Source organism: Methanosarcina sp., from assembly GCF_028693135.1.
Classification (GTDB): Archaea; Halobacteriota; Methanosarcinia; order Methanosarcinales; family Methanosarcinaceae; genus Methanosarcina.
Genome location: NZ_JAQUVZ010000030.1, coordinates 1 through 43,263, shown reverse-complemented (window position 1 = coordinate 43,263; position 43,263 = coordinate 1). Strand labels below are relative to the sequence as shown.

46 protein-coding genes, 3 tRNA genes and 3 pseudogenes are annotated in these 43,263 nt (G+C 42.7%); 26 read left to right on the top strand and 26 right to left on the bottom strand.

Annotation, left to right across the window (positions count from 1 at the left end; translation table 11 throughout):
• The 12 genes and pseudogenes from PHF18_RS12735 to PHF18_RS12685 form a co-directional block, all read right to left on the bottom strand.
• A pseudogene (locus PHF18_RS12735) lies at positions 1 to 175 on the bottom strand (V-type ATP synthase subunit A); the annotation flags it as partial.
• A complete protein-coding gene (locus PHF18_RS12730) occupies positions 166 to 471 on the bottom strand; it encodes a V-type ATP synthase subunit F (protein ID WP_300103425.1) in 306 nt (101 codons plus the stop codon). The gene PHF18_RS12730 and the pseudogene PHF18_RS12735, both read right to left, overlap by 10 nt.
• Complete coding sequence (locus tag PHF18_RS12725; RefSeq protein ID WP_300103423.1) at positions 471 to 1,553, bottom strand: V-type ATP synthase subunit C; 1,083 nt, start codon at positions 1,551 to 1,553, stop codon at positions 471 to 473. The genes PHF18_RS12730 and PHF18_RS12725 overlap by 1 nt, the downstream gene beginning before the upstream one ends.
• Before the next feature lie 6 nt (positions 1,554 to 1,559).
• Complete coding sequence (locus PHF18_RS12720; protein WP_300103421.1) at positions 1,560 to 2,111, bottom strand: V-type ATP synthase subunit E; 552 nt, start codon at positions 2,109 to 2,111, stop codon at positions 1,560 to 1,562.
• A 197-nt stretch (positions 2,112 to 2,308) separates the two neighbouring features.
• On the bottom strand, positions 2,309 to 2,557 hold the full coding sequence (locus PHF18_RS12715) for a V-type ATP synthase subunit K (RefSeq protein WP_300103419.1): 249 nt from the start codon (positions 2,555 to 2,557) through the stop codon (positions 2,309 to 2,311).
• Between the two features lie 4 nt (positions 2,558 to 2,561).
• Positions 2,562 to 4,511 carry a V-type ATP synthase subunit I gene (locus PHF18_RS12710; protein ID WP_300103417.1) on the bottom strand — a complete coding sequence of 650 codons (1,950 nt, stop codon included), beginning with the start codon at positions 4,509 to 4,511 and terminating at the stop codon, positions 2,562 to 2,564.
• Positions 4,504 to 4,833 carry an ATP synthase archaeal subunit H gene (gene ahaH / locus PHF18_RS12705; RefSeq protein WP_300103415.1) on the bottom strand — a complete coding sequence of 110 codons (330 nt, stop codon included), beginning with the start codon at positions 4,831 to 4,833 and terminating at the stop codon, positions 4,504 to 4,506. The genes PHF18_RS12710 and ahaH overlap by 8 nt, the downstream gene beginning before the upstream one ends.
• 1,135 nt (positions 4,834 to 5,968) lie before the next feature.
• A complete protein-coding gene (locus PHF18_RS12700) occupies positions 5,969 to 7,150 on the bottom strand; it encodes a radical SAM protein (protein ID WP_300103413.1) in 1,182 nt (393 codons plus the stop codon).
• A 138-nt stretch (positions 7,151 to 7,288) separates the two neighbouring features.
• Positions 7,289 to 8,146, bottom strand: a complete 858-nt coding sequence (locus PHF18_RS12695; protein WP_300103411.1) for a geranylfarnesyl diphosphate synthase — start codon at positions 8,144 to 8,146, stop codon at positions 7,289 to 7,291.
• Between the two features lie 175 nt (positions 8,147 to 8,321).
• On the bottom strand, positions 8,322 to 8,702 hold the full coding sequence (locus PHF18_RS12690) for a cytochrome c maturation protein CcmE (RefSeq protein ID WP_300103409.1): 381 nt from the start codon (positions 8,700 to 8,702) through the stop codon (positions 8,322 to 8,324).
• Positions 8,703 to 8,727: 25 nt separating this feature from the next.
• Positions 8,728 to 8,832 carry a CcmD family protein gene (locus PHF18_RS18100; protein ID WP_367279199.1) on the bottom strand — a complete coding sequence of 35 codons (105 nt, stop codon included), beginning with the start codon at positions 8,830 to 8,832 and terminating at the stop codon, positions 8,728 to 8,730.
• A 1,018-nt stretch (positions 8,833 to 9,850) separates the two neighbouring features.
• Positions 9,851 to 11,107: an RNA-guided endonuclease TnpB family protein gene (locus PHF18_RS12685; protein ID WP_300103429.1), complete on the bottom strand. Its 1,257-nt coding sequence runs from the start codon at positions 11,105 to 11,107 to the stop codon at positions 9,851 to 9,853.
• Between the two features lie 1,138 nt (positions 11,108 to 12,245).
• Here PHF18_RS12685 and PHF18_RS12680 point away from each other — a divergent pair.
• Both PHF18_RS12680 and PHF18_RS12675 read left to right on the top strand, forming a co-directional pair.
• A tRNA-Gly gene (locus PHF18_RS12680) sits at positions 12,246 to 12,317 on the top strand.
• A 70-nt stretch (positions 12,318 to 12,387) separates the two neighbouring features.
• A tRNA-Leu gene (locus PHF18_RS12675) sits at positions 12,388 to 12,472 on the top strand.
• A gap of 246 nt (positions 12,473 to 12,718) precedes the next feature.
• Here the strand turns inward: PHF18_RS12675 and PHF18_RS12670 are convergent.
• From PHF18_RS12670 to PHF18_RS12655, 4 genes are all read right to left on the bottom strand, one after another.
• Positions 12,719 to 13,213, bottom strand: coding sequence for a phosphatase PAP2 family protein (locus PHF18_RS12670; protein WP_300103408.1), 495 nt, complete (start codon positions 13,211 to 13,213; stop codon positions 12,719 to 12,721).
• 353 nt (positions 13,214 to 13,566) lie between these two features.
• Positions 13,567 to 15,096, bottom strand: a complete 1,530-nt coding sequence (locus PHF18_RS12665; protein ID WP_300103407.1) for an MBL fold metallo-hydrolase — start codon at positions 15,094 to 15,096, stop codon at positions 13,567 to 13,569.
• Positions 15,097 to 15,247: 151 nt separating this feature from the next.
• The gene (locus PHF18_RS12660) at positions 15,248 to 15,700 is read right to left on the bottom strand and encodes a DUF123 domain-containing protein (protein WP_300103406.1); all 453 of its coding nucleotides are present in this window, start codon (positions 15,698 to 15,700) and stop codon (positions 15,248 to 15,250) included.
• 27 nt (positions 15,701 to 15,727) lie between these two features.
• Positions 15,728 to 16,675: an ADP-ribosylglycohydrolase family protein gene (locus PHF18_RS12655; RefSeq protein ID WP_300103404.1), complete on the bottom strand. Its 948-nt coding sequence runs from the start codon at positions 16,673 to 16,675 to the stop codon at positions 15,728 to 15,730.
• A gap of 141 nt (positions 16,676 to 16,816) precedes the next feature.
• On the opposite strand from PHF18_RS12655, the gene PHF18_RS12650 reads away from it, so the two are divergent.
• Entirely contained in the window at positions 16,817 to 17,188 is a 372-nt protein-coding gene (locus tag PHF18_RS12650) for a hypothetical protein (RefSeq protein ID WP_300103402.1), read from the top strand.
• A gap of 63 nt (positions 17,189 to 17,251) precedes the next feature.
• Here the strand turns inward: PHF18_RS12650 and PHF18_RS12645 are convergent.
• Both PHF18_RS12645 and PHF18_RS12640 read right to left on the bottom strand, forming a co-directional pair.
• A tRNA-Glu gene (locus tag PHF18_RS12645) sits at positions 17,252 to 17,326 on the bottom strand.
• Positions 17,327 to 17,553: 227 nt separating this feature from the next.
• Entirely contained in the window at positions 17,554 to 18,795 is a 1,242-nt protein-coding gene (locus PHF18_RS12640) for a proteasome-activating nucleotidase (RefSeq protein ID WP_300103400.1), read from the bottom strand.
• Positions 18,796 to 19,713: 918 nt separating this feature from the next.
• Here PHF18_RS12640 and PHF18_RS12635 point away from each other — a divergent pair.
• The 12 genes from PHF18_RS12635 to ftsY all read left to right on the top strand — a co-directional run bounded on the left by PHF18_RS12635 (position 19,714) and on the right by ftsY (position 27,313).
• Positions 19,714 to 19,959, top strand: a complete 246-nt coding sequence (locus PHF18_RS12635) for a DUF131 domain-containing protein (protein ID WP_300103398.1) — start codon at positions 19,714 to 19,716, stop codon at positions 19,957 to 19,959.
• On the top strand, positions 19,956 to 20,318 hold the full coding sequence (locus PHF18_RS12630; RefSeq protein ID WP_300103396.1) for a TIGR00304 family protein: 363 nt from the start codon (positions 19,956 to 19,958) through the stop codon (positions 20,316 to 20,318). Before PHF18_RS12635 ends, PHF18_RS12630 begins: the two co-directional genes overlap by 4 nt.
• 331 nt (positions 20,319 to 20,649) lie before the next feature.
• Positions 20,650 to 21,924, top strand: a complete 1,275-nt coding sequence (locus tag PHF18_RS12625) for an adenylosuccinate synthase (protein ID WP_300103394.1) — start codon at positions 20,650 to 20,652, stop codon at positions 21,922 to 21,924.
• 297 nt (positions 21,925 to 22,221) lie between these two features.
• Positions 22,222 to 22,671, top strand: coding sequence for a 30S ribosomal protein S19e (locus tag PHF18_RS12620; protein ID WP_300103392.1), 450 nt, complete (start codon positions 22,222 to 22,224; stop codon positions 22,669 to 22,671).
• 89 nt (positions 22,672 to 22,760) lie between these two features.
• The gene (locus PHF18_RS12615) at positions 22,761 to 23,129 is read left to right on the top strand and encodes a DNA-binding protein (RefSeq protein WP_300103390.1); all 369 of its coding nucleotides are present in this window, start codon (positions 22,761 to 22,763) and stop codon (positions 23,127 to 23,129) included.
• Positions 23,130 to 23,134: 5 nt separating this feature from the next.
• Entirely contained in the window at positions 23,135 to 23,737 is a 603-nt protein-coding gene (locus PHF18_RS12610) for an alpha hydrolase (protein WP_300103389.1), read from the top strand.
• 278 nt (positions 23,738 to 24,015) lie between these two features.
• A complete protein-coding gene (locus PHF18_RS12605; protein WP_084630763.1) occupies positions 24,016 to 24,171 on the top strand; it encodes a 50S ribosomal protein L39e in 156 nt (51 codons plus the stop codon).
• Positions 24,172 to 24,190: 19 nt separating this feature from the next.
• Positions 24,191 to 24,460 (top strand): 50S ribosomal protein L31e, encoded by a 270-nt coding sequence (locus PHF18_RS12600; RefSeq protein ID WP_300103385.1) that lies wholly within the window; start codon positions 24,191 to 24,193, stop codon positions 24,458 to 24,460.
• A 44-nt stretch (positions 24,461 to 24,504) separates the two neighbouring features.
• Positions 24,505 to 25,164: a translation initiation factor IF-6 gene (locus PHF18_RS12595; RefSeq protein WP_300103383.1), complete on the top strand. Its 660-nt coding sequence runs from the start codon at positions 24,505 to 24,507 to the stop codon at positions 25,162 to 25,164.
• A gap of 54 nt (positions 25,165 to 25,218) precedes the next feature.
• Positions 25,219 to 25,395 carry a 50S ribosomal protein L18Ae gene (rpl18a, locus tag PHF18_RS12590; RefSeq protein ID WP_332309197.1) on the top strand — a complete coding sequence of 59 codons (177 nt, stop codon included), beginning with the start codon at positions 25,219 to 25,221 and terminating at the stop codon, positions 25,393 to 25,395.
• Between the two features lie 5 nt (positions 25,396 to 25,400).
• Positions 25,401 to 25,829, top strand: coding sequence for a prefoldin subunit alpha (gene pfdA, locus PHF18_RS12585; RefSeq protein WP_300103381.1), 429 nt, complete (start codon positions 25,401 to 25,403; stop codon positions 25,827 to 25,829).
• Between the two features lie 230 nt (positions 25,830 to 26,059).
• Positions 26,060 to 27,313 (top strand): signal recognition particle-docking protein FtsY, encoded by a 1,254-nt coding sequence (ftsY, locus tag PHF18_RS12580; RefSeq protein WP_300103427.1) that lies wholly within the window; start codon positions 26,060 to 26,062, stop codon positions 27,311 to 27,313.
• A 3-nt stretch (positions 27,314 to 27,316) separates the two neighbouring features.
• Here ftsY and PHF18_RS12575 read toward each other — a convergent pair whose 3' ends face one another.
• The 4 genes from PHF18_RS12575 to PHF18_RS12560 all read right to left on the bottom strand — a co-directional run bounded on the left by PHF18_RS12575 (position 27,317) and on the right by PHF18_RS12560 (position 30,121).
• Positions 27,317 to 27,577, bottom strand: coding sequence for a hypothetical protein (locus PHF18_RS12575; protein WP_300103379.1), 261 nt, complete (start codon positions 27,575 to 27,577; stop codon positions 27,317 to 27,319).
• A 24-nt stretch (positions 27,578 to 27,601) separates the two neighbouring features.
• Positions 27,602 to 27,781, bottom strand: a complete 180-nt coding sequence (locus PHF18_RS12570; protein ID WP_300103378.1) for a PspC domain-containing protein — start codon at positions 27,779 to 27,781, stop codon at positions 27,602 to 27,604.
• A gap of 232 nt (positions 27,782 to 28,013) precedes the next feature.
• Positions 28,014 to 29,105, bottom strand: a complete 1,092-nt coding sequence (locus PHF18_RS12565) for a hypothetical protein (protein WP_300103376.1) — start codon at positions 29,103 to 29,105, stop codon at positions 28,014 to 28,016.
• Positions 29,106 to 29,140: 35 nt separating this feature from the next.
• The gene (locus tag PHF18_RS12560) at positions 29,141 to 30,121 is read right to left on the bottom strand and encodes a DUF523 and DUF1722 domain-containing protein (protein ID WP_300103374.1); all 981 of its coding nucleotides are present in this window, start codon (positions 30,119 to 30,121) and stop codon (positions 29,141 to 29,143) included.
• A 713-nt stretch (positions 30,122 to 30,834) separates the two neighbouring features.
• Between PHF18_RS12560 and PHF18_RS12555 the strand changes: the two genes are divergently transcribed.
• Together PHF18_RS12555 and PHF18_RS12550 are read left to right on the top strand one after the other, a co-directional pair.
• A complete protein-coding gene (locus PHF18_RS12555; RefSeq protein WP_300103372.1) occupies positions 30,835 to 31,143 on the top strand; it encodes an Hsp20/alpha crystallin family protein in 309 nt (102 codons plus the stop codon).
• A 177-nt stretch (positions 31,144 to 31,320) separates the two neighbouring features.
• Entirely contained in the window at positions 31,321 to 31,545 is a 225-nt protein-coding gene (locus PHF18_RS12550; RefSeq protein WP_300103370.1) for a DUF1059 domain-containing protein, read from the top strand.
• Positions 31,546 to 31,715: 170 nt separating this feature from the next.
• Here PHF18_RS12550 and PHF18_RS12545 read toward each other — a convergent pair whose 3' ends face one another.
• Positions 31,716 to 32,228: a TspO/MBR family protein gene (locus tag PHF18_RS12545; RefSeq protein ID WP_300103368.1), complete on the bottom strand. Its 513-nt coding sequence runs from the start codon at positions 32,226 to 32,228 to the stop codon at positions 31,716 to 31,718.
• Between the two features lie 309 nt (positions 32,229 to 32,537).
• On the opposite strand from PHF18_RS12545, the gene glnA reads away from it, so the two are divergent.
• The 5 genes from glnA (at position 32,538) to PHF18_RS12520 (ending at position 39,051) form a co-directional block, all read left to right on the top strand.
• Entirely contained in the window at positions 32,538 to 33,881 is a 1,344-nt protein-coding gene (glnA, locus tag PHF18_RS12540) for a type I glutamate--ammonia ligase (RefSeq protein ID WP_300103366.1), read from the top strand.
• Positions 33,882 to 34,700: 819 nt separating this feature from the next.
• Entirely contained in the window at positions 34,701 to 35,753 is a 1,053-nt protein-coding gene (locus PHF18_RS12535) for a glutamine amidotransferase family protein (RefSeq protein WP_300103365.1), read from the top strand.
• On the top strand, positions 35,750 to 37,261 hold the full coding sequence (locus tag PHF18_RS12530; RefSeq protein WP_300103362.1) for a glutamate synthase-related protein: 1,512 nt from the start codon (positions 35,750 to 35,752) through the stop codon (positions 37,259 to 37,261). The genes PHF18_RS12535 and PHF18_RS12530 overlap by 4 nt, the downstream gene beginning before the upstream one ends.
• A gap of 2 nt (positions 37,262 to 37,263) precedes the next feature.
• A complete protein-coding gene (locus tag PHF18_RS12525; protein WP_300103360.1) occupies positions 37,264 to 38,007 on the top strand; it encodes a hypothetical protein in 744 nt (247 codons plus the stop codon).
• A 6-nt stretch (positions 38,008 to 38,013) separates the two neighbouring features.
• Positions 38,014 to 39,051 (top strand): Coenzyme F420 hydrogenase/dehydrogenase, beta subunit C-terminal domain, encoded by a 1,038-nt coding sequence (locus PHF18_RS12520; RefSeq protein ID WP_300103358.1) that lies wholly within the window; start codon positions 38,014 to 38,016, stop codon positions 39,049 to 39,051.
• Between the two features lie 689 nt (positions 39,052 to 39,740).
• Here PHF18_RS12520 and PHF18_RS12515 read toward each other — a convergent pair.
• Positions 39,741 to 40,493 (bottom strand): hypothetical protein, encoded by a 753-nt coding sequence (locus tag PHF18_RS12515; RefSeq protein ID WP_300103356.1) that lies wholly within the window; start codon positions 40,491 to 40,493, stop codon positions 39,741 to 39,743.
• A 439-nt stretch (positions 40,494 to 40,932) separates the two neighbouring features.
• Here PHF18_RS12515 and PHF18_RS12510 point away from each other — a divergent pair, with 439 nt between their 5' ends.
• From PHF18_RS12510 to PHF18_RS12500, 3 genes and pseudogenes are all read left to right on the top strand, one after another.
• Positions 40,933 to 41,319 carry a hypothetical protein gene (locus PHF18_RS12510; RefSeq protein ID WP_300103354.1) on the top strand — a complete coding sequence of 129 codons (387 nt, stop codon included), beginning with the start codon at positions 40,933 to 40,935 and terminating at the stop codon, positions 41,317 to 41,319.
• 59 nt (positions 41,320 to 41,378) lie between these two features.
• Positions 41,379 to 41,933: a transcriptional regulator FilR1 domain-containing protein gene (locus tag PHF18_RS12505; protein WP_300103352.1), complete on the top strand. Its 555-nt coding sequence runs from the start codon at positions 41,379 to 41,381 to the stop codon at positions 41,931 to 41,933.
• Between the two features lie 181 nt (positions 41,934 to 42,114).
• Positions 42,115 to 42,165: pseudogene (locus PHF18_RS12500) on the top strand (hypothetical protein); the annotation flags it as partial.
• A gap of 199 nt (positions 42,166 to 42,364) precedes the next feature.
• On the opposite strand, the gene PHF18_RS12495 reads toward PHF18_RS12500, so the two are convergent.
• Positions 42,365 to 42,679: a hypothetical protein gene (locus tag PHF18_RS12495; protein WP_300103350.1), complete on the bottom strand. Its 315-nt coding sequence runs from the start codon at positions 42,677 to 42,679 to the stop codon at positions 42,365 to 42,367.
• A 57-nt stretch (positions 42,680 to 42,736) separates the two neighbouring features.
• On the opposite strand from PHF18_RS12495, the gene PHF18_RS12490 reads away from it, so the two are divergent.
• Complete coding sequence (locus PHF18_RS12490) at positions 42,737 to 43,015, top strand: hypothetical protein (protein ID WP_300103348.1); 279 nt, start codon at positions 42,737 to 42,739, stop codon at positions 43,013 to 43,015.
• A gap of 90 nt (positions 43,016 to 43,105) precedes the next feature.
• Here PHF18_RS12490 and PHF18_RS12485 read toward each other — a convergent pair.
• Positions 43,106 to 43,263: pseudogene (locus tag PHF18_RS12485) on the bottom strand (IS200/IS605 family transposase); the annotation flags it as partial.

The window sequence follows — 43,263 nt, the reverse complement described above, 5'->3', positions numbered from 1 at the left end:
TGACACCTCCCGTTTCTTCGTATACCTGGATGATGGTCTTGTCCTTTACTATCTGGATGACTTCACCCATCAACCCTTCATTACCGACTTTGACCAGGTCATACATTTTTGCCTGCAAGCCGATAGCAGTGACGACAGGCCCAGCCACACGATAAATTTCACTTTTTACTTCCACAAATCAACACCTACCGCTTGTTTTATTTTATCTCTTAAACTCGTTGAGCCTGCCCCGCTGCCTCCCAGAGCTACTACTGTGGGCTGGACAGACTCATTCAAGTTTTTCCTTAATACCTCAGGCAGATTACCAATGTCATCATTATGCATTACAAGAATCCCGATACTCTTATCTTCAAGCACCGATTTTACCGCGGACTCGGTGGTTGGGATATCAACGACTTCATACACTTTTCTGATACCAGCCAGCCTGAACCCCGTGACAAACCCGCTCTTTCCGATCACTGCCAATTCCATTAGATAACCACCAACTGGTCTTTAATTAGTGTATCATCGAGGCCAGCCTCCTTGCCTCTGAAAATAATCCGGAGGTTTTTGACCTCATTACTTTTATGGATAATATAGTCCATAATAGGTACAATTGAGATCGGAGATACATGCGAATAAGTGGTTGCAGATTCAAGAGAGTGCCTTGTGAGCCTGCTTTCAACAATAGTCAAAGAAGCTGTCTCCAGCTCCGCGACACTTGAAATTGCATCCCAGTAATGAGTTTTTCGAAGTGCATCGATAAACTGTTCATAAGGAAGCGGTGCCAGTTTCTCGGACTTCAGCTCCATGCCACCTTCGATTATGAGGGGCATGATCTCATCAGACTCCTCGACTCCTGCTCTTTTCAGCCTGAAAAGGGTACCCAGGTTCTTGACATCGACTTCGAGTTTGATGAATCTGACAAAGAGCTTACGGTCCTTGGATCTTGGCTTTCCGATTACAGCAAACAGGCTTGAGTAATAAGCCTTATCAAGCTCGTTTTCGATATATGCCAGGTTAGTCCCGTCAAACTCCTGCAGTAGGGGATAGTAGTCGGTCTCTTTTAGGGCATCAATGACTTCCTGATATGTGGCCTTGGCTGCAAGTTCTGACAGGAAAGTATAGGTAAATTCCCCGGCAGAAATAAGAGACTCGAGGATATCCTCAACTGGTGCATTATAAAGAATACCGCGAAGAAGCGTTTTTATATTCCAGATGTCATACCTTTTGAGATATGCAACGATCAGGTAGTTCAATTCTCCTGAGGTGATCCTGAGCAACTTATCATAGGTGAGCGCAAGATTCCTGTTTAATGCATGTTCTGCCAGGTCGCCACCGCTGTATTTCATTGCCAGTTCGTCAACGTCGTTTTTGTATTCAGATTCCTGGATAAAGCGGGTGATTTCATCAATCCCCATATTGAGAAGCCGTGGATACGTTTCTTTAGGAAGCAGCTTACTCTTCATCGCACGGACACGGGTTACGGCATAAGCATAATTAGAAGTGCCTTTTTTCTTCTTATCGGATTTTCGGTAGGGATTTGTTCCCCAGAGTCTCTCCAAAAGCCGCATCGAACATCACCCGTATAAAGTATCAGATATCTGCTTCAATGAACGCTCATACACGTTTTTCAGGATTGAATCATATGTGAAATCTAACCTGATTGTCCTGTCTTCGTTTTCAATAACAATACCGCCGATACAGTCTATATTACCCGCATAAGTCAATGAGGTTAATTTCCTGGCAGTCTCTTCTGAAGCCTTAGAAGAATAAAATCTAGCACCGCTAGTCTCATACTTGTTGATAATATGCTTCAATAGCTCTTCTTTTTTGGACGCCGGCATTGACTTGATGCTTTCAACTGTCTGGCTATAAACTTTATCTAGAAGTTCTTTGCGCTTGTTAAGCGTAATTCTTTTTACTTCCAGGTTTGCACTTGAGATAACCTGTTGGTGCAGTTTTTGGAGGTCCTCTTCCACCTTGGCAAGGTTGTCCCCGAGCACCTTCTTCTGCACTTCTTTAGCCTCATTTGTGATCTCGGATGCCTTCGCATCGGCTTCGGTTTTTAGACGGGAAACCTCGGCTCTTGCACCCTCCTGGATGTCTTTTATAACGATCTCTAGTCCCATGCTTACACCTCCAAATAAATATAGAGCAAAAAAGTGCTCTAAAGCTTAGAGCAGAAACTCTAAGCTGCTTAGAGTGCAACGATACCTAAGGGAAACTTAGAGCATATAACACTCCAACTCCGCCTGGTAAGAAACAAACACCCAGAGAAGCTCAGAGTAATGCTCTAAGAAATTTAAGAGCGAAATACGCTCTTAAATTAAGCAGAATTGATAAGCAATGAAGCGACAAGACCGAAGATAACGATGGTTTCAGGAATGACAGTAAGGATCAGACCCTTACCGAATAACCCTTCGTTTTCTGCCATAGCGCCAATTGCTGCGGTGCCGATTTCCTTTTCAGCCCATGCAGATGCAAGCCCAGTTACTGTGATTGCGAGTGCTGCACCAAGTGCTTTCATTCCGTCTGCGTCCAGGAAAGGTCCACTAACTAATTCTTCTCCTACCATGTTTTTATTCCTCCGTGTATTTTCTGATGTATCCAAATGGGTTGTATTTTTTGCCCCCGCCCGAGTAGAATTTTCCGAAGAATTCTACGTACTGCAACCTGAGTGCATGCAGTCCGGGAGCGATAATACTCAGAACGGTATTTAGAGAGTGTCCGAGTATAAACACGATTATTGCAGCTATTGCTAAGAAACCAATCTGAGAATGATCAGCCCAGATCATTTTAAATGCAATATCATTGACTGTTGATGCGATGTATATCGAAGACAACCCTACCGCTATGATACGGGAATAAGAAAGCGCGTTACCCATCAGCGATGGCAACTCAACAACGCCCTGAATTCCTTCTCCTTTGAGAAGCATCAAAACGGCGATTACAAAGACAGCAGCTCCAACGTATGTTAGAATGGAATTACCGCCGAGTACTCCGATAGCTGCTATAAGTACACCGACCTCTATAATGATCCAACTGCCTTTTTCAAGAAGCCCGTGCATAAATCCATGGTGCCTGGCAATATTTGAAAATCCAAGCAAAAACCCGAGATTTAATTGAAGCAGTCCTATGATGACAGTTACACCAATCATCGTCATTATCATGTGAGTTCTATGGATCGGGAACGTAAATTCCTCGCCTGAGAGCCCTCCAAACAGAACAATAGTTTCCCAGCCCGGAATCAGGCCTGGAACTACACCATGTGCAGTATGAAGACTCGCTAATGAGAATCCTAAAAACTCGCCATAAATAATTCCGAATATAAATGTTGATATCTGACAATATATCAGAATATTCATGAGAGGCTTCACTGCATCTGATTTTACTGCTTTTTTGACAGCCAGTGCAAGTACTCCCAGAATCAGTGCATATCCGATGTCTCCGAGAATCAGCCCATACATCAGTGGGAAAGTGAATAAGATCACTGAGGATGGATCGAGTTCAGTATACTTGGGCCTGGAGTACAGGTCCATGATCTCCTGCATCGGCGCTGCAATTTTTGAGTTGTTGTACTCAACAGGGACATGCTCCTCATCCTCTTCATCAATTTCGAGGCTTGTGACGTATGCCTTGCCATTAGTGGCACTGTTGACTGCACTGACAACTTTGTCATAATCCTCGGTGGGAGTCCAGCCTTCGATTATGAATGCATTTGCAGATGTAGCGATCCTTAGAGGCAATTCTGCCTTCTGACTCTCGATGCTCAAGACCTCGTCGCTGGAAAGGATGAAATCGGTATACTTGACTTTCAAGGATTCGATATCAGCCCTTAAGGACTCGGTCTTCTTGGTGACTTCGGCTTCTTTCTGTTCGATAAATCTTAACAGCTCGCTTGGGACACCACCTCTTTCCGGAACTCTGAGGTCTCTGAATCCAAGATCTTGAAGTAATTCGCTGACTTTGTCGGCATCTTTTTTGGCTACAAACAGTACAACCGCTTTTGATTGAGGGTCAGAGTACAGCTCGTAAGCTTTGGTGATGCTTGAAATCTGACTTCCATCCAGGCTTCCTTTTACAGTACCCGCGAAAACCTTAAGGTTCTCGTAGCCACGGTAATCATCAAAGTCGAGATTGATGGACAGATAAGGCAGGATTTCCTTCTTCTGGGAATCCAGGTCTTTCAACTCATTATCAAGTTGGGCAATTGATTCTGTTTTAGTTGCAATTGTCCTGTCCAGCTCATTCAGCTTCGAATCAAGGTCGCGTAGAACAGAGTCAGTATTCTGAACTACCGGTTCTTTTTTTACAATCCCCAAAAAATTGGAGATGGAACGGATCTTCACAAGCTTTTTCGAGACTTCTTCTGCGTTATTAAATGGCTTGCTGATCTTAAAACCAGACTCGTCCTCGACAAAATCTTCAATATGAAAGAGATTTGTATCATGCAATGAATCGATGGTGTCTTTTAGAATGCTTTTATGCCCGACAATAACGGCCTTTGTCATCTCTTTAGGTCTACTCATTAAGGACCGCCCTCTCAAACTCCTGTACAAGGTACTTGACGGATTTGTCGATGTTAGCTTGAGCTTTTTGGGACATGGCTAATGCGTTTTTTTCACCATCGTTGACGATCTTATCTCTTTCCTCCAGGATCTTTTCTTCACCTACTTTAAAAGAGTCTTGTGCAGCTTTATGTGCATTGATATCGGCCTGCCTCAGGATTTCCCTGGCTTCGGCCCGAGCATCGGAGATGCGCTTGTTTTTGGAATCAATGGCATCGTCAACCATTGATTTAGCGCTCTCTTCCGCTTTTTTTAGTTCGGATAAGATTTCATTTTTAGCCATGTGAATCTCCGTCTCTAAAAATTTAATATATAAATTAATAATTAAAAATCCCTACTCCAATGGAGGTAGTTAACAAATCCTTCGCGGAAGAACTATATAACAGCTTCGGTTTTATCGGAGAGGGATAGAGTAATTATAATGAATATTCATTATATATCGAATTCACAGGAAATTTTTAAGAAATTTAGAAATATAAATAGCAAAATATGTGGTTTAAATCCAAAAGATTAAATAGAACAGTAAAAAATAATTAAATATAAACAGTCGAATATAATTGATAGGCAAAAAAATGTTAAATCTTGCCTGCATTAAAAGAATAGCAACGCCATGAAAAGAACTTTTTCGAATTAATATATTAATAGATGATTTAAAAATCATTTTAAAATAAATGTGAATCTTCAGCTTTGATTTAAGACTTTGTAATATAAATTGCACAGGAAGATTCAACCTTAAAACAGACACAACATCGTCTTTTAGAGATACAAAAATCACAGCGATTTTAAAAAGAAAAAAATGAATTTATTAAGAGGAAAGAATGGAACAGTCTTAAAAAAAAATGATGAATAATAAGGAGATATAAACCTGTTTTCTCAGAAGTGTAGAGTTTATTTTAGACAAACTTAACCCCGTTTTTAAATAGGTATTCGAATTAAGAATATGCTGCACAATTCCCAAATGAAAGTTATTCCTGGAAATTCGAGGGTTAAAAGGCTTTGATTTCAGAAGAAAATTCAAAATAAAGCTCCTACAATCCATTAAAAATTTAGAAAGAAAACAAAAAAATAATTATCGTAAAAATCTCGGATTAGAGTTTAAAAACAGGAAAAAATAATACAAGAGAAACAGGGCAGAAGGAAAAGAAAAGACAAAAAAATCATGAACAGAAGGAACCATGAAAAAATGAAAAACCAAAATAAGTAAAATTTGTATCCTCTTAAAATTCTAGGGAGAATTTTCCAACTAGAAAAATAAGAAACAATTTTATCATACAGTTTGGAAGTTAACTATGCCACATGAGTGTGTATTCCAAACTTGGGAAACTTGTTAATATTTTAGCGCATGTGTGAAATATACGTTTTCCCATACAATTTGAAGAGGATACTAAAAGTTCCTTTTAAAAAACATTAAAAGGGAATTATTTAAGCCTGTAAGGAATTCTGGCCCCTTTCGGGATAGTGTGTATATACTCCTTCCGGAAGTCAGGGTTTCGCATCATGCAATAGGCTGCGTCATCCTTCTTGTAGGCATTATGCTTCCCCATGCGTTTCCAGATCGTTTCCAGAGGCTCTTCACCTATATTGCCAAAAGATAGTGGGGTATATGCACAGGGCATGACCTCTCCGTCCGAAGCGACGTGCATCCAGCGCCTGCCAGCAAAGCACCCGAAAAGCTCAGGGCCCATAAAGTAGGGAAAAGCTGTTACCCTCGGCCCTTCGGGTTTGCTGTTCATGGCTTTTTGGAAAGTCTGAAGCCTTGATACATCCTTTTCGCTTATTACCTCATCCTCATGTTCAAGCCAGCGCCCTACTGCAATTATTTCATAGATTGACATCTCCTTCACTTCCAGATCGGCTGCAAGGGAATAGAACTCCTCAAGATCGTCAATATTATGCGGGGAAACAACCACAAACATATCAGTAAGGATTCCAGCAGCACTCGCGTTTTTTACTCCATCAATTGCATCCCGGTATGCACCGCTCCGTCCCCTGAAGCGGTCGTGCTCAGCTTCAAACGGGCTGTCAAAGCTGATCCTTGAGGCGTAAAGTCCTGCAGCTTTAAGTGCCTTTGCCCTTTCTTCAGACAGTTTGAAGCCTGAAGTAAAACATGTGGCGATTGCCTTGGTCTTGTCTACTCTGGCTACCATCTCAACGAGATCATCCCTGAGCATCGTCTCTCCGCCGTCAAAGGAAACCAGGTATGCTCCAAGTTCAAGGCTCTGATCCACAGCGGAACAGATCTCATCAAGGGTCATTTCCCTTTCAGGTTTTATGTCGGCTGCTCCGCAGTGAATACATCGATTTGGACAGCGGGCGGTAATCCCTATTGAAAATTGATCCGGAACACGTTTCTTCATTATGGCTGCAATCTCAGCACTTATAACCCGGCTGAAAACGGGACCCGGGATAGGAGGAACCCAGGTCGAAAAAATAATCTCGTCTTCGTTTATTGAGATGGGTTTTTCTTCCGCAAAGATGTTGTTTATACGTTTCAGAAAGGGTTTTGCAAGCTGGGAAAGAGGGCCTTCTGCATCGAGCACCAGCTTTTCATTTTCTGTACTGGCATTTACCTTAATCACCGGACTATCATATACTCGCATGGATACACCTGATAAAGTTAGTGTCAAAAACTGAAAACTTTTAGGGTTAAAGTAAGAAACTAAATGACATCATTTTTGGTATTCTAGACACAGAAATTCGACAAAGTAAGTTCATTTTTCAGGAAGAGTGGAGCTAAATCAGACATTTTCAAGCATGTCTATAGTTATATAATCAGTTATCTGGAAAAGCTTATCCCTTGCTGGACACTCTCGGAATGTTCTAAGGGTTTCCTTTGCGGCACTAACATGCAGCTTTACAGAATCTATGGACTTTTCTAATGCGTCTTCCTTTGACATGTCCCTCATGTAAATGTGCGGCAGGGTTTCAGACGTAAATTTAGATTCCTTGCCCTCAACAACTTCCAGAAATTCAAGGATGTCATCAACAATCTGGTATGCGGTTCCCAGGGAATTCCCAAAGAAGCTAAAACGCTCCGCAAGAGTCTCGTCTGCTCCTCCGGCATAAGCACCAATGGATGCACTGATTGCGAATAGAGAAGCTGTCTTCTTATAGATACACTTAAAATAGTCGCTTTCTCCGAAGTTATCGTCATCAAGCCTCAGGTCAAGGACTTCTCCTTCCGCCATATCCATTCCTGCCTTTCCGAAATCTCGAATTACCTTTTCCCCATAAGGAGAAATGAACGCAATTGATTTTGCGATAAGATAATCCCCACAGAGCAGTGCTCTGGAAGGTCCGAATTTTTCAGGAGCAGAAGGAAGGTTCCTCCGGATAAGCCCCTGATCCAGCAGGTCATCATGAATTAAGGAAGCCGAGTGCATCATTTCAACAGCAAGGGCTGCATTAAGGCTCCGGGAATATGAGCCTGAACAAATCTCGCTGACCAGAAGCAGGATAATTGGCCGAATTCGTTTTCCCCCTGAATGACAGACATGTTCAACCATTTTTTTTAAGCCGGATTCCTCTATTCGGGAAATCGAGTCCTCTATCCCGGCTTCTACATATCCGTATTCTTCCCATTCTTCAATATTCATAAAGCCCTCAGCAGGAAACCCCTGAGTTTAGCTCAGGAGAGGAATGCGTCAACTTCCACATCCTGCTCTATTGAATTAGTTTTGTATTAATTTAATGAGGGCGAATAAATCACCCTCCACCTACATACGTAGGGTAATACTTATCTGAATTTTAGTTCAGGGTAGTTGACCAATATTACTCCGTATACTTTGACGGACATCCGGTAACTATCTTATTTGCCTCAAACGTAGATTCGGAAACCATTGTTCCGCTGATGGTCACCTGTTTTCCTTCGGCAAGATTAGAAGGAAGGTTTCCTACATAATTCACATGTATCTTAAGATTTTCATCATTTTCATCATTCAGTTCAAATGATGTCATACCAGGAGACTTTTCAAGGCTTCCAACCTCTACAATCCCCATGGCATTTATATTCTGCCCGGCATAGCCCGGAGGGTCAGAGAGAAGCTCAGATACCGCAAGGTATCCGTCTGAAGAGTCAATCCCATATAAACCTATGATAAACACACCAGCAATAAACGCAACTGCAAGCAATGTTTTCTTTTTTTTATTCATCTTAAAACCCCGTATAGCTCGATCATTACATTAACCTTTTGTTGAACTCTGCATACGTCTTAAGTAATGAAAGGAGGTAGACAAATATGAGTGCCCAGCTGATAGCAAACGCCAGAATGAAGGGTTCCATTTGTATCACGATCTCTAAGGTAGGATGCCCGTTAATTCAGTGACTGGAGGAATACCTTCAACTTTCAGGCATTACTTCCATTTTCAGGCATTACTTCCACTTTGTTGGCTTTGTTGGATTTTTCCACTTTCAGGCATTACTTCCACGTTCAGGCAGTACGTTCACTTTATTGGATTTCTCCACTCTGCTTTGGAAACGAATTTCTTTAGCCGATAACACGGTATTGGAAAACCGCCTCCTCTCGCCAATGTTGGACATGCCTGCCGTGTGTAACACACCGCCTCTACTTCTCAGGACTTTTGATGCTACACGATAGGGAAGTGGGCTAAGGAAGCATCCAGATGTATCATAACATATCCAATAGAGTCAATTAAGACTTAGGCTGGTCAATCAAGACTTGCCGAAACAAGCCTCCCGCTTTAGTAAGGGGTTATTGACGCCTTTACACTATTAGCTTCTTCAGCCCGGTTTTGAAGCCAGGGCAGTGTAAGAGAAGAAAGCTGGTTTTGAGAATTTAGGTCTAGCTCTATATAAGAGTATATATTCCTTATCAGAGAAATAAGATTTCTGGGAGTAAAACAGGAAAAATTAAAGTTTAATCCCCACATTAAAAATAATAATAGTGATTTTAATCTCAACATTGTTATATTCTTGTCATAGTATTAGATTATGCCCTGTAGATATGTAAACCAGAATTTTTGCAAAGCTGATACGCAGGAATAAAGTGTTTTTCTTTCAAAAAGTAGCAAACAGAGCTGAATTTAGCCAGAAAGCCCACTTCTAACAAGGATAAAAATATTATGTGGTTAGATATATATTTGGACAGATTTGCTTAAAATGATTCATGTTAAAAATCCATCTTGCAGGCAAATGGGGTTAACAATAAAATAAAACTGCGAATATAAAACTAAAAAAGATAATGATCGGGAATGTGACTGGCACTTTCACACGATTTACTATTATTAATCTGAATTTGAAGACTCTAAACTCTAACAGAAGCAATTCAGTGAACTACCCATCATTGAAATGACGGGCATCCTGCTTCACAGCTCTCTCTTTTGAGAATAACTCCGCAGGCTCTACCCTCTGTTCCAGAGGTGATTAGATTATTAATTGCAAATTGTTTAATGTTGATGGCTGCATTAATATCTCTGTCATGGTTTGTATTACAAGAAGGACAAAGCCATTCTCTATCCTTTAAAGTTAATTCAGAATTATGGTATCCGCAAACATGACAATTTTTAGAAGATGGTTCAAACATTCCAATCTTCAAAATTGTCTTGCCAAACCATTGAGCCTTATACTCCAACTTTGTTACAAAACTGCTCCATGCAGAATCAGCCACAGCTTGAGCTAATTTGTGATTTTTAATCATACCTTTTATATTTAAAGTTTCAATTGCAACTGCTTGGTTTTCGCGTATTAGTGACAATGAAACTTTGTGCTGAAAATTATTTCTCTGATTTGAAACTAATTGATGTTGTTTTGCAAGTTTCTTAACAGCTTTCTTCCGGTTTTGAGAACCTTTAACCTTTCTACGGACTCTTTTTTGTAGCATTTTAAGTTTCGTTATAGATTTTTTAAGAAACTTGGGGTTCTCAATTTTCTCCCCTGTAGATAAGGCTGCAAATGTCTTGATTCCAACATCAACACCTACCATAGTTGATTCGGAATATTGTTGAGTTACCGGATATTTATTCAGATCCTCGGTTAAGATGCTAATGTGGTATCTTCCGGCTGATGTTCTGGAAACGGTAGCAGTTCTTAAGAATTCTGAATTAAGATCCTTTTCAACTATGATTTCGTTATTGATGGTAGTTGTTTTGAGATGAGTTTCAAATAATTCAGGTTCAAAAAGGGGTCTATGTATATTGATTTTAATCCAGCCAATAATAGGTAGAAATATCTCAGACGTAGTTAAGTTAATTTTATAATGTTGAGGAACCTGGAAAGAGAAATGTTGTTTTTTCTTTAATTTTTCAGCTGGATAATCCCCCAATCCTTTAAAAAAACGTTGATAAGCATTATCTAAGTTTTTGTTTACCTGTTGCAAAGATTGAGAATTAACATTCTTCAACCACGGATAAATATCTTTTAAGACAAGAATATGCTTATCAAGTTCTGATCTTGGGATACTACATCCACACTGACTATATAAAACAGATTTAACATGAAGAAGTTTATTATAGAGAAAGCGGACACTGCCAAAATGCTGTTCAAGCACTTGCTTTTGGCCCTGTTCAGGATAAATCCTATATAAACTTCCTTTTCTCATATTTATCAAGTATATATAGGTTTTGAACTTATATTAAGCCAACAGTTATCGAAAAATGGTAAATGTACCGGAAGTTGACGACATTCACCCCGCCACTAAAGTAACGGGCATTCGGCCTTCGTTTTTCGTAGGGAGAGGTTCCCAGACGGGATAACGAGAACACATTATAACATTTAAATTTAAAAGACAGTTCCTGGGTCAAACATAATCAGGAGTTTTTTCTTGCAGGGGGCAAGCGGACAGTCACAACCCTGCATGGCGCAGGGGAGAAATCCAGAAGACAATGTTCAGATATTCTGAATAATATTAACCATCTCAACCAAGCACTCAAGGACCACCCGATTATTAAAAAAGAAAATATTAAGAGTTAATCCTGAACCTGGATTCGGCAGATCGATATTAAAGAGGGAGAATTTTTACTGACGGCATTTTGGAGAAAATATGCCCTTATAAGTTCACATGTAACAGGCGGGAAGCCCTGTTGATTTAGCGCAGGGAGGAATGCCGTCAACTTTCCGGCATTCCGTTCCACGTTTGGATTTTTCCACTCTGCTTTGGAAACGAATTTCCGTAGCAGGTAACACGGTTTTGGAAAACCGTCTCCCCTCGCCAATGTTGGATATGCTTGTCAGGTGTAGCACACCGCCCCTACCTCTCAGGACTTTTAATGCTACACGATAGAGCTACAAACTTAGGAAGCATTCGCAGGTATCATGACATTTCCAACGTAGTCAATTAAGACTTAGGCTGGTCAACCAGGGCTTTTGCAAGCCCCACTGCTTGAGCGTGGGGTAGTTGACTTGTTTGTATGGTATACAATAGTAGAAACTTATCTTTCCATACTAAACATTATTGCAAAAATGTGTAGTTGTTTTAGATTAAATGGGAATTGAACCACATGTTAACCAGCTTTAGATCTAAGACATATTTATTAAATATTCAAAAACGGCATCATAAAATATATTCTACCCCCTAATGTCCACCTACCGGGAGGAGGTTGAAGATTTCATAAAAATAAGAGAAATTATGGGAAAGGAAAGGGGAGATATGCCACAATAAAGCAGGAATGTATGAAAAAAGATGGAATGTCAAGCGAAAACGTTATATTTAACAAATACCTCTAGATGTGTTGCAGTTTGCGTTGATGGTCTAGTGGCTATGACTTGGGCCTTCCAAGCCCAAAACCCGGGTTCGAATCCCGGTCGGCGCATTTAATCCTTTTTGAATAGTTTTAAATTATCTCTTATCTTATTTTGCCACTAAGCAAAGACAACATCAGTGCGAGGGTTGCCCAGCCAGGTCAAAGGCGATGGGCTTAGGACCCATTTTCGTAGGAATTCGTGCGTTCGAATCGCACCCCTCGCATTTAATTTTACAGAATGTTGAGCTCAAACTTTTCTTACCTACCTTTTATGTAGAAGACAAAATATTTCTGGTGACATGTAAGGCCTTTAATTTTTATATAATCTGGTTAATTCAGATTTAATTCTGTTTTTCCGATTTAATTCTGTTTTTCCGATTTAATTCTGTTATTTTCGTTTTAATCCTTTTATGAGCCTGATTTCAAGTTACTAGACCCTGGCGGAACATTTGTAGGGCCCTCCAAAAATATCAAGGCTGCTGAGGAGGATCAAAAACCTCTTCTTCCCTATCCCTCATGGATTCTAAAGCGCCTCCGAAAAGTCCGGACTTTATCAGCATCTTTTCAATATAAAGCCAGAAAAATCCGACTATGCAACCTATAAGTGCGCCTACGATCACATCCGAAGGGTAGTGGACTCCTATAAATATCCGGCTCAAACTCACGGTAATAGCAAAAGCCCAGACTAAAAGTTTGTACTTCCCTGCTCTCGGATGCAAAAAAGTAGCCAGAGCAAAGGACATAAGAGAATGCCCGCTCGGCATCGAGTATCCTGTGGTGCAGGTCACAAAGCGGACGGTGTCAGGCCTTGGGACTTCAAAAACAGGCTTTAACGCCAGGGCTAAAGCCCAGGATGAGACGAGTAAGGCAAGGAAAAGTATTGTTTCCTGCCTGCCCCTGTAATAATAGAGAGCAGCAAGAATCAGAAAAAGAAAATAATCGAATTGAAGGCTTACAAATAGCATAAAGGAGTCTAGAAAGGAAAAAGAATTCAGAAGCATCAGAACATAATAGTCAAATTGAGAAAACATTGACAAGCAGGATCACTTCTTAGCGTTGCCGAATACCAGGGCTAAAACCGATTATCTTTAATCAATTAGTTTATTTTCGGATTATCTTTAATCAATTAGTTTATTTTCAGATTATCTTTAATCAATTAGTTTATTTTCAGATTATCTTTAATCAATTAGTTTATTTTCGGATTATCTTTAATCAATTAGATTATTTTCGGATTATCTTTAATCAATTAGTTTATTTTCGGATTTCAAACTATTTATTAATTTTATAGAACCTGTATTTTACATATTCCGATTTTATCTTACAAGTTTTTTCTTGCAAGGAATCTCTCAGAAATGGAATGTTTGACAAGCTTTCCGCCTTCGAGTACAGATACCGAACCGTGCCCGCAACAGATTAAGCATTTCTTGCCTTTCTTTGAGAGTTTGTTATCAAGTTCCAGTATCAGGGACATGAGGGCATTTCGTTCCTCTCTTGCAAGGTTGCTGTCTACATTTACCGATGTCATGAGATAATCAGCCAGGAAATTGTATTCAGCCCTCTCCGGGCTCAAGCTCCTGAAATTGATTACTGAATCCTGAGGGAAGACGAGCCCTTCTTCAGGGCACAGGTAGAAGATTTCCCCATGCATGTGCCCTCCAAGGCCCTGAAGGGCTTCAAACTCTAGGCCTCCTATCCTGAAGCGAGCAATAAGCGGAAAAGCTCCCCTTTTCTCGACTTCTTCAGCCTGAACCGGGATCTCAGGGAAAAGGATCACATTTGAAGGAGGGGTGAACCTTGAAAAGAGGTTAATCATTTTTGTATAAACCTCTTCCAGAATACAACCCTGATTACTGGACCCATAAGCCCTGCTGGTTTCCCGCGTAATTTTCAGGGTTTCGTGATTGAGGTAAGAGGGAGCGGAAAAATAGCCTGCAGCCCCGCAGTGGTCAGCATCTGCATGAGTAATATAGATTCTTTTAAGCAGGCTCAGGTCTCCAAGCCCGTAGTGCTGGAGCATATTCACGACATCCGGCTGGTATATCCCGTAGCCCGTATCAATCATGACCCTTTCGTCAGGAGTATCGAAAAGATAGATATTTCCTCCACAGGGAAGCTGGAAGCAGAAAAGTTCAATGCCAGCCTTTACACTGACCCTCTGCACGTCGGCATAAAAGCCTTCTCCTGAAGTCCGGCTAAGGGTTTCCCCGACTTTGAGGATGTTCTCAAAGACCTCAACAGGGTCTTTCCGCAGGTTTGAGAGTTCCTGGGCGATATGGTTGATGTCGTGCAAAAATTTCATTAAAAAGGCATCTTCTGCGTTTCCGAGATAGTTCCTCAGTTTCTGGGCAAGCCTCAGGTAAAAAACCGTATCATCGAGCTTTTCTCCTGTTGTGTCATATTCAACAATCTCAAGCCTGTACTTTGATTTGAGCTGGTTCAGGAGAGCATCTATAAGGTCAGCATTTTCAATGTTCAGGCTCACAACTAGCCTTTCAGGGTGCTGCCCCCTATCATCAAAATCAAGGAAAGTAATATTTGCCCCCGAAGAAGTGGTGTGGTCAAGGATATCGAATAAAGCTCCGGGGCAGTTAGGGAGATAGACATTGAATTTAAGAAAAGCTACAGGCTGCAGGGAGTTCTGGAGGTAACCTATTCTTTCCAGCTCCTCAAGGATTTTTTGGTAAGCCTGTGAAGCAGCCGTTACCTCGAAAAAAACGGTGTTCCTGTCGATCCTCCGGTCATACTGGATCCGGTTGATGTTTCCTTCATACCGCGTGATAATCTCGGCTGCCCTGTGCAGTGTTCCGGGCTTATCAGGCATGCAGGCGATAAAAGAGAACGGTTCCATGAAATCTCCCTTGATCAGATAAAAACCGTTTTTCTAGTAACTTAGATAAAATCCTGCCTTACTTTAAACGTTTTCCTGTTTATGTGAAAGGGAAGGATTAAAAGAAAATAATAATTCAGCACTCAATAATAATTCAGCACTCAATAATAATTCAGCAATCAAGCACAACAACCCGGAGTCCAAGAGCTTCAAAAACTCCCATGATCTCCGAAAGAGGGTTCTCTTTCCTATAAAACAGATGGGAACCGCAGGCGCAATCCGTACACCCAAATCCCGGAGCTGAATCTCCCCCAAGCCTGCGGGCAAGTTCACACTCAAGCCGGGCAGAAGTGGCGGCACAAACTGCCCATGCCAATCTGAACGAAGAGTTCAGGTGGAGATAATCGACATGCCATCTGGGATTTTTATCCCTCTTTGAAGAAAGGTCGATATGCCTTTTTACTCTCTTCATGCCCCCGGGTCCGAGTGCCGAGCCTGTGTAGATATGAAAGCCTTCAGAAAACGAAAACGAGCCTTTTTTCCCGACTTCAATTACACAATCCCGGTTTTCGAATACCAGGCAGTAAACTCCTTTTTCGGAAAAATCCATTTTCAAGAAATCCATTTTCAAAGACCTCTGTTTCTTAAGATCTCACTTCATCCCTGAAACCTGAAAATACTTCTCAAGCAAAGGCGCAACCATTTCTTCCAATTTCTCTTTTTCCTTCAGAGCTTCAACCCAGGAAATAGGTACTGCTTCGATCCCAAGCCTTGCCCCGAGGATGCCGCCTGCAACACTTCCCACCGAATCCGAGTCTCCGGTTATATTCACCGCAGTTTGAACTGCTTTCTTGTAGTTATCAGGATATCGAAGAATGCAGAAATAAGCAAGGGAGAAAGTCTCATCCGCATACCAGCCCTGCCCGATTTTCAGGAGGGCATCTTCATCACTCAGATTACTATGAGCAAGCTCATAAGAGCCTTTAAGGGCTTCCGTAAATTCATCAGAAATTCCTTCCGTTACCCGGAGAAGAGGTAAAAACATTTCTTCGGGGTCTACCCCATCAAGAGCCAGTTTTACAGCATATGCACCCGCAACGGATGCGGCATCTGCCGCCGGATGGGTGTGGGTAATTCTGCCGGAAAGTGAGGCTGCTTTTATCAGTTTTTCGGGATCATTTTGGAAAATGAAGCCCAGGATTCCAACCCGCATGAGGCTACCGCACGTTTTTGAGTTTATTCCTGATTTGGTCCAGGGAATCCCGTCCTTGAGATTAAGGGCTGCACCCTTTGTTGTTGCTCCTGCTCCAAGGTCGGGTTCATCCAGCCACAGGACAAGTTCCTCTGCAATCTTATCCATAAGGCCAGGAAGTTCAAGTTTTGCCCCGTGCAGGAGCCCTCTGGCAAGTACAAGCATCAACTGGGTATCATCGGTCCAGAAAGCATCAGGGATCAACTCAAGAATCCCATTTTCTCCGTATTTCTCCTTGATCTTCTCAAGGGGAAGGTGTTCAATAGGGCGCCCGATAGCGTCAGCACAGGCTGTACCGAAGAGGTAACCCCGGAGTTTTTTTTCGATGTAGATAGTTTTTGGGTCCATATTTACCAGTTAGTTTGTTTTTCTGCAATTAATTGCTTTTAGATTAATACTTTCACCCCGGAAACATAAACAGGATATACATTAAAATGAAAATAGATAAGATGGGTACATCGATAAAAAAATATAAGATGTGAAAGGGGGATGATTTCATTGTCAGACAGTGGTTTTGAGGTAGATGCTCATATAAGAAGTAGAAGGCCTGAAGAAAATCTGTTTGGATTAATTGGAGACCCGATAACTAAACCGCATGTCAGTTTTCCATCGGTTCCAAAATCAGAAGATGTGGTTAAAATAAGTGAACAGGAAACTCACAAAAACAGACAGGAAGAATCCACAATACAGGAAACGGCAAAAGAGGATTATAAATGGATTGCTAAAGGGGACACATATCCTGTAAAAGAGCTACTTAAAAAAGCCGGGATGCTCTGGGACAGGCAACATAGAGAGTGGTACAGTAATAAAAAGCCGGATGTCAGGATAGAAGGCATTTATATCATGAGAAAAAAGGCGTAAGATGTTTTAAATGGAAGAATATCAGAATTAATTAGTGTAAAAAAAGGTGTAAAAAAGGAAAAGTGCTCCGATGGGGATTTGAACCCCAGTCGCAGGAGTGAGAGTCCTGAATGATTGGCCGAGCTACACTATCGGAGCATGCTGTTAATTATGCTTCGCCTCTAAGGCAGCATATTCAAGTGATCTATATAATATAAATCTTTCGTCTGATTTTTAAAAATAGATAAGAACTGCCGGCAAAGAATGGACCCCTGCCCGGCAAAGAAAAAAGGAAAGTTTAGCCCAACCTGGCCAATAATCGGGTTCAGATATTCTGATCCAGCCATCTCCAGGCAGGGACTTTCTAAATAAGCTCTTCTAGCAGGTTACACGAACATGGCCTGAGGGATTGTTGGGGCCTTCACGTTTACAACCTTGTCATAAGCTTTCATGAAGTCTGCCATAGCGATCTGCTGACCACGTCTGCGCAATACAAATATTCCGGCTTCTTTTACAATTACGCTAATCTCTGCCCCACTTCTCCCTGACATAACCTTTGCAAGCTTCTCAAAGTCCACATCATCGGCAAGTTTCATCTTACGGGTGTGGATCTTCAGGATCTCAATCCTGCCTCTGTCATCGGGGAGTGGAATTTCAATGGACCTATCAAACCTGCCAGGTCTGAGGAGGGCAGGGTCAAGCAGGTCAATACGGTTGGTTGCTGCAACCACCTTTACATTACCTTTCGGATCAAAACCATCCATCTCGGCAAGGAGCTGAAGCATTGTCCTGTTTACCTCTGCCGAACCGCTGGTCCCATCATAGGTCCTCATGCTGCCCACAGCATCGATTTCGTCTATAAAGAGGATGCTTGGGGACTTGTCCCTTGCAAGCTGGAAAATATCCTTGACGAGCCTTGAGCCTTCCCCTACGAACTTCTGGACGAGATCGGAACCTGACATCCGGATGAAGGTGGCTTTTGCCTGAGAGGCTATAGCTTTTGCAATCAGGGTCTTCCCCGTGCCTGGGGCGCCGTGGAGCAGAACCCCGGAGGGAGGTTCGATTCCCAGGTTCTCAAAAAGCTCGGGTTCGGTAAGCGGGAGTTCCACACTTTCACGGACTTCCTGAAGTACATCCTCCAGCCCGCCAATCATGCTGTAGTCCACACCAGGAGAATTGATAAGCTCCATAACCTGAGCCCTCACATCGGCAGCCCTGCTCACTATGGAGATAATTGAGTAAGCTCCGTTTACAGCAACCCTCATTCCGGGCTCTATTTTTCCGAGGCATTCTTCAGGTATCTGCGTAAGGACTTCCTGGTTGTTTCCATGCTGCCTGATAAGGGCAATTTCCCCGGTTACCTCAAGAATGGTTGCAATGAAAAGTGGAGGTTCGGTAAGCTGTTCCAGATGAGCTTTTAATTTATTGATCTCCTGAAGGTGCCTGCCTGTGGCTACACTGGCTTCAAGAAGCCGTGCCTTCATATTTTCGGTCTGGACCTTAAGGATCTCTATTTCGGTTAAGAGAGATTTCACGTCCTCAGGAATGATCTCCCCGCTCTCAAGCTGAAACTCTACCCTGGACTTAATATCTTCCAGAGAAGATCTTATGGCACTGTCTTCTGACATTTGAAAACACCTGTGTTATGGTATAAAATTGATTTAAATATCCTGTTTTCAGGTTAATTGAGTTCTTAACGCGCGTTATCTGGGTAATTAAGTTGATTTGAAGGCTAAAGGTTTACGATTAAGCTGGTTTGCAGGAAATGATCTGCAGCTAATAAGGTTTTAGCAACTACCCTGCGGACTTCGGTATGCAACTCTTCCGGAATCTGCCTCCGCCCCATCAGGACTTTTACAAAAAAGCAAAAGCCTGAAAACTGGCGCCAGGAACAGAACAATACTTTTCATAAATATTACCCTTCGGAAGGAAATTGCATGTTACCAGTACAGAACAATTTATACATATTCCTTTTACAGGATAGCGTACATATCAAAGGTTAAAATGCAATTGAAGAGGTTCTTATCGTGTTCACAGTATATATAAGATGCCTGAAATAATTATGTATATATAAATATAAAAAGGATATATATAATTTTCTGAAATGCCTCCAGCCCATTGTTGACCCCTGTAAATTGCTTTCTGATACTCACTTAATATACATCAGCTTTTTTGTTTATTTCAGACTCTATATTTTTCTTTCAGTTAATTATACATAATTGTCACGTTCCAATGTCACCGCATTTATCCCTGAAATATCCCAAATTTAAGAAGTAGATGCCGAAAATTACGGCATTTTATACAGCTCTGCCCTGAAGGACGAGCGATATAAAAACCTTTCGTTATAAAGATGATGAGTCCTGGGCTGAAAAGAGGCCACTTCGCATAAATTGTAAGAAGAGATCCCGAACTTTATAATTATATAGAGAATTTGTACATATTTGGGATATAATTTACAGATGTAGATAATAGAAAGCATAAACTCGTCTACATACCGAAAATATTCAAAGGATAGATTTAATAATAAAAGCATAATATCATTCCACATGCGTGCATCAGAAGATTTTATAAGAGTAGGCGCAACAGTCACATTTATTGGCTTTATTATAGTATTGTTAGGTATTGCCCTTACAATGTTACAGCATTCTGCAAGCACTCGAATGAGCGGCCTGATCATGCTTGGACCTATCCCGATAGCATTTGGCTCTACTCCTGAAATTACAACAAATATGCTTGGGCTTGGGTTAATAATAACGATTCTTTATCTATTCCTTTGGAAGACAAAACGTTGACTGGGACCTTACTTGTTTTTACTGGAATTTTCATAATATTCTTCGGGTTTTTAATTACTATAATCGGAACAGCCATAGGCATGCGCGAGAATCCAGAACCTGAAAAAAGATATTCAAAAAGGATGAACCGATTCGGAAAAGAAGCTGATTCAGGAAATTCGTTCGGTTTTGAGGAACCCGATAGAAAAGAGCCTCATGCAGGAAAAGCCGAATCAAGGATAAGGGGTGGAGGAGTAATTATGCTCGGCCCGATCCCGATTATCTTTGGAAGCGATGGAGACAGCGCAAAGACGGTAACAATCCTTGCGATAATCCTGATGGTCCTCAGCCTGCTTATTTTCAGAGGCATAATCTTCTAAATTTGCCTGCATTTGCATTCAAACACTTATGTTCCCTGTTTCCAAAGTTGCCCTGTTTTCAAAGTTGCCCTGTTTTCAAAGTTGCCCTGTTTTCAAAGGCGCAGAATTTAAACTGCCTGCCCCTTCATCTCATTGCCTCATAATCTAGCTGCTACATCCTGACATGTATTGCTTCACGGCAGGCTATTGCTTCTATGTGCCCCTGCCTCACCATATAAACCATGTACGGACTTAAAAAATAATACATTGAGAAATTCGGGGGAGAATCTCCCGGGAAGGAAGCAAATAAACCGAACAAAACCTTATTAAGGTTAAGCCCGATTCAGGGCTTATGTTTACGATAATCACAGGCGCGCAGTTCGGTGACGAGGGAAAAGGCAAGATTGTCGACCTTCTTGCAAAAGATTATGATATTGTCGCCCGTTTCCAGGGCGGGAACAATGCAGGCCACACAGTAAGGGTAGGAGATGAGGTCTACAAACTGCACCTGATCCCCTCAGGCATCCTGCTTGATGCCAGAGTCCTGATCGGGCCTGGGGTTGTCATGAACCCGGAGGTTTTAGCCGAAGAAACCGCAATGTTTGAGAAGCACGGGATAAAAGTAGATGCAGGGAAACTCGGGATTGATGCAAAAACAAGCATCATTATGCCTTACCACATAGAACTGGACGGGCTCAGGGAAGCTGCAAGGGAAACGAAAATAGGAACCACCGGGCGCGGAATCGGCTATGCCTATATTGATAAGGTAGCCAGAGACGAGATCCGCATGGCTGAACTTGTGGACAGGGAGCGCTTCCTGGCAAGGCTTGAAGAACTTGCTCCCCAGAAAGAAAAGGAAATCGAGGCAATGGGAGGAGACCCGAAAATCGTCAGAGATCCGGTCCTCATAAAAAGATACCTTGAACTGGGAAACCAGTTTGCTGCCTATATTACTGATGTTTCCAGGGAAATAAATCAGGCTCTTGATGAAGGAAAGAATGTCATGGCTGAAGCTGCCCAGGGAACCCACCTTGACGTTATACACGGGACCCAGAAATTCGTAACCTCTTCTTCCACAATTGCAGGCTCTGCATGTGCCAACCTTGGAGTGGGACCTACAAGAGTGGACAGTGTTATTGCCATAGTAAAAGCCTATATAACGAGAGTAGGGGAAGGGCCGCTACCGACAGAGCTTTCCGGGGAACTGGGAGAAAGGCTACAGAAAGCCGGAGGAGAGTTCGGAACAACTACAGGCAGAGGCAGAAGATGTGGCTGGTTCGACCTTCCACTCCTTAAAAAGGCTATTGCCCTTAACGGATATACGGAAATTTCCCTTACCAAACTGGACGTACTGACAGGCCTTGACCCTCTCAGGATCTGTGTAGGATATAGGTATAAGGGAGAAAGCCTGGACTATCCCCCGGAACTTACAGAAGACCTTCAGGACTGCAGTCCGGTGTATGAAGACCTCCCTGGCTGGAAAACAGACCTGACAGAGGTGAAAGCCTATGATGAACTACCGGAAAATGCAAGAAACTATGTCAGAAGGCTTGAAGAGCTCATGAAAGTCCCTGTCAATTATATATCCGTGGGTCCGGGAAGAGCACAAACCTTTAAAAAAGAATAATGCCATTAATAAACCTGTTCGGTATCTTACCGAAAAATGTATATATTAACCAATAAATTTATCAACCCCATTTTCCAGTTTAGACTAAAATCATATTAACCGGCATTATCGGGTCTTCGGGCCCAAATATTAAAGAGTCCGTAGCCAGCTTATAAACCAGTAATGGATTTCTCGTTAGAGCATAAGAGTTACCTCTTTTCGAGAACAAGAGTTACATTCCTAACAGATTCGGGGGGGAAGAATCGGCACTATCGCCCGAACCTGCAAAACTAACGTAATTCACATAAGGAGGAGAGCATGACAACAGTATTTGATGTTCCTGCAATGGAAATGATCGAAAAGCTTGCAGGTATTCTTAAGGAAAATGAAAAGATAGTTCCCCCTGAATGGGCTGGGAACGTGAAAACCGGGGTTCACAAAGAACTTCCCCCAACCAACGAAGACTGGTGGTACATCAGGTGCGCAGCAGTCCTGAGAAAAATCTATACAGACGGGCCAATCGGAACCGAGAGACTCCGATCTGTATATGGAGGAAAGAAGGACAAGGGTGTCCAGCCCTCCAGCAAGGCAAAGGGCAGCGGTTCTATTGCTAGAAAGGCAATACAGCAGCTTGAAGCTGCAGGCTTCCTGCAAAAAGTAAAGAACGGAAGAACAGTATCTGCAAAAGGACGTTCCATGATGGATAACGCCGCACACGAACTTAGGCAGGAACTGCTCGAAAAGATTCCTGGACTTGCAAAATACTGAAAAATAAACCCCTTAAGAAAGGGACCTGAGAAATTCAGGTCTACTTTCATATTTGATACAGACCAGATTCCAGAAAACAGGTTTTTTCGGTGATTACCATGTCTAATATGGATGATGAACTCGAAGAAATCCGAAAGAGACGGCTTGCAGAAATCCAGAAACAGCAAGCACAGCATCAGCCTTCTGATATGCAGGCAGCTTATCAGCAGGAACAGGCAAGAGCTGAAATGGAAGCTCAAAAGCAGACTATCCTGAGGCAAATCCTGACCCCCGAAGCAAGGGAACGCCTTACAACTCTGAAGATGTCAAGGGCGGCCCTTGGAGAACAGCTTGAGATGCAGCTGATTTCACTTGCCCAGAGTGGAAGGCTCCAGTCACAAATCGATGACGAGAAGCTGAAATCACTCCTGATGCGGATGCAGCCAACGAAACGCAAGACGTCCATAACCCGGGTTTAAACACAATGAAAGTCTCGGTCCTCTTTAGTGGAGGTAAGGACAGTTCACTCTCTGCCCTTTTGCTGGAGCCGTTTTTTGAGGTCGAACTCGTAACCTGTAACTTCGGATTGCTCCCTACAGGAGAAATCGCAGCAAAAACTGCTGAGGAGTTACATTTTCCACACAGGGTACTTTCTCTTGAGCGAGAAATCCTGGAAAAGGCATGCGAGATGGTACTGAAAGAAGGGTTTCCGAGAAGCGCTATAAATTATATCCACGAAAGAGCTGTCGAAACTCTTGCTCTGGATCCGGCAGTTAAATTGATTGCCGACGGGACCAGGCGGGATGACAGGGTCCCAGTGCTTTCGATCTCACAGGTGAGAAGCATTGAAGACCGGCTGGGAGTACAGTATTTTTGCCCCCTTAAAGGGTACGGCAAAAAAGTTGTGGATTCTCTTGTCGAATCTTACCTGAATGTTGAACAGGGTCCGAGTGAGAGTACCCAGAAAGCAGATTATGAAACAGAACTCAGAGAGTTAATCCGGCAGAGGCAGGGAGAGGAGAGAATCAAGGAACTGTTTCCTGTTCATTTCCAGTCCCATGTACTTTCAAGGAAGGAACGTCCCTGAAAAAAGAAGCAGATGCGTTTGAAAAATGGAAGCCTCCCGGAAGAAAATTCTGGAATAAAGATTTATACAATAATCGAGTTATATTCAACCCCTATACTACTGCTGCAGATTAACCACGGAATATCATAGAATTTACAGGATATTGTTTCTACAGACCTGCCGATTCATTCCGGCATGATAGAGCCGCAATTACATAAGGGTTGAAATCACAATCAGCTAATTACCGGATATAACTAAATTAACAGTAGATTACTTACAGGTTAACAGGTGTGGTCCACTTGAGTCATAACATGAAAGGACAGAAGATGCGTCTTGCAAAGGCGCACAAACAGAATACGCGAGTCCCAGTATGGGTTATTGTAAAAACTAACCGGAAGGTAGTGAGTCATCCCAGGCGCAGACACTGGAGAAGAAGAAGCCTGGATGTAAAATAAGCGAGGATGGTGGGATAAAATGGCAGACGACATGGTTAAAGAACAGATATATACTATTCCCCTCAGAACAGCGAGGAAGGTCCCTATATGGAAAAGAGCCAACAGGGCAGTTATTGAAGTACGGAAATATCTCGTAAGGCACATGAAAACTGAACTGACGCAGGTTAAACTGGACAAAACCATCAATGAACGTCTCTGGGAAAGGGGCTGTGAAAAACCACCTCTCTCAATCCGGGTACGGGCTGTGAAATTCGCAGATGGTGAAGTACAGGTAGAACTTGCCCAGTAAATATATACCATATATATGCCATATAAAGCGAAAAGTCAAAGAATATGATACGAACAGTGGATATATACGATACCCCGATTATCGGGGTATTTTCAACCTGTACCGAAAATATTGCCCTCGTTCCCCCTATGACAAACCCTGAGGTCTGCACTATACTCGAAGAGGTGCTGGACGTAAGAGTCATCGAGACTCTTATAAATGGAAGCATTGTAGTGGGAGCCCTTTCAAGAGGCAACTCAAACGGTTTTCTGCTTCCATACGGGTCCAATGTCGAAGAGCTGCAGAGACTCACAGGCGTTCCTGCAGGCGTCCTTCCGGACAGGCTGAATGCAATTGGAAACATTGTACTTGCGAACGATTCCGCAGCCCTTGTGCACCCCGATATGTCAGATATGGCTCTAGAAGCCATTACCAGGACCCTCAAGGTGGACGTTTACAGAGGAACAATTGCCGGGATTAAAAATGTAGGGATGGCAGGAATCGTTACAAATAAAGGGCTTCTGGTACACCCAAAAGTGACAGCTTCGGAAAGAGAATCTCTGGAAAAGATCTTTGGACTTCAGGTAAACATAGGAACTACTAACTTCGGGACCCAGATGCTTGGCTCAGGCGTGCTCGCGAACTCAAAGAACTTTGTAGCAGGCTCCGAAACAACAGGTCCCGAACTCGGGAGAATTGAAGATGCTCTTGGATTCCTGGAGTGAGCATTATATCATCCATCTGTTCCAGAACAATGTTACAGCAAGAGAGTGGTAATGATGAAGAGTTTTATTGTTAAAGGCAAATTTAAAGCAGGAAACGCCTGGGAAAACTTCACAAAAACCGTGGAGAGCCAGAACGAAAAGAATGCAACCGATAAGACCTACTCGATCTTCGGAAGCAAGCACAGAGTTAAAAGAAACCAGATCCAGATCGAAAGCGTAGCTGAGGAGTGAAGGATATGGCAGAAGTCAGTGAGGAGATCAGGAATCTGGCAGCCAGGCATCAGGAATTCCAGAGGCAGGCTGAAGCGCTCAAGCAGGAGATGAGCATGGTACAGGCTTCCATTTCCAGCTGCGACCAGACCATTGTAACAATAAATGAGCTGAAATCAGCATCAGGAGCAGACAAAACTGCAGAAACAATGGTCCCGGTAGGTTTTGGTTCTTATGTTTATGCTGAAGTCAAAAACGCAGATCGAGTCATTGTTAATCTCGGAGCAGGCTTCAGTGCAGAGGAAACTGCAGAGGAAGCTATCGAAACTCTGAACCGTCGCAAAGAGCAGCTTACGAAAATATTAGAACAGATGAATGCTTCACTGACTAAATTCGTACAGGGAATGCAGGCCCTTGAAGCAGAAGCTGCAAAACTTCAACCTGACCAGGCTTGAGAAAAGCCCTGGCTCAGGCACAGGTAACAGATTCGAGGAACTCAGAGACCGCATTTAAGAATCGAATCATATCATTAACTTTAATTATTCCATCAACTCTAATTACCTCACTAATTTCAATTACCTCACTAATTTCAATTACCTCATTAATTTCAATTACCTCACTAATTTCAATTAATAATTAAACTTTAATTACCTATTTTTTACTGAATCTTTTCGGGATGGATCCTGTGTTCAACAAATTTAAAGAGAAACTTGGGAGTTTTAAGAAGGCGCTCAGCAAAACGATTGATGAAAAGGCAGTAGAAGTCGAACCAGTAGTCGTTGAGCAGGTGCCTGAAAGCGAAGAAAGCTTCGAAGAGGAAATTGAGCCGATAATTGAAGAAAAGGCCATCGAGGCTGCCCTGAAAGAAAAAAGTACCGAAACCGAAACGGTTACTGCTTCTCCGGGGATCACAAGTATTCAGGTAGAAGATCTGAAGAAAGCTGAATACAGGAAAAAGCTTGAAGACAGAAAGAGGCCTGAAGAGAAAAAAATAGAGGGAGAAGAGTCCCCTGAAGAGAAAAAGTCTTTTTTCAAAAAAGTCGTCCCGAAAGTCGGGTTTGCTCAGAAAGCTAAAGCCCTTGTTTTTAATAGAGAAGTATATCTGGACAATAAAGACCTGGAAGAGCCTCTCTGGGAACTTGAAATGGCCCTTCTGGAAAGTGACCTTGCTCTTTCAGTTTCCGAAGCTATTGTTGAGTCTGTGAAAAACCAGCTTACGGGTACTACAAAACGAATTGGAAGCAATACCGGAGAAATAGTTGAGGCAGCCTTGAGGAAATCAATCCTTGATGTTGTATCCGCTAATACTTTTGATTTTGATGATTATGTAAAAAACAGGCAAAAACCAGTCCATATTGTCTTTGTCGGGATTAACGGAACCGGAAAAACAACATCTATTTCAAAGATGACACACAGACTGCTTAAATCGGGTTATACCGTAGTTCTTGCTGCAGGAGACACATTCAGGGCAGGCGCTATTGACCAGCTGGGAATTCATGCAAGCAGGCTTGGGGTAAATATGATAAAGCACCAGGCTGGAGCCGACCCTGCAGCTGTTATTTATGATGCTGTCCAGTATGCAAAAGCCCATAAAATAGATTTTGTGCTCTCTGACACGGCTGGCCGCATGCACACAAACATGAACCTTATGGCACAGATGGAAAAGATCTGCAGGGTAAGCTCTCCGGACCTTATAATCTTCGTGGACGAAGCCGTAGCCGGAAACGATGCAGTAGAAAGGGCTGCCCAGTTTAATGAGGCTGTCCCGATTGACGGGTCTATCCTGACAAAAATCGATGCAGATTCCAAAGGAGGAGCTGCCATATCCATTGCTTACATTACAGGCAAACCAATTCTCTTTTTTGGAATGGGCCAGGGATACGAAGACCTGAAAAAATTCGATCCCGAATGGTTTGTGGACCAGCTTTTCAACCAATAAAAGTCATCCAAACAGCAAATGATCAGTAAACTGAAGAGTTTCCGGAAAAGAAAGATCACATTTACTCTTACAGCTTTGCCTGTTTTCCGGAAATTCAACTGAAAAATACGGAATTGCAGTAAATAATAATAATAATAATAATAATAATAATAATAATAATAATAATAATAATAATAATAATAATACTGCAAATTCGTCTCCGCAGATTCCAGTTTTACCAGAAATAGTAAGGAGGGGATGAAAGCCTACTACATCCCTAAACAACAATTAAATAGCTCCACTCAAATTTTAAGGCTCTTCAGGAATTATAATCCAGGCTATAATATAACCGGGTATTCCAAGCCCTTGCAGGGCAAAGAGCACCCACAAAAGCCGTATAAGCGTAGGGTCTACATCAAGGTATTCTCCTATGCCCCCACATACACCGGCAATGATCCTGCTCTTCTTTGACCTGTACAGTTTTTTCATATGACTGCCTCCACTCCAGAAAAATACTTAATATGCCTGAAGAATATCAATAATCTAATTATACCAGGTTACGACTTTTTCCCTGATAGAATAAATTGTTTATATTAGACATATAAATGACTTTCCAATAAGTAACTTTCCAATAAGTAACTCCCAATTTTTCGGAGTTTGTCGAAATATCCCGAAATATCAGGCTTTAAACTTAACCTCTAAATCAGGACTGACTTTCCTATCAGACATTCACCCACTCACTCATAATCTCTTCAGAGAATAGGTTTTCCCCTATAGCCCGCACATAAACCCTAAAAGTCTTGCCTCCGGGAACTTTGAGCCCTTTTGCAGAAAATTGATAAGATTCTTCCGGCTCTACATTTACAGGATCGCTTTCTATCTTGTCCCATGCCCTGATTTCATCATCAGCCTGAAGGGCAACATAAATGGTGGTATTTTCAGCTATTTCGGAACCCACATTTCTCAGAGTAACATCAACGTCCACTACCCCTTCTTTTTTTGAGTACTCATACAGGGCATTGAAATCGAGATTAACAAAGGGTCTTCTGTACACAGGGATGACCTGGACAGGATCATCCTTATACTCCTCAGGCATCTCCCCTATCTGCCAGTTGCTTCCCGTGGTTTCCAGATAGTAGTAGTGATTATTATTATATTCGAAACTCCTGCCTTTTGGTTCAGAGTCACACTTTATTCCAAGAGCCATATGCTCAGGGAGTTCGAGGAGGACGACATCGTAGCCCATCTCCTGCAGGATCGCTACGCAAAGGATGGAGGTATCCTCACAGTCTCCACCGCTATCATAGAGGGTCTCATAAGGAAACCGGGGGTACTGGTCATATCCCGAACTTGCAAAGTCTGAGGTATAGTTTAGGGATTGAATAAAAGAAACACAAAGACCCGGTACCTTGTTTTCTTCAAGCCCATACTCCTTTGAAAGGGATAAAAGAGTATCTGCAATATTTTTAATTAGCCATTCATCATACGGGTCAGAAGCAAAAAGGTCATAGTCCCTTTTGCGGGTCCTTGACTTATACGTATCATAAAGCTTATCGTCAAGCAGTAAAGTAAGATGCCATTTGTAGCCTTCATAGTTCCATGAGTAAGTCCTGGATGATTTCCCTGGAGCTACGGCTTCTTCCGAGACAAGGCTGCTGGGAGGTTCAAAATTCTTATACTCTGCCCCCAGCAGGTCCCTCTGTGTTCCTTTCGTGCCAGAATCTTCAGATACCTCAGAAAAAGGCCAGAAGAAAAAAAACCCGACCAGATAAACGAGTAACAAAAGAAAAATCAGTTTAGTTCTAGCTTTCATGATCAACACCCATCCAGAAACACCTTAATAAAACCTCATTTCCAGAGATCATCTCTTAAGTGAGATTCTATAGGATTCAGTTCCATCAGGTCTTCAGGATACGGTTCGAAAAAGGTCTGATGCATAAGGTAGTCGTTCTCAAACCGTACTATCCAGGACCTGATGGTATTTATTGCAGGACAAAGAGAGGCCTTTCCTTCCCTGTATTTCTGGACCCAGTCTAAAAACAGTGCTTTCTCACGGCTCAAAAGTTCATCCGAAAAATACCCGAATGCGTGCATTAACACATTGATGTTTGAGGTGTATCTGGGAGCACTGGAGAGAGCTTTGTACAGGTGTTCCTCATATTCGGAAGCTAGCTGTTCGAAGGGTGCGCCTTCTTTGTTTGCGGCAATCCCCCCTAATTTACGGAGCTCTACCTGGCTGTAAGCCATTAGAAGTAACTTGTTCTCCTTATGGAAGCTTATCAGATCTTTAATACTACCTTCAGATTTTACTTTTCGAAAAGCGGCAAATGTAAAAAGTTTTGTGAGAAAGTGTTCTTTTATCCGTACATTCCGGAGCCTGCCTTCATCCTCAGTAGGGAGGAGAGGGTATCTTTCCAGAACTGCGCCTCCGAAGTACCCTGAAGTTTTCCCAACTGACCCTCTTCCCTCAGCAGACGAATAAACTTTCACGTCCTTGAACCCGCAGGAGGGAGACCGGAATTTCAGGATGAAACCATCCACATCTTCTATAGAGTCAAGGAAACGGGCGCAAAAAGATTTCATATCCTCGGTGACATCCTTTCCACTGGAGGGTTGAACAAGCCTGTGTTCTCCTCTGTCAAGGACTATTCTCACCGGCTTTCTCGGAACTCCTAGCCCGATCTCTACTTCTGCACATACCGGCAGAAAATCAACATACTCCTTAAGTTTTGCCACAACCGGGCTACTAATCATATCTCCGTTATATCGGCAGTGGTCGAATTCGAGGCACCTGCTGACAACAACCTTTGGCCTGGAAAATTCTCTCATTTAACCCCCATACAAAATGGATTTGCTTACATAAATTGCTTTACAGGCAAAAAGAAGCATGAGACATATTCAGGAAATAAACTAAAATATTATACAAAGAGAGAGATTATACAAAGAGAGGCCCCCTTCTTCAAATTGTACGAAAAAAGTAAGTTCCCACATTTGCAGAAAAGTTAAACATTTAGATTTAGTAAGAAATATCCGATAAGAATCAAGACCATGACAGCTTCTTTACAAATGCGATCTGCAGATCTGAAAAATGCGGCCTGAGGTTCTGAATGTTGTGAAATAAATAGATAAGATACATATAAATATCTTAATTGGTGATTTTATTTGGGGGAACTTTATGGCTGATATTTTTAGATTATCACCGGTTATTTGTGTGTATCCAGACGATACATATCAGACGATACATATGAAAATTTGAAAATATAAGTGGTTCTTCCGGGAGTAGAAAAGGAAAATATTTCTTTCAAGGTTGTGGAAGACGATTTTTATGTAAAAGCCACCAAAAAGGGGTTGTGTACGTGGACAGCTATGCGGTATGCTGCCCTATAAGCCCGCAAAAAGCTACTGCAAACTATTCAAACGAAGTACAGAAAGTCACTGTGCCTTATCAGCAGCCTTTTTAGAATTCAGTGGATGTAAAGATTGAGTAAACGGATATTTGATACGGTTAGGTTGCACAATATTTCCATGAGGGGGAACATTTAATGGAAAATATCATGCCCCGGATAATAAAAACCCCGGTTATTGCCATGTATCATGATGATAAACATGAAAACCTTACTATAGAGCTTGAACTTCCGGACGTCATGGACGAACATATAACTCTGTTAATGCATGAAAACAGCTATTACATTAAAGCCTACAGTGAAACTGTTGAGTACCTGGGATCTTTTTTCCTGGACGGACCTGTAGACCCGGAAAAGGCTATTGCAGTGAACAATAATGGAATGCTCACCATAAAAGTCCCTTATAAAGGGGGATTTGCTTGCGCAAGATATGTTCCGATAGAGTAAAAACTTGAAGATCGCAAAAAACACCTTTGAAGATAGCAAAAAGCACCGTTCTGAGAGAAAAAAGCCTGAAAAGACTTAATTTTATATCTAATCAATTTTTATTATATTTAGTTTGAATAGAAGAAGAATATTTTGAAGAAGAATATTTTGATCAGTTTTACTGCAAGAGGAGATACTATGAAAATTGTTAAGTGCGGCGATCTGGGGTTCAAATGCAGTTTCATGGCTGCCGGTAATGAGCTTGAAGAAGTCGAAAAATCTATGTTTGACCATATAGAAAAAGAACATAAAGAAGAACTTGAAAAGATGTCTGAAGATGACATTCAACATCTGAAACACCGTGTATCAACCCTTCTGGGAAGGAGCTGCGGTTGTGGTGCCCTCCATACTGACAACCTTTAACTCAAAGCTTGCCCTGGGCCTCCCGGATACATACCTTTTTTTTCAGAGTTTTCATATGAATACAATTTTCAGTAAAGAACAGGACTCAGGCTGAGCCCTTGCCGTAATACTAACGGACTCAATCCTTACTGGAATTTGAACGGACTCAAATTACTCATGGGAATATACACTCATGGATTAAGAACCCATATCTGGTAATTAAGCAGCGCCGCAAAACTTACCCAGAGAATATACGGGATAAACAGCAGAGAAGCTGTTTTGGAAATATTCCAGAATTGTATAGCCGTCAGCAGGATTGCAAGCCAGAGCAGGAGAATCTCAAGAAAGGCATAATAAGGAGATTGCAATCCGAAGAACAGAAAAGACCAGAGTATATTAAGGCCCAGCTGTAACCCGAAAAGGATAATTCCCACTTTGACTTCTTTTTGCTGCAGCCCCTTTTCCCATACAAGGTAAAGGGAGATTCCCATAAGCGTATAAAGCGTTGTCCATACCGGGAAAAAAATCCAGGATGGAGGATTGAAAACCGGCTTTTCAAGCAAAAGATACCAGCTTTCCAGAGAGGAAGATGTAAATATAGCACCAATTGCCCCCGCGAACTGGCAGATAATTATGGAGACAAGAAGCCTGAAGACATCTACTTTAAATATATAAGACCCAAGAGATATTTTGTATTTCAACATTAATTAGTTATAAGATTGTAGATATATTTAATTTGCTTTTTATATATTTTAAAGCCTTTTGGGAAATCTACCAGAGCGAAGAGTTAAAATTTAAACCCTATTGAGAAATTCAGTCCTTCTGGAATGATATTTATATACAGGATATTAGAAATATACGTAGTGAAGTGGGAATGGACAGTATAAATAATTTTATGGCATGTTTAGTCTTGTATGGAGCTTTAAGCATGCCCTAGTTCACAAAACATAGAAATATATATATAACAGTATATGTTCAAACGATTACCTAATGCCTGGTAAGGATGGGATCAAATGGTGCAGATGAAAAAGTGTACGACTAAAGAAGATGTATTAGAGACGGTAAAGGAACGAGACGTAAAGTTTATCCGGACTCAGTTTACGGATACACTCGGCATCATCAAAAGCTGGGCAATTCCTGTAGAACAACTGGAAGAAGCTTTTGAAAACGGTGTAATGTTTGATGGATCTTCGATCCAGGGCTTTACAAGGATCGAAGAATCTGATATGAAACTCGTGCTTGACCCATCAACTTTCAGGATCCTGCCCTGGAGACCTGCAACGGGTGCAGTCGCCAGAATTCTCGGAGACGTCTACCTTCCTGATGGAAAACCCTTCCAGGGAGACCCAAGGTACGTCCTGAAGAGTGCAATCAAAGAAGCCGAAAAGATGGGCTTCTCAATGAACCTCGGCCCGGAACTTGAATTTTTCCTTTTCAAGCTTGATGCAAACGGAAACCCTACAACCGAACTTACCGACCAGGGCGGATACTTCGACTTCGCACCCCTTGACCGTGCGCAGGACGTACGCAGAGACATTGACTATGCCCTGGAACATATGGGATTCCATATAGAAGCATCCCACCACGAAGTAGCCCCCTCACAGCATGAAATCGACTTCAGATTCGGGGACGTACTTAGCACGGCAGATAATGTAGTAACTTTCAAGTACGTGGTCAAGTCCATTGCCTATCACAAAGGATACTACGCGACCTTCATGCCAAAGCCCCTCTTCGGAGTAAACGGTTCAGGCATGCACACCAACCAGTCCCTCTTAAAAAACGGAGAAAACGCTTTCTATGACCCTAGCACTCCGAACCAGCTTTCAGAAGATGCAATGTACTATATCGGCGGGCTGTTGAAGCACATAAGGGAATTTGCAGCAGTAACAAACCCCTTGGTAAACTCATACAAGAGAATAGTTCCAGGATATGAAGCCCCTGTTTACATCACCTGGTCCGCCAGCAACAGGAGCTCCTTGATAAGGATCCCAGCACCTCGCGGCAAAGGGACCAGGGTAGAACTCAGGTGCCCGGACCCGGCCTGCAACCCATACCTGGCCTTCGCCCTCATGCTCATGTCCGGCCTTGACGGGATCAAGAACAAGATCGAACCTGGAGAGCCAACCAACATGAACATTTTCCATCTCACGGAAAAAGAGCGCCAGGAAAAAGGTATACTTTCTCTCCCTGCAAACCTCAAAGAAGCAACGGATGAGATGAAAAAGAGCGAGTTCGTAAAGGAAGTGCTCGGACCTCATGTCTTTGAAAACTACCTCTGCGCAAAAATCGCAGAATGGGACGAATACAAAGCTATGGTCCATCCCTGGGAACTTAACAAATACCTCCACATGCTGTAAGGATAATAGTCCTGAAGTATTATAGTACGCCGGAAAATATTTCAATGAAAACCTAAGAAAAAGATTCCAATAAGGAGTCGAAAGGCACACTTTATCCGGCAGGTGTGCCACGGGATTTTTAAAAAATCCCCAGTTGATTGAAAAATGGAAAGAAGCTTCTTAGAAAAATGGGAATTCATTTCATGGAAATAAATTAATTTTCGATTTTCTTCAGAAAAACAGGACCTAACAAGGATTTCAATATAAAAATGCTTTCCTCAATATAATACTGCAATTTCAGTTCAACTTTTTCAAGTTTGGCTTATTACTTTTTTGGCAGGCGGCAGTATCTGAAATTAATTACGCAAAAAAGGCTGGCAGCTCTGAGCAGGACAATCATTGTAAACTGCTTATAGGCCCAACAATACGGACAATATTACGCAAAAAGAAAGAAAAATAAAGCGTTAAAACGTCATGCTTTGCAGTATTACTGTAAGCAAATCTTATCCTAAAAAAAGAAACATATATATATTGTCAAATAGGTACTAAATTACTTACTTCCCTTAGCGGCGACCCTCTCAAATTCTTTAAAAGAACTGAAAGCAGAGGCAGGAAAGCTGTCATGAATTCAAATTATTTATATAATAAAGAATCAATTAATATAAGTAGAATATTTCTTTAACTTACGAAAACTTATAAAATATCCCCTGAAACCCAGTTTCTCCAGCTGGCAAATTTTTAGAACTATTTCTCAAAAATGAGCCGCAGAAATCATCAGGAAGACATTAACAAAATACATTGGCATTATATTCATTTTTATTCATCTCCAGAGTGATTAAAATGTGTGGAATAATAGGCTTTATAGATCGAACGAAGTCCAGAATGGACGGGTCGAGCATAAAAGTCGCCCTCAGTCTCATGAATGAAAGAGGCAGTGGAGACGGGGCAGGCTATGCTGCATACGGGATTTACCCCGAATATGCAGACTGTTATGCTCTTCATGTTTTCTTTGACAACCTGACTGAACCAAAAAAGAAGGTTGATGAGCTCCTCCATCAGTGGGGAGAAATCGTTCACCAGGAAGAGATCCCGACCACTCCGCAGCCGGGTATAAAGAAGGTACATATCCCGTGGAGATACTTCTTCAAGCCCTCAGAGAACCTGATGGAAGGAAGGGTGGCTTCTGAAAATGACGTTGTGATGCATATAGTCATGGAAGTAAACGCCACCGTAAAAGGAGCCACAATCTTTTCCTCGGGAAAAAACATGGGAGTTTTCAAGGCTTCCGGCTGGCCCGAGGATGTAGCAAACTTCTACAGAATAGAAGATTACAAAGGCTACATCTGGCTCGCCCACAACCGCTACCCGACAAATTCTCCGGGCTGGTGGGGAGGAGCCCATCCGTTCAACCTGCTTAACTGGTCAGTAGTGCACAACGGAGAAATTACCTCATACGGTACAAACCAGCGCTATGTGGAGGAGTACGGCTATAAATGCACTGCACTTACCGACACAGAGGTTGTAGCGTATCTCTTCGACCTGCTAGGAAGACAGCATGAGCTTTCCCATGAAATGGTTGTCAAGGCCCTTGCTCCCCCATTCTGGGACGATATCGACCGCATGCCTGCAAAGGAAGCCGAACTGAACAAAGTAATCCGCCTTACCTACGGATCTGCCCTTATGAACGGGCCTTTTGCTATTGTAGTAGGGACGGAGAACGGTATTGTAGGCTTCACTGACAGGATTAAACTGCGCCCCCTGGTCGTTGGCGAAAACGGAAGCAAGCTTTACATCTCCAGCGAAGAAGCCGCAATAAGGACCCTTGACCCCGAAGTCAAAAACATCTACACCCCCAGGGCAGGAGAGCCCATCATCGGGAGGTTTATCGAATGACGCTCGGAAGCGTACCCCCAAAATTTAAAGTCAGTATCGACCGCGACCAGTGCATGGACTGCGGACGCTGCATTGAAAACTGTTCTTACGGCGTATACAGGAGAGAAGGCGACAAAATCCTGATAGAATCCAGGAAATGTACCGCCTGCCTCCGCTGTGTAGCAATGTGCCCCAGGGACGCAATCGATATTACGGAAAAACCGATCGACTACCGTCCCCATCCGGTCTGGACCCGGGAAGCCAGGGAAGACATCATCAACCAGGCCCGCAGCGGAAAGATCATCCTTTCAGGAATGGGAAACGCCAAAGATCTGCCAATTATCTATGACCGCCTTCTTCTTGATGCCTGCCAGGTCACAAACCCAAGTATTGACCCCCTGAGAGAGCCCATGGAACTCAGGACATACATCGGGAAGAAGCCTTCAAAAATCAAGTTCAGAAAAACCGAAAGTGGGGACGTTGAACTTGAAACAAAGCTGGCTCCCAACCTGAAACTCGATACTCCCATCATGATCGGGCACATGAGTTTCGGAGCCATCAGCCTTAACTCCCAGCTCAGTATGGCAAAAGCCGTAGCCGAAACCGGAACCTTCATGGGGACCGGAGAAGGTGGACTGCACAAGAAGCTTTACCCCTACCAGGACCACATGATCGTCCAGGTCGCCTCAGGCCGTTTCGGTGTGAACATTGACTACCTGGAAAGGGGCGCTGCCATTGAGATCAAGATAGGACAGGGAGCAAAGCCGGGTATAGGAGGGCACCTCCCCGGAGAAAAAGTAAACGAAGAAGTCTCCAAAACCCGTATGATTCCCTTCGGAAGCGATGCGATCAGCCCTGCTCCTCACCATGACATTTACAGCATTGAAGACCTTGTCCAGCTTATAAGGAGCCTGAAAGAAGCAACCGAATGGAAAAAGCCGATCTTTGTGAAGATTGCAGCAGTGCACAACGTGGCCTCCATCGCCGCAGGCATTGCCAGGTCCTCTGCAGACGCAGTGGTCATTGACGGGTTCCGTGGAGGGACCGGGGCAGCCCCGAAGGTCTTCAGGGACAATGTGGGAATCCCCATCGAAGTTGCAATCGCCAGCGTTGACCAGAAACTCAGGGAACAGGGAGTAAGGAATGAGATCTCCATCATTGCAAGCGGTGGAATAAGGAACAGCGCTGACCTTGCCAAGTCCATTGCGCTTGGAGCGGATTCCATTTACATAGGAACTGCAGCCCTGGTCGCTCTGGGATGCAGAGTATGTGGCAACTGTTACAGAAACCTCTGTCCCTGGGGCATTGCTACCCAGCGCCCGGACCTTGTGAGCAGGCTTGACCCCGAAGTGGGAGCAATGCAGGTTTCAAACCTGATACACGGCTGGACCCTGGAACTCAGCGAACTGATGGGTGCAGCAGGCATCAACAGTATCGAAAGCCTGCGCGGAAATAGGGACCGCCTGCGCGGATACATGCTGGATGAAGGAATGCTTAAAATCCTGGACGTACTGCCAGCGGGGGCCTGAATATGAAGACAGTAGGAATTGATGCCAAAGGCATGCACTACACCCCCTTAAACCAGAAAATCAGGGCCGCAGTTGCGGACGGGGCAGAGGAGATCATCCTCGACAACGTGTTAGGCCAGCGCTTTATCGGAGACGGTTTAAGAGGCAATGTCCGCATCATAATCAACGGGGTTCCCGGAGGGGACCTGGGGATGTTCATGAGCGGACCCACCTGTATAATCCACGGGAACGCCGAACACGCCCCCGGAAACACGATGGACAGCGGTATGCTCGTGATCCACGGAAGCGCAGGAGATGCAGTCGCCCACAGCATGAGGGGAGGCAAGGTCTTTGTAAAGAATAACATAGGCTACCGCGGCGGCATTCACATGAAGCAGTATGAAGTGGATGCCAGGCCCATACTTGTCATTGGCGGCACAGCCCATTCCTTCCTGGGAGAATACATGGCAGGAGGCCTTGTGCTTGTGCTCGGAATCGGCAAGGAAAAAGCCATGACGGACAGGGGCATCGGAAGCGGGATCCACGGTGGAGAAATTGTCATCCGCGGAGAAGTGGATGACTACCTGCTGGGAGTCGGAGCTAAGAAGTTTGAGTTTACGGAAGCCGACCTGGAACGCATAGCCCCGATCATAAAGAGCTTCTGCGAGCAGTTCGGATATGACCCCGCAGAGTTCCTGGACACCAATTACACAAGGATCGGACCTGCAAGCAGCCGGCCTTTTGCAAGCAAATACGTCTGGGAGTGATCAGAAATGGCAGAAAAGAAACCAATAAGCAAGACTTACCTTGACCTGAAATCAAAAGTCTGGGACACCGGCCTCTGCTCAGGCTGCGGGGCCTGCATTGCAGTCTGCCCTGCTGACGCCCTGTACTTTGAAACCGGCGGCGATTCCACAACTCCGAAAAGCAACGGCTACTGTAAAGCCGCTGTTGATGACGTGCCCTGCGGGGCCTGCTATGAGGTCTGCCCGAGGCTCGATGAACAGCCTTCAAGCCTGCTCGGAGACTACCTGGAGATCACTACCGGAAAGGCAGAATTCGACATCCCGAGAAAGCAGAGCGGAGGAGCCGTTACCGCAATCCTTGCAAACGCCCTGGAAACAGGTCTTGTAGATGCTGTGGTTACGGTCACCGAAGATCCCTGGACCCTCAAGCCGCACTCCATGGTAATTACCAAAAGTGAGGCCCTTATCGGACAGGCAGGAAGCCGCTACAACTGGTGGGTCCCCCTGGTCTCGGCACTTAAGGAAGCCGTTGTGACCCAGAAACACAGGAACATCGCAGTTGTGGGAGTCCCCTGTGTGGTCCAAGCCGTCCGCAAGATGCTTGAGACCGACCACCAGCTTGTCCTCCCGTACAAGAAATCCATCCGCTTCGTGCTCGGACTCTTCTGTACCGAAAGCTTCGACTACGAAAAACTCATCGCAGGCAAACTGAAAAACGAGTACGCCCTCGAACCCATGAAGGTCTGCCGCATTGATGTTAAGGGTAAACTCGAAATTACCCTTAACGACGGGACTCAGTATGTGATCCCCCTTGCCGAACTTGAGGACACTATCCGCCCAGGCTGTGGGGTCTGTACGGACTTTACCGCCCTGAAGGCTGACATTTCAGCAGGTTCGGTCGGAAGCCCTGACGGCTACACCACCCTTATCGTTCGCACCCTCGTAGGACAGCACCTCCTGGACAGCGCAGTTGCCAGCGGGAAGCTGAGCGTGGGTGAAGGCGAGGTCAGCCTGGGGATTATCGAGAAACTTGCAAAGAAGAAGATGGCAAGGAAACCGGAATAAAATTACAGAATAAACTTGAAAGGTGAAGCTTTGGGCTTCATCTTTATTTCATTCTTTTTTGTGCTTTTTTGACTTCTGCGCTTGTGTAATTGTAACTATTCACGTTTTAGAAGTATGGCCACAGATGCCGAAAATCCGTTTATTTAAGTAAATTACCAACATTTGAATATTTATTATAGATGCTCCCATGCTGTCGATATCGCTACAAATTAGAAAGATTGTAATCTAGATACAGAATAGTCCCAAAACACTACCTATAAGTGAATATCATAAAAAGAACAAAAATCACAACGCACAATACTATGAAGCCTATAATGGCTTTAGCTAATTTTTCCATAATCAACCAATCCTTTTACTACTTATTGTATTCTCCTACAGTTAGAACCTTAATTCCAGCTGTAAGGATTAATCCCTCTTCCATAAAAATGACGGAAAATAAAAAATTTCAAAAGGTAGCTATTTTTGGCTGAGATGTTGTTTGTTAGCCTGAAAATTTGCAAAAGTCAAAGTTTCCATACAATCATTTTTTGTATTAATGATTTTACAGAATTTTCAGTACGTTGCTTTTGAAAGCATAATATACATTTATATTATGAAAGAATTGTAAAGTTAATCTTTTCCTTTCGATTAATACATTAGACAACCAAATTTCTACCTTAAATAAATTATTTTTTTCACAATCACTTTAGTTAAGGAGCAGTTTCTTCGAAAATAACCCTATAGTTACCGTTTTGATCACATTTTATGTAAAGATTGTCATAAAACTCACGTAGAACTACGCCAGTACCTTCAATAAATATTCCCCACTGGAAAGTTCCTCTGCCGTAGATATCCGAACGAGTACCCGAACTATACTCAATACTTCCTTCTTCCCAGTTACTAACTGACCAATATATTGCGTAATTTCTTACGTACCATGAATCTAGATAATGAGCATCTACAGTCTGACCATTATAAGTAAAATACCCTTTTGTGTAGATTGTGTAGACTTTAATACCAGTCCAAGAATATAGTTCCTTGTATCCTGTAATAATGGGAGTAGTCGAAACACTTGCTATACTAACTGTTTGAGTTGCTACTTTATTATTTGTTTCTTCCTCCACGCCAGTAATGAAAAAATAACTTCCATCTGTGAAAGTTATATACAATCCGTCTTTTAGTTGATACGTCCTTAAATTAATTTGACCTGAAACAGTATCTTTCTCTTTAAGATCATTTATTGAAATTTTATCTTTGTTTACTTTAACATAATTTGCAATCACATCGTCTGTGGATAATTTGTTTGTATTAGAATTTAGTGCATCTATTAGACCTTGTTCCAATTCTGAAGGCTTATCACTTACTTTTAATTCTTCCTGTGCACTTACAGATGGTACTAACATCATACCAACCAGCAGTGTTGCTAAAACAAGTATACTTAGTCCAATTTTATTACGCTTCATATTTTTCTCCTAAAGTTATTTTACTCCAGAAGCAGGATCAGGCAAGCTTTAAATATTCGCAAAGCTAACACTAACTCATGCCTCCGGGCAATGTGGAGTTCAAATCCACTCTGGAAAGTTCGTTTGAACTTCACATCCAAAAATCTCTATTAACCTTCTCCTATACATTAATTACGACGACGAATATTCATCAGTCTGATTAACATTCACTCAAACGATCAGCTTTTTCATCGAAATAATGAAGGCTCAGAGTCCTAATTGGCGTCAGGAATTTGACCTCACTATTAGCAAATAATCTGAATATTCTTTTCATCACTAAACCATAAAATTGGCAAAAGTGATATCAATATACATGCCTGACAGAAGATAAAAGAATATATTGTGTTAGAACAATTCAATAAGAAAGTAAGAAAAAAATCTGTAGATGTGGCGACAGGAAATGAGCGGCTTCAAAATATATAGGGAGATGGGAGATGACGTCCAGGCAATATACAGATCCAGACTTATAACCGAGATCCTTTTATCGTTAAACGAAAGCAGCAGAAAGCTTTCCCAGTTGCGTGAGATCACCGGGAGCACATCCCAGGCAATAATTCCAAAACTCAGAAAACTTGAAGCGGATCATCTGATAGAAACAAAAGAACACGAGTATTACCTGACTCAAACAGGAAAAGTTGTGGCTTCAAGATTAGTTGACTCTTTTGCAACAGCAGGAACAATTAATAAATTCGTATCCTCTTCAAATTGTATGGAAAAAAGTAAATTTCACACATGTGCTGAAAATTTAAGAATTTTTCCAGGTTGGAAACACACTCATGAGGTCTAGTTAACTTCATAAATGTATGATAAAATTGTTTCATATTTTTCTAGTTGGAAAATTCTCCTTTGGATTTGAAGAGGATACATAAATTCAAACATTTCTGGTCGGGACATTACCTTGAAAGAATTCCCGGTCCCCTCTTAAAAGAAATCGGATGTCTTTACGAGTCTGAAGTCCTCAATGATAAAGGTACGAAGATCCTTAATGTCTACAACAACCAGTTAAAAATGATTAAAGAGGCAGGTTATATACACGGCGTATCATCTGTGGTAACCGAAGGGTATGCCGAGTCCATTTCTGAAAGAGTGAAAGAAGGAATCCCTGTCGAGCTTATAGTTCCCCCTCATATTGCGGAAAAATTGGAGCAATCGCCTTATCTGGAAAAAATAGACGAACTGAAAGATTATGAAAATTTCAAATTAATGGTCATTGATGAAGATATTAAAGCGGGGCTTATTGTTACGGATAAACGGCTTTCCCTAAGCCTGTACAAAAAAGATGGCGTTGAATACGACATCACCACAGAACTATTCAGTTTAGATCCGAAAGGCATTGAATGGGGAGAGAGGCTTTTTGGGTATTGTAAAGGGAAGGCAGAGTTCACAAAAATGCAAATTTGATTTTTCAGTTATCAATCAAATCAGGAAAATGGGAATATCAGCCTTTTTTAACCAGATTTGAAAGTCATTCTTCGGCTGACAGCTTTCAATAACTGACTCCCGGGTCCACATACTGAAGAACTGAAAACACCATCCGCCCAGCTGTGGGGTCTGCACGGACTTTACCGCCACAAAAGCTGACATCTCAGCAGGTTCGGTTGGAAGCCCCGACGGCTACACAACCCTTATCATCCGTACCCTCGTAGGACAGCACCTCTTGGAAAGCGCAGTTGCCAGCGGGAAGCTGAGCATAGGCGGCGGTGAGGTTAACCTCGGTATTATCGAGAAACTTGCAAAGAAGAAGATGGCAAGGAAACCGGAATAAGATTACAGAACAGAAATTAACATACAGAATAAACTTGCAAAGATGGTGCTTCTGGCTTCATCTTTATCTAATTCTTTTTTAGCTTATCCCAAAACCTAAATTTTCGCCTTTGATTTTGTACTTTGAATAGTGTGTACTGATTAATCAGCAGATTCATAACGTATTCATAATACTCATTATTCACTTTTATATAATTGGTTTTGTAATTGGACGTTATTTTACCGAACTCCGATATATTTTGATGATGCCCGGAAGGAACCTTAATATAATTTCCCGGATTCATCGCTGCTTCTTTAACATAGGGGTACTTCTCAAGATCTACTAAATTGAATTCTGTATAATTTTCCGGTGGATTAGAAAGCTTATCTGCACGAACATACATGCCTGCCCCCGATTGATAAATTATTAATAAGAAAACTAAACCTATTGACAGACCTTTATGTCCCTTGCCGAAAACTGGGTTTCCCCCTTCGGAAGCTCCAGAAAAATAGCCGGTTCAAACTCCCCCATTCCCTACTTAAACGAAATCCCCATGACTGCAATCTCCCGCTTCCTCAGGGAGGTAAAAATCATAGACCTGGTGGGAAATAAGGACCCTGCCGCCATCCAGGAGGCGATCGATTCCTGCAGCAGCCCGGCAAGAAGCGAAGCTCATATTGTGTCCATGCCCGAGATCGATGAACACAGCTGGAAAAAGTACGAGCAACTGGTGAAGTAGAACGTGATGTCAAAAATCAAATTGCGTGCGGCCACCCCACCCTAAAGGATGGGGTATGCTGATGGGCCGCACGCCCGGTTATTCTGGCACTTAGAAATCGTTAATTTTCCGTTGCCCAGACTTCTTTAATCTATGTGATTGAGCCTCTGTTTTCGGTTTACCTTGCGATTCCTTAATGTAGTGCTTGATTGTGTCAGCGGTTACATTTCCAACGGATCGATAGAATTTGCCACTTGACCATAGGCTTC

What these genes read in the sequence shown, in the direction of transcription:
- PHF18_RS12715 (WP_300103419.1), bottom strand. Translation starts at nt 2,557, where the DNA reads ATGGTAGGAGAAGAATTAGTTAGTGGACCTTTCCTGGACGCAGACGGA.
- PHF18_RS12555 (WP_300103372.1), top strand. Translation starts at nt 30,835, where the DNA reads ATGGAAAATATCATGCCCCGGATAATAAAAACCCCGGTTATTGCCATG.
- PHF18_RS12520 (WP_300103358.1), top strand. Translation starts at nt 38,014, where the DNA reads ATGGCAGAAAAGAAACCAATAAGCAAGACTTACCTTGACCTGAAATCA.
- PHF18_RS12650 (WP_300103402.1), top strand. Translation starts at nt 16,817, where the DNA reads ATGATTTCATTGTCAGACAGTGGTTTTGAGGTAGATGCTCATATAAGA.
- PHF18_RS12495 (WP_300103350.1), bottom strand. Translation starts at nt 42,679, where the DNA reads ATGTATGTTCGTGCAGATAAGCTTTCTAATCCACCGGAAAATTATACA.
- PHF18_RS12530 (WP_300103362.1), top strand. Translation starts at nt 35,750, where the DNA reads ATGACGCTCGGAAGCGTACCCCCAAAATTTAAAGTCAGTATCGACCGC.
- rpl18a (WP_332309197.1), top strand. Translation starts at nt 25,219, where the DNA reads ATGAAGAGTTTTATTGTTAAAGGCAAATTTAAAGCAGGAAACGCCTGG.
- PHF18_RS12710 (WP_300103417.1), bottom strand. Translation starts at nt 4,511, where the DNA reads ATGAGTAGACCTAAAGAGATGACAAAGGCCGTTATTGTCGGGCATAAA.
- pfdA (WP_300103381.1), top strand. Translation starts at nt 25,401, where the DNA reads ATGGCAGAAGTCAGTGAGGAGATCAGGAATCTGGCAGCCAGGCATCAG.
- PHF18_RS12570 (WP_300103378.1), bottom strand. Translation starts at nt 27,781, where the DNA reads ATGAAAAAACTGTACAGGTCAAAGAAGAGCAGGATCATTGCCGGTGTA.
- PHF18_RS12610 (WP_300103389.1), top strand. Translation starts at nt 23,135, where the DNA reads ATGAAAGTCTCGGTCCTCTTTAGTGGAGGTAAGGACAGTTCACTCTCT.
- PHF18_RS12720 (WP_300103421.1), bottom strand. Translation starts at nt 2,111, where the DNA reads ATGGGACTAGAGATCGTTATAAAAGACATCCAGGAGGGTGCAAGAGCC.
- PHF18_RS12535 (WP_300103365.1), top strand. Translation starts at nt 34,701, where the DNA reads ATGTGTGGAATAATAGGCTTTATAGATCGAACGAAGTCCAGAATGGAC.
- PHF18_RS12695 (WP_300103411.1), bottom strand. Translation starts at nt 8,146, where the DNA reads ATGAATATTGAAGAATGGGAAGAATACGGATATGTAGAAGCCGGGATA.
- PHF18_RS12560 (WP_300103374.1), bottom strand. Translation starts at nt 30,121, where the DNA reads ATGAGAGAATTTTCCAGGCCAAAGGTTGTTGTCAGCAGGTGCCTCGAA.
- PHF18_RS12550 (WP_300103370.1), top strand. Translation starts at nt 31,321, where the DNA reads ATGAAAATTGTTAAGTGCGGCGATCTGGGGTTCAAATGCAGTTTCATG.
- PHF18_RS18100 (WP_367279199.1), bottom strand. Translation starts at nt 8,832, where the DNA reads ATGGAACCCTTCATTCTGGCGTTTGCTATCAGCTGGGCACTCATATTT.
- PHF18_RS12545 (WP_300103368.1), bottom strand. Translation starts at nt 32,228, where the DNA reads ATGTTGAAATACAAAATATCTCTTGGGTCTTATATATTTAAAGTAGAT.
- PHF18_RS12625 (WP_300103394.1), top strand. Translation starts at nt 20,650, where the DNA reads ATGTTTACGATAATCACAGGCGCGCAGTTCGGTGACGAGGGAAAAGGC.
- PHF18_RS12670 (WP_300103408.1), bottom strand. Translation starts at nt 13,213, where the DNA reads ATGCTATTTGTAAGCCTTCAATTCGATTATTTTCTTTTTCTGATTCTT.
- PHF18_RS12660 (WP_300103406.1), bottom strand. Translation starts at nt 15,700, where the DNA reads ATGGATTTCTTGAAAATGGATTTTTCCGAAAAAGGAGTTTACTGCCTG.
- PHF18_RS12490 (WP_300103348.1), top strand. Translation starts at nt 42,737, where the DNA reads ATGTCCCTTGCCGAAAACTGGGTTTCCCCCTTCGGAAGCTCCAGAAAA.
- PHF18_RS12595 (WP_300103383.1), top strand. Translation starts at nt 24,505, where the DNA reads ATGATACGAACAGTGGATATATACGATACCCCGATTATCGGGGTATTT.
- PHF18_RS12525 (WP_300103360.1), top strand. Translation starts at nt 37,264, where the DNA reads ATGAAGACAGTAGGAATTGATGCCAAAGGCATGCACTACACCCCCTTA.
- PHF18_RS12685 (WP_300103429.1), bottom strand. Translation starts at nt 11,107, where the DNA reads ATGAGAAAAGGAAGTTTATATAGGATTTATCCTGAACAGGGCCAAAAG.
- glnA (WP_300103366.1), top strand. Translation starts at nt 32,538, where the DNA reads ATGGTGCAGATGAAAAAGTGTACGACTAAAGAAGATGTATTAGAGACG.
- PHF18_RS12510 (WP_300103354.1), top strand. Translation starts at nt 40,933, where the DNA reads ATGAGCGGCTTCAAAATATATAGGGAGATGGGAGATGACGTCCAGGCA.
- PHF18_RS12655 (WP_300103404.1), bottom strand. Translation starts at nt 16,675, where the DNA reads ATGGACCCAAAAACTATCTACATCGAAAAAAAACTCCGGGGTTACCTC.
- PHF18_RS12725 (WP_300103423.1), bottom strand. Translation starts at nt 1,553, where the DNA reads ATGCGGCTTTTGGAGAGACTCTGGGGAACAAATCCCTACCGAAAATCC.
- PHF18_RS12620 (WP_300103392.1), top strand. Translation starts at nt 22,222, where the DNA reads ATGACAACAGTATTTGATGTTCCTGCAATGGAAATGATCGAAAAGCTT.
- PHF18_RS12600 (WP_300103385.1), top strand. Translation starts at nt 24,191, where the DNA reads ATGGCAGACGACATGGTTAAAGAACAGATATATACTATTCCCCTCAGA.
- PHF18_RS12640 (WP_300103400.1), bottom strand. Translation starts at nt 18,795, where the DNA reads ATGTCAGAAGACAGTGCCATAAGATCTTCTCTGGAAGATATTAAGTCC.
- PHF18_RS12565 (WP_300103376.1), bottom strand. Translation starts at nt 29,105, where the DNA reads ATGAAAGCTAGAACTAAACTGATTTTTCTTTTGTTACTCGTTTATCTG.
- PHF18_RS12700 (WP_300103413.1), bottom strand. Translation starts at nt 7,150, where the DNA reads ATGCGAGTATATGATAGTCCGGTGATTAAGGTAAATGCCAGTACAGAA.
- PHF18_RS12515 (WP_300103356.1), bottom strand. Translation starts at nt 40,493, where the DNA reads ATGAAGCGTAATAAAATTGGACTAAGTATACTTGTTTTAGCAACACTG.
- PHF18_RS12690 (WP_300103409.1), bottom strand. Translation starts at nt 8,702, where the DNA reads ATGAATAAAAAAAAGAAAACATTGCTTGCAGTTGCGTTTATTGCTGGT.
- PHF18_RS12730 (WP_300103425.1), bottom strand. Translation starts at nt 471, where the DNA reads ATGGAATTGGCAGTGATCGGAAAGAGCGGGTTTGTCACGGGGTTCAGG.
- PHF18_RS12665 (WP_300103407.1), bottom strand. Translation starts at nt 15,096, where the DNA reads ATGGAACCGTTCTCTTTTATCGCCTGCATGCCTGATAAGCCCGGAACA.
- PHF18_RS12635 (WP_300103398.1), top strand. Translation starts at nt 19,714, where the DNA reads ATGCGTGCATCAGAAGATTTTATAAGAGTAGGCGCAACAGTCACATTT.
- ahaH (WP_300103415.1), bottom strand. Translation starts at nt 4,833, where the DNA reads ATGGCTAAAAATGAAATCTTATCCGAACTAAAAAAAGCGGAAGAGAGC.